The 57,671-nt window shown below is 68.1% G+C and carries 48 protein-coding genes and 2 tRNA genes (2 of these 50 running past the window's edge); 19 read left to right on the forward strand and 31 right to left on the reverse strand.

Features of this window, described 5'->3' with window-relative positions:
* On the forward strand, positions 1 to 1,121 hold the 3' portion of the coding sequence (locus ABZT74_RS01235; RefSeq protein ID WP_355873311.1) for a penicillin-binding transpeptidase domain-containing protein. 355 nt of this gene lie to the left of the window's left edge; the window shows 1,121 of its 1,476 coding nt (coding positions 356-1,476); its start codon lies beyond the left edge, outside the window; its stop codon occupies positions 1,119 to 1,121.
* 170 nt (positions 1,122 to 1,291) lie between these two features.
* Entirely contained in the window at positions 1,292 to 3,289 is a 1,998-nt protein-coding gene (gene pknB, locus ABZT74_RS01240) for a Stk1 family PASTA domain-containing Ser/Thr kinase (protein ID WP_356169115.1), read from the forward strand.
* Between the two features lie 87 nt (positions 3,290 to 3,376).
* Here the strand turns inward: pknB and ABZT74_RS01245 are convergent, their stop codons facing one another.
* The 6 genes from ABZT74_RS01245 to ABZT74_RS01270 all read right to left on the reverse strand — a co-directional run bounded on the left by ABZT74_RS01245 (position 3,377) and on the right by ABZT74_RS01270 (position 7,976).
* Positions 3,377 to 4,042, reverse strand: coding sequence for a class E sortase (locus ABZT74_RS01245; RefSeq protein ID WP_356433029.1), 666 nt, complete (start codon positions 4,040 to 4,042; stop codon positions 3,377 to 3,379).
* Positions 4,043 to 4,267: 225 nt separating this feature from the next.
* The gene (locus ABZT74_RS01250) at positions 4,268 to 5,551 is read right to left on the reverse strand and encodes a class E sortase (RefSeq protein ID WP_356432814.1); all 1,284 of its coding nucleotides are present in this window, start codon (positions 5,549 to 5,551) and stop codon (positions 4,268 to 4,270) included.
* Positions 5,548 to 6,186 (reverse strand): aminodeoxychorismate/anthranilate synthase component II, encoded by a 639-nt coding sequence (locus tag ABZT74_RS01255; RefSeq protein WP_355873320.1) that lies wholly within the window; start codon positions 6,184 to 6,186, stop codon positions 5,548 to 5,550. The genes ABZT74_RS01250 and ABZT74_RS01255 overlap by 4 nt, the downstream gene beginning before the upstream one ends.
* Positions 6,183 to 6,344 (reverse strand): hypothetical protein, encoded by a 162-nt coding sequence (locus tag ABZT74_RS01260; RefSeq protein ID WP_107482591.1) that lies wholly within the window; start codon positions 6,342 to 6,344, stop codon positions 6,183 to 6,185. The genes ABZT74_RS01255 and ABZT74_RS01260 overlap by 4 nt, the downstream gene beginning before the upstream one ends.
* Positions 6,345 to 6,375: 31 nt before the next feature.
* Entirely contained in the window at positions 6,376 to 7,128 is a 753-nt protein-coding gene (locus tag ABZT74_RS01265) for a class E sortase (RefSeq protein ID WP_356432816.1), read from the reverse strand.
* A 68-nt stretch (positions 7,129 to 7,196) separates the two neighbouring features.
* A complete protein-coding gene (locus ABZT74_RS01270; RefSeq protein ID WP_355873327.1) occupies positions 7,197 to 7,976 on the reverse strand; it encodes a DUF881 domain-containing protein in 780 nt (259 codons plus the stop codon).
* A 142-nt stretch (positions 7,977 to 8,118) separates the two neighbouring features.
* Here ABZT74_RS01270 and crgA point away from each other — a divergent pair, with 142 nt between their 5' ends.
* The gene (crgA, locus tag ABZT74_RS01275; RefSeq protein WP_081218355.1) at positions 8,119 to 8,373 is read left to right on the forward strand and encodes a cell division protein CrgA; all 255 of its coding nucleotides are present in this window, start codon (positions 8,119 to 8,121) and stop codon (positions 8,371 to 8,373) included.
* 289 nt (positions 8,374 to 8,662) lie between these two features.
* Here the strand turns inward: crgA and ABZT74_RS01280 are convergent, their stop codons facing one another.
* Both ABZT74_RS01280 and ABZT74_RS01285 read right to left on the reverse strand, forming a co-directional pair.
* Positions 8,663 to 9,568, reverse strand: coding sequence for a rhomboid family intramembrane serine protease (locus ABZT74_RS01280; protein WP_356169121.1), 906 nt, complete (start codon positions 9,566 to 9,568; stop codon positions 8,663 to 8,665).
* A gap of 175 nt (positions 9,569 to 9,743) precedes the next feature.
* Positions 9,744 to 10,277: a peptidylprolyl isomerase gene (locus tag ABZT74_RS01285; protein ID WP_355873333.1), complete on the reverse strand. Its 534-nt coding sequence runs from the start codon at positions 10,275 to 10,277 to the stop codon at positions 9,744 to 9,746.
* A gap of 393 nt (positions 10,278 to 10,670) precedes the next feature.
* Between ABZT74_RS01285 and ABZT74_RS01290 the strand changes: the two genes are divergently transcribed.
* Positions 10,671 to 11,372, forward strand: coding sequence for a DUF5324 family protein (locus tag ABZT74_RS01290; protein WP_355873335.1), 702 nt, complete (start codon positions 10,671 to 10,673; stop codon positions 11,370 to 11,372).
* 485 nt (positions 11,373 to 11,857) lie between these two features.
* Here the strand turns inward: ABZT74_RS01290 and ABZT74_RS01295 are convergent.
* Positions 11,858 to 11,930, reverse strand: a tRNA-Ala gene (locus tag ABZT74_RS01295).
* A gap of 182 nt (positions 11,931 to 12,112) precedes the next feature.
* Between ABZT74_RS01295 and ABZT74_RS01300 the strand changes: the two genes are divergently transcribed.
* Together ABZT74_RS01300 and ABZT74_RS01305 are read left to right on the forward strand one after the other, a co-directional pair.
* Positions 12,113 to 12,661 carry a transcriptional regulator gene (locus ABZT74_RS01300; RefSeq protein ID WP_037689714.1) on the forward strand — a complete coding sequence of 183 codons (549 nt, stop codon included), beginning with the start codon at positions 12,113 to 12,115 and terminating at the stop codon, positions 12,659 to 12,661.
* 130 nt (positions 12,662 to 12,791) lie between these two features.
* The gene (locus ABZT74_RS01305) at positions 12,792 to 14,615 is read left to right on the forward strand and encodes a protein kinase (RefSeq protein ID WP_356432819.1); all 1,824 of its coding nucleotides are present in this window, start codon (positions 12,792 to 12,794) and stop codon (positions 14,613 to 14,615) included.
* Positions 14,616 to 14,676: 61 nt separating this feature from the next.
* On the opposite strand, the gene ABZT74_RS01310 is transcribed toward ABZT74_RS01305, so the two are convergent.
* Complete coding sequence (locus tag ABZT74_RS01310) at positions 14,677 to 16,149, reverse strand: hypothetical protein (RefSeq protein ID WP_356432821.1); 1,473 nt, start codon at positions 16,147 to 16,149, stop codon at positions 14,677 to 14,679.
* 228 nt (positions 16,150 to 16,377) lie between these two features.
* Positions 16,378 to 16,506, reverse strand: a complete 129-nt coding sequence (locus ABZT74_RS01315; protein WP_003999697.1) for a DLW-39 family protein — start codon at positions 16,504 to 16,506, stop codon at positions 16,378 to 16,380.
* A 327-nt stretch (positions 16,507 to 16,833) separates the two neighbouring features.
* Here ABZT74_RS01315 and ABZT74_RS01320 point away from each other — a divergent pair, with 327 nt between their 5' ends.
* Positions 16,834 to 17,262 carry a DUF6344 domain-containing protein gene (locus ABZT74_RS01320; protein WP_356432823.1) on the forward strand — a complete coding sequence of 143 codons (429 nt, stop codon included), beginning with the start codon at positions 16,834 to 16,836 and terminating at the stop codon, positions 17,260 to 17,262.
* Positions 17,263 to 17,993: 731 nt separating this feature from the next.
* Here ABZT74_RS01320 and ABZT74_RS01325 read toward each other — a convergent pair.
* The 9 genes from ABZT74_RS01325 to dnaA form a co-directional block, all read right to left on the reverse strand.
* Positions 17,994 to 18,067: transfer RNA gene (locus tag ABZT74_RS01325), tRNA-Ile, on the reverse strand.
* A gap of 101 nt (positions 18,068 to 18,168) precedes the next feature.
* Positions 18,169 to 18,888: a DUF3566 domain-containing protein gene (locus tag ABZT74_RS01330; RefSeq protein ID WP_355873346.1), complete on the reverse strand. Its 720-nt coding sequence runs from the start codon at positions 18,886 to 18,888 to the stop codon at positions 18,169 to 18,171.
* A gap of 19 nt (positions 18,889 to 18,907) precedes the next feature.
* On the reverse strand, positions 18,908 to 21,499 hold the full coding sequence (gene gyrA, locus ABZT74_RS01335) for a DNA gyrase subunit A (protein WP_355873348.1): 2,592 nt from the start codon (positions 21,497 to 21,499) through the stop codon (positions 18,908 to 18,910).
* A gap of 42 nt (positions 21,500 to 21,541) precedes the next feature.
* The gene (gene gyrB / locus ABZT74_RS01340) at positions 21,542 to 23,605 is read right to left on the reverse strand and encodes a DNA topoisomerase (ATP-hydrolyzing) subunit B (protein ID WP_355873351.1); all 2,064 of its coding nucleotides are present in this window, start codon (positions 23,603 to 23,605) and stop codon (positions 21,542 to 21,544) included.
* Positions 23,606 to 24,190: 585 nt separating this feature from the next.
* Positions 24,191 to 24,766 (reverse strand): DciA family protein, encoded by a 576-nt coding sequence (locus ABZT74_RS01345; RefSeq protein WP_356169139.1) that lies wholly within the window; start codon positions 24,764 to 24,766, stop codon positions 24,191 to 24,193.
* Positions 24,763 to 25,887: a DNA replication/repair protein RecF gene (gene recF, locus ABZT74_RS01350; RefSeq protein ID WP_356169142.1), complete on the reverse strand. Its 1,125-nt coding sequence runs from the start codon at positions 25,885 to 25,887 to the stop codon at positions 24,763 to 24,765. Before recF ends, ABZT74_RS01345 begins: the two co-directional genes overlap by 4 nt.
* Positions 25,888 to 26,018: 131 nt before the next feature.
* Positions 26,019 to 26,894: a phosphogluconate dehydrogenase (NAD(+)-dependent, decarboxylating) gene (gene gnd / locus ABZT74_RS01355; RefSeq protein WP_356432826.1), complete on the reverse strand. Its 876-nt coding sequence runs from the start codon at positions 26,892 to 26,894 to the stop codon at positions 26,019 to 26,021.
* A gap of 191 nt (positions 26,895 to 27,085) precedes the next feature.
* Positions 27,086 to 28,216 (reverse strand): DNA polymerase III subunit beta, encoded by a 1,131-nt coding sequence (gene dnaN, locus ABZT74_RS01360; protein ID WP_149512458.1) that lies wholly within the window; start codon positions 28,214 to 28,216, stop codon positions 27,086 to 27,088.
* Between the two features lie 1,090 nt (positions 28,217 to 29,306).
* A complete protein-coding gene (dnaA, locus tag ABZT74_RS01365) occupies positions 29,307 to 31,394 on the reverse strand; it encodes a chromosomal replication initiator protein DnaA (protein ID WP_356169145.1) in 2,088 nt (695 codons plus the stop codon).
* A 398-nt stretch (positions 31,395 to 31,792) separates the two neighbouring features.
* Between dnaA and rpmH the strand changes: the two genes are divergently transcribed.
* The 9 genes from rpmH to ABZT74_RS01410 all read left to right on the forward strand — a co-directional run bounded on the left by rpmH (position 31,793) and on the right by ABZT74_RS01410 (position 38,866).
* Complete coding sequence (rpmH, locus tag ABZT74_RS01370; RefSeq protein WP_006381191.1) at positions 31,793 to 31,930, forward strand: 50S ribosomal protein L34; 138 nt, start codon at positions 31,793 to 31,795, stop codon at positions 31,928 to 31,930.
* Between the two features lie 21 nt (positions 31,931 to 31,951).
* On the forward strand, positions 31,952 to 32,323 hold the full coding sequence (gene rnpA, locus ABZT74_RS01375) for a ribonuclease P protein component (RefSeq protein WP_355873367.1): 372 nt from the start codon (positions 31,952 to 31,954) through the stop codon (positions 32,321 to 32,323).
* A complete protein-coding gene (gene yidD / locus ABZT74_RS01380) occupies positions 32,320 to 32,673 on the forward strand; it encodes a membrane protein insertion efficiency factor YidD (protein ID WP_355873370.1) in 354 nt (117 codons plus the stop codon). Before rnpA ends, yidD begins: the two co-directional genes overlap by 4 nt.
* A gap of 3 nt (positions 32,674 to 32,676) precedes the next feature.
* Positions 32,677 to 33,951 carry a membrane protein insertase YidC gene (gene yidC / locus ABZT74_RS01385; protein WP_355873373.1) on the forward strand — a complete coding sequence of 425 codons (1,275 nt, stop codon included), beginning with the start codon at positions 32,677 to 32,679 and terminating at the stop codon, positions 33,949 to 33,951.
* A gap of 15 nt (positions 33,952 to 33,966) precedes the next feature.
* Positions 33,967 to 34,476, forward strand: coding sequence for a R3H domain-containing nucleic acid-binding protein (locus ABZT74_RS01390; protein ID WP_355873376.1), 510 nt, complete (start codon positions 33,967 to 33,969; stop codon positions 34,474 to 34,476).
* A 201-nt stretch (positions 34,477 to 34,677) separates the two neighbouring features.
* Positions 34,678 to 35,394 (forward strand): 16S rRNA (guanine(527)-N(7))-methyltransferase RsmG, encoded by a 717-nt coding sequence (rsmG, locus tag ABZT74_RS01395; protein ID WP_355873379.1) that lies wholly within the window; start codon positions 34,678 to 34,680, stop codon positions 35,392 to 35,394.
* 363 nt (positions 35,395 to 35,757) lie between these two features.
* The gene (locus ABZT74_RS01400; RefSeq protein ID WP_355873439.1) at positions 35,758 to 36,831 is read left to right on the forward strand and encodes a ParA family protein; all 1,074 of its coding nucleotides are present in this window, start codon (positions 35,758 to 35,760) and stop codon (positions 36,829 to 36,831) included.
* Positions 36,828 to 37,922 (forward strand): ParB/RepB/Spo0J family partition protein, encoded by a 1,095-nt coding sequence (locus ABZT74_RS01405; RefSeq protein ID WP_356169150.1) that lies wholly within the window; start codon positions 36,828 to 36,830, stop codon positions 37,920 to 37,922. Before ABZT74_RS01400 ends, ABZT74_RS01405 begins: the two co-directional genes overlap by 4 nt.
* Before the next feature lie 326 nt (positions 37,923 to 38,248).
* A complete protein-coding gene (locus tag ABZT74_RS01410) occupies positions 38,249 to 38,866 on the forward strand; it encodes a GNAT family N-acetyltransferase (RefSeq protein WP_356169153.1) in 618 nt (205 codons plus the stop codon).
* Positions 38,867 to 39,020: 154 nt separating this feature from the next.
* Here the strand turns inward: ABZT74_RS01410 and trxA are convergent, their stop codons facing one another.
* The 7 genes from trxA to ABZT74_RS01445 form a co-directional block, all read right to left on the reverse strand.
* The gene (gene trxA / locus ABZT74_RS01415; protein WP_355873387.1) at positions 39,021 to 39,353 is read right to left on the reverse strand and encodes a thioredoxin; all 333 of its coding nucleotides are present in this window, start codon (positions 39,351 to 39,353) and stop codon (positions 39,021 to 39,023) included.
* A gap of 43 nt (positions 39,354 to 39,396) precedes the next feature.
* Positions 39,397 to 40,362 carry a thioredoxin-disulfide reductase gene (gene trxB / locus ABZT74_RS01420; protein WP_355873390.1) on the reverse strand — a complete coding sequence of 322 codons (966 nt, stop codon included), beginning with the start codon at positions 40,360 to 40,362 and terminating at the stop codon, positions 39,397 to 39,399.
* Positions 40,363 to 40,589: 227 nt separating this feature from the next.
* Entirely contained in the window at positions 40,590 to 41,486 is an 897-nt protein-coding gene (locus ABZT74_RS01425) for a hypothetical protein (protein ID WP_356432829.1), read from the reverse strand.
* Positions 41,483 to 42,214 (reverse strand): RNA polymerase sigma factor SigM, encoded by a 732-nt coding sequence (gene sigM, locus ABZT74_RS01430; RefSeq protein WP_356432831.1) that lies wholly within the window; start codon positions 42,212 to 42,214, stop codon positions 41,483 to 41,485. Before sigM ends, ABZT74_RS01425 begins: the two co-directional genes overlap by 4 nt.
* 28 nt (positions 42,215 to 42,242) lie before the next feature.
* Entirely contained in the window at positions 42,243 to 43,958 is a 1,716-nt protein-coding gene (locus ABZT74_RS01435) for a serine/threonine protein kinase (protein WP_356432833.1), read from the reverse strand.
* Between the two features lie 118 nt (positions 43,959 to 44,076).
* On the reverse strand, positions 44,077 to 46,323 hold the full coding sequence (gene murJ / locus ABZT74_RS01440) for a murein biosynthesis integral membrane protein MurJ (protein WP_356432835.1): 2,247 nt from the start codon (positions 46,321 to 46,323) through the stop codon (positions 44,077 to 44,079).
* A gap of 46 nt (positions 46,324 to 46,369) precedes the next feature.
* On the reverse strand, positions 46,370 to 48,790 hold the full coding sequence (locus ABZT74_RS01445) for a DUF6049 family protein (protein ID WP_356432837.1): 2,421 nt from the start codon (positions 48,788 to 48,790) through the stop codon (positions 46,370 to 46,372).
* A gap of 221 nt (positions 48,791 to 49,011) precedes the next feature.
* Here ABZT74_RS01445 and ABZT74_RS01450 point away from each other — a divergent pair, with 221 nt between their 5' ends.
* Entirely contained in the window at positions 49,012 to 50,478 is a 1,467-nt protein-coding gene (locus tag ABZT74_RS01450) for a CCA tRNA nucleotidyltransferase (protein ID WP_356432839.1), read from the forward strand.
* Positions 50,479 to 50,581: 103 nt separating this feature from the next.
* On the opposite strand, the gene ABZT74_RS01455 is transcribed toward ABZT74_RS01450, so the two are convergent.
* From ABZT74_RS01455 to ABZT74_RS01470, 4 genes are all read right to left on the reverse strand, one after another.
* Positions 50,582 to 51,082: a hypothetical protein gene (locus tag ABZT74_RS01455; RefSeq protein WP_356169169.1), complete on the reverse strand. Its 501-nt coding sequence runs from the start codon at positions 51,080 to 51,082 to the stop codon at positions 50,582 to 50,584.
* 114 nt (positions 51,083 to 51,196) lie between these two features.
* Positions 51,197 to 52,459: an MFS transporter gene (locus ABZT74_RS01460; RefSeq protein WP_356432841.1), complete on the reverse strand. Its 1,263-nt coding sequence runs from the start codon at positions 52,457 to 52,459 to the stop codon at positions 51,197 to 51,199.
* Between the two features lie 80 nt (positions 52,460 to 52,539).
* Positions 52,540 to 53,622 (reverse strand): inositol-3-phosphate synthase, encoded by a 1,083-nt coding sequence (locus ABZT74_RS01465; protein WP_351124268.1) that lies wholly within the window; start codon positions 53,620 to 53,622, stop codon positions 52,540 to 52,542.
* Positions 53,623 to 53,665: 43 nt separating this feature from the next.
* Positions 53,666 to 54,349 (reverse strand): PadR family transcriptional regulator, encoded by a 684-nt coding sequence (locus ABZT74_RS01470; RefSeq protein WP_355872091.1) that lies wholly within the window; start codon positions 54,347 to 54,349, stop codon positions 53,666 to 53,668.
* A gap of 374 nt (positions 54,350 to 54,723) precedes the next feature.
* On the opposite strand from ABZT74_RS01470, the gene ABZT74_RS01475 reads away from it, so the two are divergent.
* Both ABZT74_RS01475 and ABZT74_RS01480 read left to right on the forward strand, forming a co-directional pair.
* On the forward strand, positions 54,724 to 57,450 hold the full coding sequence (locus ABZT74_RS01475; RefSeq protein WP_356432844.1) for a transglycosylase domain-containing protein: 2,727 nt from the start codon (positions 54,724 to 54,726) through the stop codon (positions 57,448 to 57,450).
* Between the two features lie 118 nt (positions 57,451 to 57,568).
* Positions 57,569 to 57,671: the 5' end (the start) of a glycosyltransferase 87 family protein gene (locus ABZT74_RS01480; protein WP_356169178.1), read on the forward strand. The gene runs 1,406 nt beyond the window's last position; 103 of the gene's 1,509 nt are visible here — the first part of the coding sequence; its start codon is at positions 57,569 to 57,571; the stop codon falls past the right edge of the window.

The raw sequence follows: 57,671 nt of genomic DNA on the forward strand, positions 1-57,671 counted from the left end.
GGAACACGCTCGACATGATCACGGGCAAGAAGAAGCAGGGCGGCAACGTCGTCACGACGCTGAACGGCGCCGCGCAGAAGGCGGCCTTCCAGGGGCTCGGCGACAAGAAGGGCGCCGTCGCCGCGATCGACCCCAAGACGGGCGCGATCCTGGCGCTGGCCTCGACGCCCTCGTACGACCCGTCGACCTTCGCGGGCAACTCCACGACCACCGACTCCAAGGCGTGGAACGACCTCCAGAAGAAGAACAACCCCGACGACCCGATGCTCAACCGGGCGCTGCGCGAGACCTACCCGCCGGGCTCGACCTTCAAGGTCGTCACCGCCGCGGCCGCGCTGGAGAACGGGCTCGTGCCCGACGCGGACACCAACACGAAGTCCCCGGACCCGTGGACCATGCCGGGCACCACGACCAAGCTGCCCAACGAGGGCAACCTGCCGTGCAAGAACGCCACCCTGCGCACCGCGCTCCGGGTGTCCTGCAACACGGTCTTCGGCAAGGTCGGTTCGGACCTCGGCAACGACAAGATGCTGGAGGAGGCCAAGAAGTTCGGCTTCGGCTCCGAGCAGTTCACGCCGGTCCGCTCCAGCTCCTCGGTCTTCTCCGACGACATGAACCCCTCGCAGACCGCGCTCTCCTCGATCGGCCAGTACAACACCGCCGCCACCCCGCTCCAGATGGCGATGGTGGCCTCCGCGGTGGCCAACGACGGCGCCCTGATGAAGCCGTACATGGTCAGCGAGCTGAGCACCCACAACCTCGACGTCATCGAGCACACGGACCCCGAGAAGCTGAGCCAGCCGCTCAGTGAGAAGAACGCCCAGGTCCTCCAGTCGATGATGGAGACGGTGATCAAGCCCGGCGGTACCGGCACCAAGGCGGCGATCCCCGGCTACACGGTCGGCGGCAAGACGGGTACCGCCCAGCACGGCGTCGACAACAGCGAGAAGCCGTACGCCTGGTTCATCTCCTACGCGAAGCTCGCGGACGGCAGCTCGCCGGTCGCCGTCGCCGTGGTCGTCGAGGACGGCAGCGCCAACCGCGACGACATCTCCGGTGGCGGTCTCGCCGCTCCCATCGCGAGGAACGTGATGAAGGCGGTCATCGACAGCAAGAAGTGACCCCGATCACGTCCCCTTCACATCGGTGCACGTTGCGATACCGGTCCTGTCACGGGTGACGGTCTTGGCCAGGTCACAGAAGGCGATCCGGGTACGGTATGCCCGGACAGCACACCGCCGGACCACACAAAGGTGCGGTCGGGACCGACGGAGAGGGCTGGTAGGTAGCTATGGAAGAGCCGCGTCGCCTCGGCGGCCGGTACGAGCTGAGCCACGTGCTCGGCCGTGGTGGCATGGCGGAGGTCTACCTCGCGCATGACACCCGGCTGGGGCGCACGGTGGCGGTGAAGACGCTGCGAGCTGACCTCGCGCGTGACCCGTCGTTCCAGGCTCGGTTCCGCCGGGAGGCCCAGTCGGCCGCCTCGCTCAACCATCCCGCGATCGTCGCCGTGTACGACACGGGTGAGGACTACATCGACAACACCTCCATCCCGTACATCGTGATGGAGTACGTCGACGGGTCCACGCTGCGCGAGCTGCTGCACTCCGGCCGCAGACTGCTGCCCGAGCGGTCGATGGAGATGACCATCGGGATCCTCCAGGCCCTGGAGTACTCGCACCGCGCGGGCATCGTCCACCGTGACATCAAGCCGGCCAACGTCATGCTGACGCGCAACGGCCAGGTCAAGGTCATGGACTTCGGCATCGCCCGCGCCATGGGCGACTCCGGTATGACGATGACGCAGACGGCCGCGGTGATCGGCACCGCCCAGTACCTCTCCCCGGAGCAAGCGAAGGGCGAGCAGGTCGACGCCCGCTCGGACCTCTACTCCACGGGCTGTCTGCTGTACGAGCTGCTGACCGTGCGTCCGCCCTTCGTGGGCGACTCCCCGGTGGCCGTCGCGTACCAGCACGTCCGGGAGGAGCCGCAGGCCCCGTCGGTCTTCGACCCCGAGATCACGCCCGAGATGGACGCGATCGTGCTGAAGGCCCTCGTCAAGGATCCCGACTACCGCTACCAGTCGGCCGACGAGATGCGCGTCGACATCGAGGCCTGCCTCGACGGCCAGCCCGTCGCGGCCTCCGCGGCCATGGGCTCCGTCGGATACGGCGGGTACGGCGACGACCAGGCGACCACGGCCCTGCGCTCCTCGGACGCGCAGGCCACGTCGATGCTGCCGCCGATGAACCCGGACGACGGCGGTTACGGCTACGACGACCGCCCGGACCGCCGTCGCCAGAAGAGCAACAAGAACAACACCTCGACGATCCTCCTGGTCGTCGCGGGTGTCCTGGTGCTGATCGGCGCGATCCTGATCGGCAAGTACCTGGTCGGCGGCAACGGCGCCGGCAGCGACGAATCGTTCGAGGTGCCCAACTTCGTCAGCCAGAAGTACGCGGACGCCCAGAAGATGGCGGACAACCGCGATCTGACGCTCTCCCCCACACGGAAGCCGTGTGAGAAGGAGCCGAAGGGCAACGTCTGCTCCCAGGACCCGGCCTTGGGCGCGACGGTGAAGAAGGGCGACACGATCGACGTCGTCGTCTCCACCGGAGCACCGAAGGTGGCCGTCCCGAGCGTCACGGGCAAGTTGCTCGATGAAGCGAAGCAGATCCTCACAGGTGACAAGTACGAGTTCACCGTCAAGACGAAGTCCGAGGAGTCCGCGGAGAAGGCCGGCACCGTCCTGGAGCAGAATCCCGACCTCGGCGAAGAGGTGCAGAAGGGGTCGACGATCACTCTCACCATCGCCCGGGAGAAGAAGCAGTCCACCGTCCCCGACGTCTCCGGCAAGAACTGCGACCAGGCCAAGGCCCAGATGACGGCCAGCAACCTCGTGGGTGAGTGCACCGACGTCGAGACCGACGACCAGAACCTGGTCGGCAAGGTCGTCGCCATCACACCCACCGCCGGCAACAAGGCGGACCCCGGCTCCAAGGTGCAGATCCAGATCGGCAAGGCCAAGCAACAGTCGGCCGTGCCGAGCGTCGCCGGCAAGAAGGTGAAAGAGGCGAAGCAGATCCTGCAGCAGGCGGGCTTCAACAACATCCAGTTCGCCCCGGGCAGTGACGGAAGCGACGGCGCCACGGTGATCAGTCAGGACCCGGGCGGCAACAGCCCGGTCGACAGTCCGGACAACACGACGGTCACGCTCACGACCGTCAACATCGGTGGCAACAACGGCGGGAACGACAACGGCGGCGGCGGGTTCATCGGCGGTAACTAGCCGCTGAAACAGGCAAGGCCATCAGACAGGGGCCCGGTACTCCTCGGAGTACCGGGCCCCTTCGTCATGTCCTCCATGCCCGTGGACTCAGCGCATTTCCTTCGGCGGCGTCCGGGCGTTGTCGACCTTGTCGACGCGTTCCAGTTCGCCCCAGACCACGTAGCGGTAGCGGGAGGTGTACACCGGGGTGCACGTGGTCAGGGTGATGTAGTGGCCCGGCTTCGTCTTCCCGGACTGCTGGGGGACCGTCTGAAGGACCTTGACGTTGTACTTCGAGGTCTCGGGGAGGATGCCGAAGACCTTGTAGACGTACCACTTGTCCTTGGTCTCGAAGACGATCGCGTCGCCCTTCTGGACCTTGTCGATGTTGTGGAACTTGGCGCCGTGGCCGTCCCGGTGGGCGGCGAGCGTGAAGTTGCCGTCCTTGCCGGTCGTCGGGAGGGACGACTTGACGGGGTCCGTGTAGTAGCCGGCGACACCGTCGTTGAGGATGTTCGTCGACGTGCCCTTCTCTACGAGGACCTCGCCGTTCTTCATCGACGGGACGTGCAGGAAGCCGATGCCCGCTTTGGTGTCGAGGGCGCCCGGACCGCTGGGGCCCCTGCCCTGTGCCCAGTTGTCGCGCACCTTGTCGCCCTGCTGGTGGGCCGCCCGGTCGGCGACGACGTTCGTCCACCACAGCGAGTAGACGACGAAGAGTCCGAGCACCAGGCCCGTGGTGATCAGCAGTTCGCCGAAGACGCTGACGATCATCGCGAACCATCCGATGCGGCGGCGGTCCGCGGGCGCTTCACCGTCCGGTGCGGAACCGGCTTCCGCCGCGGCGCGCTCGTCGTGGTCGGTGCTCGCTGCCACTGTTCATCCGCCCCGTCTGGTTCTGTCCCGCTGGTTGTCTCGCGTACGTGTGCCGGGCGAACGCGCGTGTGCACGCGTCCCCGCATGGTGCATACGGCCCCGCTCGCTGACCGGCCCGTGCCGTCAGCCGACCAGCGCGTCCGGTTTTCCCTTGCTGCGTGGCCGGTCCTCGACCATCTTGCCCCAGACGATCATCCGGTACTTACTGGTGAACTCCGGTGTGCAGGTGGTCAGTGTGATGTAGCGGCCCGGCGCCGTGAAGCCCGATCCCTTGGGGACCGGGTCGAGCACGCTCGTGTTGCTCGGACTCGTGACCGGAAGGATCGACGACATCTTGTAGACGTAGTAGTCGTCCTGCGTCTCGACCACGATCTCGTCGCCCGGCTGGAGCCGGTTGATGTAGCGGAACGGCTCCCCGTGGGTGTTGCGGTGCCCGGCGAGCGCGAAGTTGCCCGTCTTGGCGTCCGGCATCGCCGTCTTGAGATCACCCTCGCCGTAGTGGCCGACCATGCCGCGGTCGAGCACCTTCGTCTTGCTGATGCCCTCGGCGATCGGCGCGACGACGTCCAGTTTCGGGATGTGCAGGATGGCGAAGCCCTGCCCGGGCGAGAACGTCCCCGGGTTCCGCTTGCCGTCCGCCCAGTCCTGCTGGAGGTGGTGAGCGGCGCTGCCGGCCTGCTGGTGCGCCCGCACGTTCGACCACCACAGCTGGTAGGTCACGAACAGCAGCATGAGGACGCCGGTGGTGATGAACACCTCGCCGATCATCCGGCTCACGAGGACGCCCGCGCTGGGCTTGCGCGCCTGAGCCGCCCGTCGCGCCTCCATCCGGCTCAGAGGGGCCTCAGTGGCCCCCTGAGCGGACTCCTGGGACTCCTGTGGCTCCTGGGTGCTCCCGTGCCGTCCGCGGTGTCTGGCCGCCTTACGACGGGCCGCACGGCCTCCCGGTGCCGCGGCCCCGGCGGACCCGGCCGCGCTTCCACCGCCCGCTCTCGGCAGATCGGCCAGCCGCAGGGCGACGGTCTCGTCGTCCAGGGGCAGCGCCGCGACCGCTTCCTCGTAGGCCGACGGGGAGGGCTGGGGGGACGGGGCGGTCCGCGCGTGCTGCGGTGCCGGTGGCTGCCCGGAGGACCACTGGAGCGCGAATCCGTCCGGGCCGTACCCCTGGGCCGGGGCATGGCCCTGGGCGTGCCCCTGTGGTGGGGCGTGCCCCTGTGGTGGGGTCTGGCTCTGTGCCTGGCCGGGCAAGGGGTCCGTCAGCGGATCGGCGAACCCTCCGACCGCAGCCTGGAAGGCATTCGCGCCGCCGAAGGCCTGGGTGCCCGCACCCTCGAACGCGTCGGCGCCCCCGTACGCGGCCTCGCCGCCGTAGGAGGAGCTGTCGCGCTCGGGGCGCAGCGCGGTCACGCCGTGGCCCTGCCCACCACCGGGGCGAGCCCCGCCGACCTCGCCACGGCGACCTTGTCACCGCACTCGTGCAGCCAGTTGGCGAGCATCCGGTGGCCGTGCTCGGTGAGTACCGACTCGGGGTGGAACTGGACACCCTCGACGGGAAGTTCGCGGTGTCTGAGGCCCATGACGATGCCGTCGTGCGTGCGGGCCGTGACCTCCAGTTCGGCCGGGACCGTCTCCGGCTCGGCCGCCAGCGAGTGGTAGCGGGTCGCGGTGAAGGGCGACGGCAGACCGGCGAAGACGCCCTTGCCGTGGTGCTCCACGAGTGAGGTCTTGCCGTGCAGCAGCTCGGGAGCCCGGTCGACGACACCGCCGTACGCCACCTGCATCGACTGCATCCCGAGGCAGACGCCGAAGACGGGGACCCCGGTGGCGGCGCAGTGCCGGACCATGTCGATGCAGACGCCGGCCTGCTCGGGAGCGCCCGGCCCGGGGGACAGGAGAACGCCGTCGAAGCCGTCCTGTGCGTGCGCGGTCGACACCTCGTCGTTGCGCAGCACCTCGCACTCGGCGCCCAACTGGTAGAGGTACTGGACCAGGTTGAAGACGAAGCTGTCGTAGTTGTCCACGACGAGGATGCGCGTGCTCACTGGTTGTCCACCGTCACATCATTGAAGGGCAGCAGCGGTTCGGCCCAGGGGAAGACGTACTGGAACAGCACGTAGACCACTGCCAGGACGAGCACGAGGGAGACCAGGGCCTTCACCCACACGGTCCCCGGCAGATGCCGCCAGATCCAGCCGTACATGCCGTCCCTTCCGTCGCCGTACGTCAACAGACTAACGGCGCAGAGCCGCCGGTTTCCCTGCCTCCACAGGCTGCGTGGAATCGAGGTGCGCCCAGACGATCAACCGGTGACTGTGACCCCACTCCGGATCGCACGTGGTCAGCGTGAGATAGCGCCCCGGCCGCGTGTAACCGGATTTACGTGGCACAGGGTCGATCACCTCAATGTCCGACGGCACGGTTTTGTAGGGGCCTTTGTCGATCCGATACGTGAACCAGGTCGTCCCGTCGGTGAGCACCACGGCGTCCCCGCGCCGCAGCCGGGGAAAGTCCGTGAAGGGATCGCCGTACGTGCGCCGGTGGCCGGCGACGGAGAAGTTGCCCTCCTGGCCGAGCTGCGCGGTACCCCGGTAGTGGCCGAGGCCCTTCTTCAGGACGTTCGTGGCGGTGCCTTCGAGCACGGGCTTGTTCCACGTGAAACCAAGCCGGGGGATGTACATGACCGCGAAAGGGCCGCCGTACTTGTACGGTCCGGGCTCTTTCGGAGTCGCGGAGGTGGTGCCGGCCTGGGCGCCCGAGGAACCGGCGGAGCCGGACGGCGCCGGGGAGGCGGTGGGATCCCCGGGCCCGGTCGGCTTCCGGGTGACCGCGCCCTTCGACCACTGTTTCTGGAGGACGTCGATCTGGTGGTCCATCGCGCTGTCGGCCTTCACGCCCGTCCAGAAGAGCACGTAGACCACGAAGAGCACGATCAGGCTGCCCACGGTGATGCACAGCTCACTGATGGTCCTGACGACCACTCGCACCGACACAAGGTCCCCCCGGCGGCAGCTCGCTCAACAGGCTTCGCCCACGACTCCGCGTAGGTACGCGGTTACTCCACGGGCTTCGCGTAGTGGAGATCCACTGTGCCCGAGTAGCCGGGAAGAGTCACCGTCCCGTTCTCCGCGACTTTCCAGCCGAGCCCGTAGACGTTGACGTAGACCATGTAGTTCTGGATCGCCGGAGAGGCGGCGAGCGCGTTCTGCAGCTTCTTCGGATCACCGATCGCGGTGATCTTGTACGGGGGCGAGTAGACGCGGCCCTGGAGGATCAGGGTGTTGCCCACACAGCGCACGGCGCTCGTGGAGATCAGCCGCTGGTCCATGACCTTGATGCCCTCGGCGCCGCCCTGCCAGAGGGCGTTCACCACGGCCTGGAGGTCCTGCTGGTGGATGACGAGGTAGTCGGGCTGCGGTTCGGGGTAGCCGGGCAGCTTGGCCGTGGCGTTCGGCGGAGCGTCGTTGAGCGTGACCGTGACGGCCTTGCCCTTGAGCTTCTTGGTGCCCGCGTGCTGCTCCAGGGCGGCGAGCTTGGCGTCCTCGGCCTCGCTGCTGCCGTCCTCGCGGCCGGCGAGGGAGTCCACGTCGTCCCGCAGGGCGCCGTTGGACTCGTCCAGCGTCGCGTTCTTGTGACTGCGCTCCTGGATCAGGTCGGAGAGCTTCAGCAGCGAGGTGTCCGTCCGGATGTTCGTGCCCTTGGCCGTGTCGAAGCTCGTGAAGAAAATGAGCCCGGCCAGGGCGAAGACGGCCGCCGTGAGTACGCGTACGGGCCGGAAACGGCGCTTTCCGGCAGGACTGGGACCCGTCCCGGGGGAGTCGGCAGAATTGCTCAACGTACCCTTATCTCCTTAGGCGCCGCGGAAGCACTACGCTAACGGACGCCCGGGGGAGCACTCAGTGTCCCCTTGTACGCTGCCCCGGAGCCCGCCCCAGTTCCCTGCGCGGCCACGCAGCGCATCGACAGGAGAGACCCTCGTGCCGAAGTCACGTATCCGCAAGAAGGCCGACTACACGCCGCCCCCGGCGAAGCAGGCGTCCACCATCAAGCTGACCAGCAATACCTGGGTCGCCCCGGTCATGCTGGCCATGTTCCTCATCGGCCTCGCCTGGATTGTCGTCTTCTACGTGACAGACGGCTCCCTGCCGATCGACGCGCTCGACAACTGGAACATCGTGGTCGGCTTCGGCTTCATCGCGGCCGGATTCGGTGTCTCCACGCAGTGGAAGTGACTGCTTCCACTCACAGGTGAGCAGTCGGGCACCAGCTCTGCCCACGGCTATCCACTGAGTTATCCACAGCAGTTGTCCACAGGTGGAAAAGAAAGACGATCTGTGGATAACTCATCAGCGGTTGACGCCGGTGTGACTGACCTACCGGGATCCGGAAACCTGTTCGCCCCCTGTCCGACCTGCGGAAACTCAGGTCAGCGACAGGGGGCACAGCTGTTCCCACACAGCGTGCACAAGATCCGCCACGGTCTGTGGACAACATCACCTCTCACCTGAGCCGAAGCCCTCCTCAGGTGAGCTGAGCGGTCCTGAGCAGCGTCGTCCCCACGACGACGACCAGGAAGAGTGCGCACACCCCGTACTGGACGAGGTTCCTCCGCTCTCGCGGTGCGTGCACCATCGCGTACCCGACCACCACACCGGCGACCAGACCACCGATGTGCGCCTGCCACGCGATACCGCTCCAGCCGAAAGTGAAGATCAGGTTGATGACCAGCAGGGCGATGACCGGGCGCATGTCGTAGTTGAGCCGGCGCATCAGGACCGCCGTCGCTCCGAACAGGCCGAAGATCGCGCCCGAGGCGCCGAGCGACGGCTGGTTGGGCGCGGCGAGCAAATAGCAGAGCGCGCTGCCCGCAAGGCCCGAGATGAAGTAGAGAGCGAGATAGCGAGCGCGGCCGAGGGCCGCTTCCAGAGGGCCGCCGAGCCACCACAGGCTGAGCATGTTGAAGATGATGTGGATCGGGCTGGCGTGCAGGAACATCGAGGTCAGCATCCGGTACCACTGGCCTTCGGCCACGCCCTGGATGTCTCCGGCGAGGAAGGCCCGGCCGAAGAGGGTGAAGCGGTCGGTGAAGGTATCGCCCGCCACCTGCTGGACCACGTACAACGCCACGTTGAGCCCGATCAGCACCTTGGTGACGAGCCGTGGATCCCGGGCGATCGTGCCGCCCGCGATGGTCCGGGGCTGGGCGGCCGCCGGGGCGTGACCGGTGCCGGAACCGCCGCGAATGCACTCGGGACACTGGAAGCCGACGGAGGCACTGACCATGCACTCGGGGCAGATCGGACGCTCGCAGCGAGTGCAGCGCACCCCGGTCTCGCGGTCCGGGTGCCGGTAGCAGGTGGGCAGTTCGTGGGCGTCCTGCGATCCCTGGTCCCGCGGCCCCTGCGGGCTGCCGGGCGGCTGGTCCATGGGGTCCCCTCAATCTCCGTACGGCGGCTCGCACGCGCTCACCACGGGTCCGTGCGCACAACGCGCCGCCCCGTCCATCCTTACGGATGAACGGGGCGTTTGGTTCCCCGCCCCCGGCAGTCGAAGCCGGGGCTGTCCTGCCTCGAACCTCGCGCCTCGCGGGGGTCCGGCGGCCTCAGCCCTCGCGGGTCTCGACGACGACCGACTCGATGACGACGTCGTTGACCGGGCGGTCGGTGCGCGGGTTGGTCTGCGTGGCGGCGATGGCGTCCACGACCTTCTGGCTGGCCACGTCCGTGATCTCGCCGAAGATGGTGTGCTTGCGGGTCAGCCAGGCCGTCGGGGAGACGGTGACGAAGAACTGCGAGCCGTTCGTACCCGGGCCGGCGTTGGCCATGGCGAGCAGGTAGGGCTTGTTGAAGGACAGGTCCGGGTGGAACTCGTCCTCGAACTGGTAGCCGGGGCCGCCGGTGCCGTTGCCGAGGGGGTCGCCGCCCTGGATCATGAAGCCGCTGATCACCCGGTGGAAGACCGTGCCGTCGTACAGCTTGTCGGTCGACTTCGCACCCGTCTCCGGGTTGACCCACTCACGCTCACCCGTGGCGAGCTCGACGAAGTTCCGGACCGTCTTGGGCGCGTGGTTCGGCAGGAGCCGGATCTCGATGTCGCCTTGGTTGGTCTTCAGGGTGGCGTAAAGCTGCTCGGCCACGATCTGCCTTCCGTTGCCTTCTTTTGACTGACCGATCCTCGCACGGACAAGCACCCCCGGTGCCCGTCCGCCACCGCCGGGCGGGCATCTGCGCAGCGGGCTTGCAGAAATCAGGCCGAGTACTTCCGGGACGGGGGCGAGGGGCGGCGATCCGTGGCATTGTCGACGACAAGCTCCCGTTACCCGTATTTTTCCGCTATCTCATGTGATCGACACCTGACCGGCTGAGGCGGGCCCACCGTCCCGGGACTCAGCACCCGTGACACGGATGCCCGTCCTCACATGCCCCGGCCCCGTCAGGCGGGCATGATCCCCCTAGGGGTGGAAAGGTGAACTGTGTGTCTTTGGGGGTACCCGAACCCCCGACGTACGCCACCGAGGAGGAGGAAACCCGTGACCCGCATCGACAGCGTGCGCGCCGCGACCGGCTCGGCGAAGGACAGCGTGCTGCACGCCGCGGAAGTGGTGGCGCCTTACGCCGACACCGCCAAGGACAGGGCTGCTTACTACGCGACCGAAGCACGCGTAAGGCTGGCGCCGAAAGTGTCGCAGGCCGCCGAGCAGGCCCGCGTGCAGTACGACGCCCATCTCGCGCCGCGACTCGAGCAAGCCCGCACGCATGTTCCGCCGAAGGTCGAACAGGCCGCTCAAGAGACGGCCGTGCGCACCAAGAAGGCGGCTCGCCAGGCCGCCGTCTATTCCAAGCCGAAGATCGAGCAGGCGGTGGCAGCCGCCCAGCCCGTCGGTGAGGAAGCCGCGTCCCGCGGTGCGGCGGCCATCGCCGCGCTGCGCGGTCAGGTCTCACCGAAGGAGATCCAGAAGCTGGTCCGCAAGCACGAGCGGCGGGCGAGGGCCGGCCGTGTCGTGAAGGGTCTGGCCGTGCTGGGGATCCTGGCGGGCGGTGCTTTCGCCGCCTGGAAGTGGTGGGACAAGCAGGCCAACCCCGACTGGCTGGTCGAACCGCCGGCCGCGACCGAGGTGCCCGAGTCCGGACGCCTGACGTCGGTCGACGGCAGTGGCCAGTCCGACCTTGACCCGGAGGTCCAGGTCAAGGAAGCACAGGAAGAGGCGGCCGAGCGCGACGACCTGCGCTGAGCCCGACCGACTCACAACATCGCCGCGGGGCAGGAGACTTGAGGGTCTCCTGCCCCGCGGCGATGTTTCACGTGGAACGACGGCCGGTTCGCCCCGGAAGCGGCTTCACCCGCCCCGATCACGATGACGTTTGCAACGGTCTTCGTGTGCAGCATCCGTGGAGATGTTGTTGACGGACTGCACCTGGGCGGCTACGCGACCGGCTGCGCGCCAGCTCACACAGGGGCTCGAACACCGAGCGCCCTACCGAGGCGGCACCGCCGGCACCCGCGGGGCCGCCGCGAGCACCTCCACTTCAGCCCATGTTTGCGCAAAGAAATGCAACGACTGCAAAGAGAAGTCGCGTGACGCAGTTCATCGGCTCTCACCCCGGTGCCCTGGATTGCACCCGGAAGGCGCCGCTCGCCAACCCTGTGGTTCGGTGAAAGCGGGATACGCAAAAGACCGGCCAGCCGCCGCTGAGGGCGTCTGGCCGGTCCGGGTTGTGGAGCCTAGGGGAGTCGAACCCCTGACATCTGCCATGCAAAGACAGCGCTCTACCAACTGAGCTAAGGCCCCGTAAGAGGAGCGTCCGGCCACAGGAACCACCTGCCGACGGGCGCCGCAGACCAGAGTACCGGGTCACCCCCGGTATCTCGCAAAAAGATTGGGGCTCCCCGTGGACGACCACTCTCCGTAAGATGCTCGACGTGGTTCGCGACAGCGAACCACGGTACTTGGGGAAGCGATGGGGAGACGCAATGGACGCCGCACAGCAGGAAGCAACCGCGAGAGCCCGGGAGCTGCAGCGGAACTGGTACGGGGAGCCTCTGGGGGCGCTCTTCCGTAGGCTCATAGAGGACCTGGGCCTGAACCAGGCCCGTCTCGCCGGGGTGCTGGGCCTCTCCGCTCCCATGCTGTCGCAGCTGATGAGCGGTCAGCGGGCCAAGATCGGCAATCCCGCGGTGGTCCAGCGCGTGCAGCTCCTGCAGGACCTGGCGGGCCAGGTCGCCGACGGCAGCGTCAGCGCCGCGGAGGCGACCGAGCGGATGGACGAGATCAAGAAGTCCCAGGGGGGATCGGTGCTCAGCAACACCACGCAGTCCACGACCAGTTCGGGCGCACCGACGGTCAAGCGTGTGGTCCGTGAGATCCAGTCCCTGCTGCGGTCGGTCGCCGCCGCCGGAGACATCATCGATGCGGCGGACACCCTCGCCCCGACCCATCCGGAACTGGCAGAGTTCCTCCGGGTCTACGGCGCCGGCCGCACCTCGGACGCGGTCGCGCACTACCAGTCCCACCAGAACTGAGCAGGCCGCCCGGCCGCCGAGCATCCGGCCACTGAAGGCCCGTAGGACCTTCCAGCCGCCGCACGTCAGGCAGCCGGGCACCTCGGAAGAGGTCTTGGGAGCGACCGCCGAAGGGGAGCGACGCACGACCATGGGTGAGGTCTTCGCAGGCCGGTACGAACTGGTCGACCCGATCGGGCGCGGGGGAGTCGGCGCCGTCTGGCGCGCCTGGGACCACCGGCGGCGACGCTATGTCGCCGCCAAGGTGCTCCAACAGAGCGACGCGCACGCCCTGTTGCGCTTCGTGCGGGAGCAGGCAATGCGGATCGATCATCCGCACGTGCTGGCTCCCGCGAGCTGGGCGGCCGACGACGACAAGGTTCTGTTCACCATGGACCTGGTCGCCGGAGGCTCCCTGGTGCACCTGATCAACGACTACGGGCCGCTGCCTCCCGTCTTCGTCCACACACTGGTCGACCAGCTCCTCGCGGGCCTCGCGGCCGTGCACGCGGAAGGGGTCGTGCACCGCGACATCAAGCCCGCCAACGTGCTCCTCGAAGCCACCGGCACCGGCCGGCCGCGACTGCGGCTGTCCGACTTCGGCATCGCGATGCGGCTCGGCGAGCCTCGGCTCACCGAGACCAACTACGTGGTGGGGACGCCCGGTTACTTCGCCCCCGAGCAGATGCTGGGATCCGAGCCCGACTTTCCCGCGGACCTGTTCGCCGTGGGACTGGTCGCCCTCTACCTCTTGGAAGGCGCCAAGCCGGACGCCAAGGCGCTGATCGAGTACTTCGCCGAGCACGGCACACCGCCCGCCCCCCGGGGCATACCCGAGCCTCTGTGGCAGGTGGTGGCGACACTTCTCCAGCCGGATCCACAGGCCCGCTTCCGTACCGCCACCGGGGCCCGCAAGGCGCTCGCCGCAGCCGCCGAGCTGCTGCCGGAGCCCGGACCCGACGACGAGCTCATCGAGGTGTTCGACCAACTCGGTCCGCTGCCAGCGGGCTTCGGACCGGAGGGGCCCCTCGGGAAAGGGTCGGCTTCAGCGCACTCGGGCGGGAATCCGGCGGCTCTGTTCTCCCCCGGGCACCCGGACAGCACAGCGGCACATCTCGGCCCCGGCCCGGACGACAAGCGAGGCGGTACCGCGAGCAGCGCTTCGGGCAGGACTCCTACCTGGCCGGACGCCGGTACGGGCTCACTGCCGGATCCCGGTACGAGTTCACCGCCGGATGCCGGTACGGGCTCACTGCCCGGTACCGGTACGGGCGACAGCAGCAGCACGGGGGCCGGCCCGGTGCCCCCAGACCCGGTCCCCCCGGCCGACGTCGCCGCCGACGGCAGACCCCTCGACGTCTTGGGCGAAGACGCCGTAGGCATTCCAGAATCCGGCGCCGGCACTGCGGCGCGGTCGGATCCCGCTCCCTCCCCCCACTCCTCCATGTCCGACACCGGCAGCTTCCACCTGCCACCGCCGAGGCCCGCCCCCGCGTCCGGCTCCTCACCACAACAACGGGCAACCCCACAGCCCCTGCCGCAGGCTCAGGCCGAACTCCCGTACCCACCACCGCATCAGTCCCCGGCCCCTCAGGCCGGGAGCGAGGCGGAGGTACCCACTCCCCCCACCTCGGTCCCACTCCCCCCTCTTGCGCCGCCTTCTGCGGCCGTTCCGCCCGGGCTCCCGGCCTCGGAGCCCACCCCGACTCCGACGCCGCACGCGCCGTTCCCCCATCGGCACGAGCCGCCGGCCGCCGCGATGCGGCAGCACGCGTACGCCCCTACTGCTTCATACACCGCTCGATCCGCCCAGGTTCCGCCTCCACAGGCAGGACCTCCAGGAGCCGCGGCTCCTGGGCACCGGGGAAAGCGGGCACGACCGCGTCCGGGACCGCCGGCGAAGATCGCGGTCCCGATGCTGTTGCTGGCACTGACCTGCTTCGCGGTGGGGTTCTGGGCACTGACCCAGATCTGAGAACGGGCCGAGATCCGAAAGGCCGTGGCATCAGCCCCGGCAGCGCCCTCTGAGGAGCGTGTCACCAGTTCCGTGGTGTGCCGTGGTCCCAGGGCGCGGGATCCGGCGTGGGCAGCGGAGCCGGAACGGTTTCCGCCTCCGCCGAGGCGGGCCACGGAGCCCGTATCGGCCGCCGCCGCCGTGCGGCCACGGTCCAGGCCCCGAGCGTCAGCACCAGCAGACCTCCCAGGCCGATGCCGCCCACGGCGAGCAGTCTCATGGTGGTGCTTCGGCCGTCGCCGTCCTCTGTACCCGTCGAACCACCCGCTGTGCCGCCGGCGGCCGCAGCGGCGTCGAACACGTCACGTGGCAGCGGCCGCCCCGCGTAGGCAGGCCCCGACCGTGCCGCTCCGGTCACGCGGACCCGCAGGGTCAGCCCGAGCGGGCCCTCACCGAACCGGTCGGCCACCTGCGCGGCGAGATGGACCACGAGGTAGTAGGAGCCGGCGAACCGCATACCGCTCACGCGGTCGCTGAGCGCGTAGCGGTTCTCGTAGGCGACCGGAGGAACGGGAGCGAGCGCGGCGGACCGCTGTCTGCCGTCGTACCCGGAGCCGACATCGTCGACGAAACCGCGGACCGGGTTGTAGAGCGACAGGGCCAGGGCGGTGCCCACATAGCCGTCACCTCCGCTGGAACTGCCCAGGTCGGCGGTGGCGTGGAACTGCTGCCCCCAGTCGACCGGAACCTTGTAGAAGAGGGTCTGTCCCGGGCTGATGCCGTCCCGCCAGACGCCCTGGCCGAGGGTGGTCGCGGTGCTGAACCCGGCTCCGCCGCCGCGGTGCCGTGGAGTGCCCGCGAGGGCTTCAGGAGTCGCTGAGTCCCAGGCTTGCGGCGCGGTCGTCGAACGCGCCTCCTTCAGACCCGGCTCCGACACATAGCCGATCTCCAGGTCCCACATCCCCGACGCCGAGCCCTTCGGATCGGCCGTACCTCCCGACGCAGTCCCCGGGGAGGCCTTAGAAGTGCCCGCGCCACTGCGCTCGACGACCATGTAGTACGTTCCGGCCGCCTGACAGGCGTACTGCTTGCCGCCCGTCTCCCGCGCCGCCCAGGCCGCGATGGGGTGCGGACTCTGGGTGGCGCCGAAGTGGCTGCTGCCAGAGGAGGAGCAGTTGCGGCCGTCGCCGTCCTGCAGGGAGACCTTGAGACCGTCCGCATAGGAGACGCTCGCCCCGGGCCGGGGGACAGCGGTGGCGGAGACGTACGCGGTGGACGCGGCGTCGAGTTCGAGTCGGTAGTAGAGCCTGCCGCCCCGTCCGGAGGGCCCGATGGAGCTCTTGTAGGTGCGGCCGGCCTCGAGCCGTGCCGAGTCGGTGGTGCCCTCGGCGCCCGGGACCGTGGTGGCGTCCTCGGCGAAGTCGTACGGGCCCGGCGTCCCGTCGGCGGCCCACCCGGTGGGAGTGAGCGCCCCGCACAGCGCGACCGCCGCCACGGCGGTGAAGGCCCTGCCGTGCCACGTTCTCGCACGCCGGCTCCCCGTGCGAACCCCCATCACGCGCCACCCCTCGTCGCAGCCCCCTGGCGTGGCCCCATCCTGCCCCCTCGGCCACGGCTGCACCCGGGCTATCCCGGGGAGCGGCCGAAAGGGAACGGCCGTACGACGGTCAGCCGGCGCCCTGACAGCCCGTCCGCCTGCCTCTCCCGGCCGGAGAAGGCCCTGACAACACAAAACCCCGACCGCCAGGGCGGCCGGGGTCTGCTCTGAGACTGTTGTCGGTACTCACGAACCCGTAGGCACGGAGTCGGTCGCCTCCGTCCACAGATCCTGCTCGGCGCGATCCGCCTGGATCTGGCGGTACACGAGGAGCCCGCCGATGGCGGCCAGTGCGACCAGGAGAAGCTTCTTCACCGCGCGACCTCGTCTTTCGTTGACGTAGGGGACTTCTGGCGCCCGACTATACACACCGACCGATACCGATCGGTGACCTGGTTCAGCCCTCAACTCCGGCCCTGAGAACAGCAATAGGACCGGCCATCACCGCCCCGATCTGAGGGTGATCACAATTCACAGAAAGTGACTTTCGGTGGCATCTGTGGACTTTCCCGGTCTCTTGCGGCCATCCGGGTGGTGTTCATCAGAACATCGACGCGCCACAGGCGTCGGTCCACCACTTCGCGGCCCGCATACACATCATGAGGAAAGTACGCAAATCGCCTGACCCGAAAGTGAGGGGCCATGACCCAGAACAAGGTCATGAAGCTGTGGACCGCGATCGTCACCGCGTTCCTGGCTCTGTGCACGACGCTCGGACTCATCACCACCACCGCGGCCGCCGCCGTACCGCAGGCCACCGCGGCCCGCAACATCGAGGCCGCTGTGACGGCCCCGGCGGTCTCCCCCTGGACCCTGTCCTTCAGCCGGGCACTCCCCCCGACGATGAAGCAACGGATCCGCGCCGAGGCCCACGGCTCCTCGCCGAGCTGCCGCCACCGCGCGCCGGCCGAGGAGGACGCGACGGACACCGCCGCCCTCACCGAGGCGGAGAGCCTGACCGGAGCGGAACGCCTGGCCGATCCCACCGCCTGCTCCGACCCCGCGGCCCTCGCGGCGACCGACGCGGCCGCGATCGAGCCCCTCAGGGCTCCGGTGCCCCTCCAGCGCTGACCCAGCGCGCGACGATCAAGGGGAGAACACCGTACGGAGCACGACACCGTACGGGAGCCGGTCCGAGAACGAGTGCGGGAACCAAGGACAGAACCACGTACGGGACACACCGTCCCTGCCTGAGCGTCGTCCCTGGCCTTCCTCGAACCTGGCGCCCCTCCGCATCCCGCCTCACGTACTCCTCCGTACAGCGCAGCTCTTCGGCAGCACCCTTTATCAGCACCCCTTGTAGCCACTCCCTGCTTTCTCGACCCCTCCTACTCCCAGCCTCACCTTGCACAGTCCCGCAAACCCCCTGACGTAGCGGCGAACTTGCGTACAAAGCACCCAGGGCAAAGGCCCGGCGACTCGGACGAGTTGCCGGGCCTTCGACGTCTCACCCACGGCCGGCCGTCGCAGGAGGCCTCCGACGTCCGTCCGTCGGCCCCGCCCGCCTGCCCCCGACACACGACAGCCGCCCTACCGCGCCGCCGGTGCCCCACCACGGCACAGACCGCGCCCCGTCTCCCCAACAGCGCGGCACAGCAGCGCCGGGTCTCCAGTGCGGCCACAGCGGCCACCGCTGAAGCAGCCCTGCCGGAGCGGCTCCGGCTCCCGCGGGGACATCCGTGGCGGCTCCTTGTGAGGCATCCGGGGCCCCCGCTCCCGGGAAGCCCGTCGCAGCCCCGCACAACCCCCGTACGGGCAACGCAAAGACCCCCAACCGTGACCGGTTGGGGGTCTTGATGCTGTGGGGCTAACAGGATTTGAACCTGTGGCCTCATCCTTATCAGGGATGCGCTCTAACCAACTGAGCTATAGCCCCGCCGCGCTTTGCGGTGTGTGTCCCGCGCGCTGACCTCTGAAGATTAGCGCACGACGTGGCCAGTCCCAAAATCGATAGTCAGAGGGCGTTTGAGCGGGCCCTCACTCGTCCTCGGCGAGCGTCAGCTCGACACCGCCGACGAAGCCCGCGGAGAGGTTGTAGATGAACGCGCCGAGGGTCGCGAGAGCCGTCGCGAGGACGACGTCGATGACCGCGATGACCGACGTGAACATCAGGACGTGCGGCAGCGAGAGGAACGACTGCAGGTCGAACCCGTTGGACTCGTTCGAGCCCGTCGCCTCGGAGATGGTGCCGCCGACGGTCGAGAAGACCCCCATGGCGTCCATGACCATCCACAGCACCGCGGCCGCCACGATCGTGCAGATACCGAGCGCGATGGAGAGCAGGAAGCTGACCTTCATCACCGACCACGGGTCGGCCTTGGCCACCCGCAGCCGTGCCTTGCGGGTGCGCGGCGTGGTCCGCGCGCCGGTGCGCGGCCTGCGGACCGCGCTCGAAGGCGCCTGAGCCGGGTAGGCCTGCGGCGGGTGATACGGCTGGGCGGCCTGCTGCCCGTTCCGTTCGCCCGGCAGCGGTGAGCCCGGCACGGCCGGTCCCGCCGCCGGCGCGCTCGGCGACGAGGTCGCCCCGGCCGGGGCCGCCTGCCCGCCCGCGTACTGCTGGGCCTGCTGGCCTCGGGTGTCCGTCACAGTTCCCCCCTGGGATCCATGAGAGTCATGGGAGTCGTCCCCCTCCATGGCGGGGCCACGGCCGCCGTCCGTTTCCGTACCGGTCGATCCGGCGCCCGTGGCTCCGCTCACGATGAACTCACTCCTCGCGCTACTCGGCCGAGGACGGATCGCCCTCTTCCGTACCGACGGCCTCGACGCCTTCGGCGACGTCGTCGACAGCGTCTCCGCCGTCGACCTCCTCCGCCTCACGACCGGCCTCGGCGTTACGAGCGATACCGACCACGGCATCGCGCTTGCCCAGGTTGATCAGTTGGACGCCCATGGTGTCACGGCCCGTCTCCCTGACCTCGTTGACTCGCGTACGAATCACACCGCCGGACAGCGTGATGGCGAGGATCTCGTCGGTCTCCTCGACCACCAGCGCACCGACGAGAGAACCGCGGTCCTCGACGATCTTGGCGGCCTTGATACCCAGGCCACCGCGACCCTGGACGCGGTACTCGTCGACGTTGGTCCGCTTCGCGTACCCACCGTCTGTGGCAGTGAACACGAACGTACCGGGTCGAACAACATTCATCGAGAGAAGCTGGTCGCTCTCGCGGAAACTCATTCCCTTGACGCCCGAGGTCGCACGGCCCATCGGTCGCAGAGCGTCGTCCGTAGCGGTGAACCTGATCGACTGGGCCTTCTTGCTGATCAGCAGCAGATCGTCCTCGGCCGAGACGAGTTCGGCTCCGATCAGTTCGTCGTCGGAACCGTCCTCCGTCTCGCGGAGGTTGATCGCGATGACGCCGCCGGCGCGGGGCGAATCGTAATCCTTGAGAGGCGTCTTCTTGACCAGTCCGCCCTTGGTGGCCAGCACCAGGTAGGGCGCCGCCTCGTAGTCACGGATGGCGAGGATCTCGGCGATCGCCTCGTCCGGCTGGAAGGCCAGCAGGTTGGCGACGTGCTGCCCGCGCGCGTCCCGGCCGGCGTCCGGGAGTTCGTACGCCTTGGCGCGGTAGACGCGGCCCTTGTTGGTGAAGAACAGCAGCCAGTGGTGCGTCGTCGACACGAAGAAGTGGTCGACGATGTCGTCCTGCTTCAGCTTCGCGCCGCGGACGCCCTTGCCGCCGCGCTTCTGCGAGCGGTAGTCCTCGGTCTTCGTCCGCTTGATGTAGCCGCCGCGCGTGATGGTGACGACGATGTCCTCTTCGGCGATCAGGTCCTCGATGGACATGTCGCCGTCGAACGGCACCAGCTTGGAACGACGGTCGTCGCCGAACTTCTCGACGATCGCGGCGAGCTCCTCGCTGATGATGCCGCGCTGGCGCACGGGCGAGGCGAGGATCTCGTTGTACTCGCGGATCTTGGCCTGGAGCTCGTCGTGCTCCGAGACGATCTTCTGACGCTCCAGGGCGGCCAGCCGGCGGAGCTGCATCTCGAGGATCGCGTTCGCCTGGATCTCGTCGATCTCCAGGAGGCCCATCAGGCCCTCTCGCGCGATCTCCACGGTGTCACTGCGCCGAATGAGGGCGATGACCTCGTCGATGGCGTCCAGGGCCTTCAGGAGGCCACGCAGGATGTGCGCGCGCTCCTCGGCCTTGCGCAGCCGGAACTTCGTCCGGCGGACGATGACCTCGATCTGGTGCGTCACCCAGTGGCGGATGAACGCGTCCAGGGAGAGGGTGCGCGGCACACCGTCGACGAGCGCCAGCATGTTCGCGCCGAAGTTCGTCTGCAGGTCGGTGTGCTTGTAGAGGTTGTTCAGGACGACCTTGGCGACCGCGTCGCGCTTGAGCACGATCACGAGGCGCTGGCCGGTACGGGAGCTGGTCTCGTCCCGGACGTCCGCGATGCCGCCGATCTTGCCGTCCTTGACCAGGTCGGCGATCTTCTGGGCGAGGTTGTCGGGGTTGGTCTGGTACGGGAGTTCCGTGACCACCAGGCACTGGCGGTTCTGGATCTCCTCGACGTCGACGACCGCGCGCATCGTGATGGAGCCACGCCCCGTGCGGTACGCCTCCTCGATGCCCTTGCGGCCCACGACCAGGGCGCCGCTCGGGAAGTCGGGACCCTTGATGCGCTCGATCAGGGCGTCCAGGAGCTCCTCGTGAGAGGCCTCGGGGTTCTCCAGGTACCACTGGGCTCCGGCCGCGACCTCGCGCAGGTTGTGCGGCGGGATGTTGGTGGCCATACCGACCGCGATGCCCGCCGAGCCGTTGATCAGCAGGTTCGGGAAGCGGGCCGGCAGGACCGTCGGCTCCTGGTTGCGGCCGTCGTAGTTGTCCGTGAAGTCGACGGTCTCCTCGTCGATGTCGCGGACCATCTCCATGGACAGCGGCTTCAGCTTGCACTCGGTGTACCGCATGGCGGCGGCCGGGTCGTTGCCGGGAGAGCCGAAGTTGCCGTTGGAGTCCACCAGCGGCATCCGCATCGACCACGGCTGCGCGAGGCGGACCAGCGCGTCGTAGATCGAGGAGTCGCCGTGCGGGTGGTAGGTGCCCATCACGTCGCCGACGACGCGGGCGCACTTGTAGAAGCCCTTCTCGGGCCGGTAGCCGCCGTCGTACATGGCGTACAGGACGCGACGGTGGACGGGCTTGAGGCCGTCCCGCACGTCGGGCAGCGCACGCGACACGATGACGGACATCGCGTAGTCGAGGTACGAGCGCTGCATCTCGGTCTCGAGCCCGACGGGCTCGATGCGCAGGGTGATCTCGCCCTCTTCGGGGATGCTCTGAGTGTTCTCGTCGGTCATTGCTGGTGAAGATCCTTTCTGACGCGGTCAGCTGAGACCGACTCAGATGTCGAGGAAGCGGACGTCCTTGGCATTGCGCTGGATGAACGCGCGGCGCGCCTCGACGTCCTCGCCCATGAGGACCGAGAACAGGTCGTCGGCCTGGGCGGCGTCGTCGAGCGTGACCTGACCGAGGACGCGGTGCTCCTGGTCCATGGTCGTGATGCGCAGTTCCTCGGCGTTCATCTCACCGAGACCCTTGAATCGCTGGATCGAGTCCTCACGGACGCGCTTGCCGGCCTGGCGGCCGAGCTCGATCAGCGCGTCGCGCTCGCGGTCGGAGTACGCGTACTCGAAGTCGTCCCGGCCCCACTTGATCTTGTAGAGCGGCGGGCGCGACAGGAACACGTGACCGGCCTCGACCAGCGGCCGCATGAAGCGGAACAGGAAGGTCAGCAGCAGGGTGTTGATGTGCTGGCCGTCGACGTCGGCGTCCGCCATCAGGATGATCTTGTGATAGCGGAGCTTCTCGATGTCGAAGTCCTCGTGGACTCCGGTGCCGAAGGCGGAGATCAGTGCCTGGATCTCCTGGTTCTGCAGGATCTTGTCGATCCGCGCCTTCTCGACGTTGAGGATCTTTCCTCGGATCGGGAGGATCGCCTGGTACTGGGGGTTACGGCCGGACTTGGCCGAGCCGCCGGCGGAGTCACCCTCGACGATGAAGATCTCGCATTTGGTGGGGTCGTTCGACTGGCAGTCGGACAGCTTGCCCGGCAGGGACGCCGACTCCAGCAGGCCCTTGCGGCGCGTGAGGTCGCGCGCCTTGCGGGCCGCCACGCGCGCGGTGGCCGCCTGGATGGACTTGCGGATGATGTCCACGGCTTCGTTCGGGTTGCGGTCCAGCCAGTCGTTGAGGTGCTCGTAGACCGCGCGCTGGACGAAGGTCTTGGCCTCCGTGTTGCCCAGCTTGGTCTTGGTCTGGCCCTCGAACTGCGGCTCGCTCAGCTTGACCGAGATGATCGCCGTCAGACCCTCGCGGATGTCGTCACCCGTGAGGTTGTCGTCCTTCTCGCGAAGCAGCTTCTTGTCGCGCGCGTACTTGTTGATGAGCGAGGTCAGCGCCGCACGGAAGCCCTCCTCGTGCGTACCGCCCTCGTGCGTGTGGATGATGTTGGCGAAGGAGTAGACGCCCTCGCTGTAGCCGCTGTTCCACTGCATCGCGACCTCGAGGGACAGGCTCTTGTCCTTGTCCTCCGCCTCGAGGTCGATGACGGTGGGGTGTACCGCTTCTCCCTTACGGGAGTTGAGGTACTTCACGAAGTCGACGATGCCGCCTTCGTAGTGGTACGTGACGGTCTTGACCTCGTCCTTCTCGTCAGCACCCGCCTCGTCCGCACCGGCTGTGGCCTTCGCCGAATCGCGCTCATCAGTGAGTTTGATCGTCAAACCCTTGTTGAGGAACGCCATCTCCTGGAAGCGCCGCGACAGCGTCTCGAAGGAGTACTCCGTGGTCTCGAAGATGTCCGCGTCGGCCCAGAAGGTGACCGACGTGCCGGTCTCGTCCGTGGCCTCGTGCTTCGAGAGCGGGGCCGTCGGGACGCCCAGCTTGTAGTCCTGCGTGTAGCGGTGACCGTCCGTCTTGACCTCGACGGAGATCTTGCTCGACAGGGCGTTCACGACGGAGACGCCCACGCCGTGCAGACCACCGGAGACCGCGTAGCCGCCGCCGCCGAACTTGCCGCCCGCGTGCAGCACGGTCAGCACGACCTCGAGGGCCGGCTTGCCCTCGGACGCCACGATGCCCACCGGGATACCGCGGCCGTTGTCGACGACGCGCACGCCGCCGTCCGGGAGGATCGTGATGTCGATCGTGTCGGCGTGGCCGGCCAGCGCCTCGTCGACCGAGTTGTCCACGACCTCGTACACGAGGTGGTGGAGCCCACGCTCACCGGTCGAGCCGATGTACATGCCGGGTCGCTTGCGGACCGCGTCCAGACCCTCGAGGACGGTGATGGCGCTGGCGTCGTACGAGGCTGTGACCTCGCCGTTCGCGCCGGCGTCGGTGGACGGGATGTTCTCGTTGGGGTTGCCGGAATCGGCCACGAAGCGCCCTTTCTGGCACAGCACAAGCCGAACTCCCGGCGGGTGGCCGGAGCGGCTGCGGCGTGTTGCGTTGGTAAGCCTTAGTCAGCGTTGCTCGGTGCGTCCCACAAGTGGGGCGGGATTAGCTTCCAGTCTACCGGTAGCGCCGACAGTGATGGGGGTTTGCCGGTACCTGAGTCCGCATGTGCCGCCCTGAACCGGTCTCGCCCGACTCCCCATATGCGGACCCGGGCCCAAAGAGGCTCACAGCGGCACTCAGCGCTTCCAGGTGTCAACCCTTGGCTACTGGCAAGTCAGGTCGGTCTTCGCAACCGCATCCGGTTTCCCTCGTCAGCCCTCCGGAGCACGTCGGGATCGGCCGTGCGAGGTGCGTGGAACAGCTGCCGAAAAGGGCTAGGCACACCCCTGAACAGGGAGAACGCACGGCGCTGAGGATCAAGGGGAGGAGGCGTCGGCAGGTCGGCCGCCTCGGGGTTCGGAGCAGGGCCGGCTCGAAGCGGGCGTGCGATGCCCGTGAAGGGGGGTGACGAGAGAGGCGCGGGGTGAACCGGTGCGGGCCCGACGAAGCCGCGGGTGATCTCCGGAGCCGGGGCGATCACCGCGCGGAGGTCATCCGTAGGTGTCGCCGGGACCCTTGCTGCCTGGAGCCCGCAGGGGCCCGTAGCGGCGGGCGGGCCCGTTGGGGCCCAGGACCTTGATCAGGCGGACGGCGCCGTGGCCGAGGTCCTGGTTGAGCCGTGCGACGAGCTGCGGGGCCAGCAGGCGCAGCTGGGTGGCCCAGGCGGTCGAGTCGCACTGCACGGTCAGGACCCGCTCGGCGGGGTCCTCGTCGTAGCGCAGCGGGACGCAGTGCTTGGCCAGGTCCTCGCCGACGATCTGGGGCCAGCGGCCCATCACACCGCCCACCGCGGCCGGGGTCTCCCAGCCGCGCTCGGTGAGCAGCCGGTTGATGGCGGCGCCCAGCGCCATGGGGTCGCGGCCGTCGGCACCGGAGCCGGAGCGCAGGCCGCCTCCGCGGCGAGCCTGCCTCTTCTGCTGGGCCGCGTCGCCACGCGCGCGGGCCTGCTCCTTGGCGGCGCGCAGCGCCACGCGGGCGAGGTCGACGCCGGACGGTTCGGGGGTCTTCTTGCGGGCGGCTTCGCCGGACGGGCCGTCGGCAGCAGCTCCCGGTGTGTTTTCCGTCATACGCGCTCCACCGTGCCTTCGGACACGACATACCGCGTCCCGCTGAGAACCCCCGGCACGTCGTCGTCCACGGCGGCCGTCACCAGTACCTGCTCGCCCGGGGCGACGAGTTCCGCGAGCCGCTCGCGCCTGCGGCTGTCCAGTTCGGCGAACACGTCGTCGAGGACCAGCACCGGTTCGTTGCCCTCGGCGCGGAGCAGGTCGTATGAGGCAAGGCGCAGCGCCAGCGCGTAGGACCAGGACTCACCGTGGGAGGCGTATCCCTTGGCGGGCAACTGGCCGAGCTTGAGCACGAGGTCGTCGCGGTGGGGGCCCACGAGGGTCACTCCGCGCTCGATCTCGGACTTGCGGGACTCCTCCAGGGCCGCGATCAGCTGCGCGAAGAGCTCCTCGCGCGCGTGGCCCACGATGCCGGGCGAGGAGGCCTTGTACTCCAGGGCGACGGGTCCGCCGCCGGGTGCCAGCTGCTCGTACGCCTTGTCGGCCAGCGGCTGGATCGCCGCGACGAGGTCGAGGCGCTGGGCGAGCAGTTCGGCGCCCACCCGCGCGAGGTGCTGGTCCCACACGTCGAGGGTAGACAGGTCCATGGTGCGGCCGCCGTGCCGACGGGCCAGCGCGGCCGACTTCAGGAGGGTGTTGCGCTGCTTGAGGACGCGGTCGTAGTCGGAGCGGACGCCCGCCATCCGCGGGGAGCGCGCGGTGATCAGCTCGTCGAGGAAACGGCGCCGCTCGCCGGGGTCGCCCTTGACCAGTGCGAGGTCCTCGGGCGCGAACAGCACGGTGCGCACGATGCCGAGCACGTCACGGGGCCTGACCTGCGAGGACCTGTTGATGCGGGCGCGATTGGCCTTGCCCGGGTTCAGTTCCAGCTCGATGAGCTGCTGGCGCTCTCCCTGGCGGACGTTGGCCCGGATGATCGCCCGCTCGGCGCCCATGCGGACCAGTGGCGCGTCGGAGGAGACGCGGTGACTGCCGAGGGTGGCGAGGTAGCCGACGGCCTCGACCAGGTTCGTCTTGCCCTGTCCGTTGGGACCGACGAACGCGGTGACGCCCGGGTCGAGCGGAACCTCGACCCGGGCGTACGAGCGGAAGTCGGCCAGCGACAGATGCGTGACGTGCATGGTCGTTCGCCGACCTCCCCCAGCGTGGTGTTTCCGGTTCTGCCCGGAGTCCGGGTCGCCCCGGTCCCCAGGTTCTTTCCCCGGCTGTGGACAACCGGGTCACCCCGGGTGTGGAGAACCCGGGGTGTCGATCAGGCCTTCTCGACGGCGTGTCCGCCGAACTGGTTACGCAGGGCCGCGATCATCTTCATCTGCGGCGAGTCGTCCTGCCGCGAGGCGAAGCGGGCGAAGAGCGACGCGGTGATCGCGGGAAGCGGCACCGCGTTGTCGATGGCCGCCTCCACCGTCCACCGGCCCTCGCCGGAGTCCTGTGCGAAGCCCCTGAGCTTGTCGAGGTGCTCGTCCTCGTCCAGCGCGTTGACCGCGAGGTCGAGCAGCCAGGAACGGATGACGGTGCCCTCCTGCCAGGACCGGAAGACCTCGCGCACGTCCGTGACGGAGTCGACCTTCTCCAGCAGCTCCCAGCCCTCGGCGTAGGCCTGCATCATGGCGTACTCGATGCCGTTGTGGACCATCTTCGCGAAGTGGCCCGCGCCGACCTTGCCGGCGTGCACCGAACCGAAGTCGCCGTCCGGCTTGAGCGCGTCGAAGATCGGCTGCACCTTCTCGACGTTCTCGGGGGTGCCGCCGTACATCAGCGCGTAGCCGTTCTCCAAGCCCCAGACGCCGCCCGAGACACCGCAGTCGACGAAGCCGATGCCCTTGATGCCGAGCTCGACGGCGTGCTTCTCGTCGTCCGTCCAGCGGGAGTTGCCGCCGTCCACCACGACGTCGCCCGGCTCCAGCACGGCGGCCAGTTCGTCGATGGTGGCCTGGGTCGCGGCACCGGCCGGGACCATGACCCACACCACGCGGGGGCCCTTGAGCCTGCCCACGAGTTCTTCCACGCTGTGGACATCGGCGAGGTCCGGGTTGCGGTCGTATCCGATGACGGTGTGGCCTGCGCGGCGGATCCGCTCGCGCATGTTGCCGCCCATCTTGCCGAGGCCGACGAGACCGAGCTCCATCAGTTGTTCCTTAGGGTTGCGACGTGGCGTGAGGGCACTCTCGTACCTGGGTCCGAGCCTAGACCGGGGGGTACCACCCACGCCTTTCGGGCACCGGGGGAACACCTGCGCATCTGGGGGCATAGCCGCTCAGACGTGTACTCCGTCCGCGGTGCCGCCCGCCGGCCCTCGGGACCGGCGGGCTCCGGGCGTCAGCCGGAGAGGCGGACCGGCATGATCAGGTACTTGTAGGCCTCGTCGGCCTCGGCGTCCAGAGCGGGCCTGCCGCTCAGCAGCGCGGGCTTCGTGGACGTCGTGAAGGACAGCTGGGCCACCGGCGAGTCGATGGCGCTGAGGCCGTCGAGCAGGAACGTCGGGTTGAAGGCGATCGAGACGTCGTCACCCTCCAGCTGCGCGTCGACCCTTTCCACAGCCTGTGCGTCGTCGCTGGAACCGGCCTCGAGGATCAGCACGCCCTGCTCGAAGCTCAGCCGCACCGGGGTGTTCCGCTCAGCAACGAGGGCCACACGCTTGACGGCCTCCACGAAGGGGGCGGTCTCGATGACGGCGATCGAGTTGAACTCGGTCGGGAACAGAGAGCGGTACTTCGGGAGGTCGCCTTCGAGCAGACGGGTGGTCGTACGACGGCCGGCGCCCTCGAAGCCGATGAGGCCCTCGCCCGCACCGGAGCCGGACAGCGCCAGGATGACGCTGTCGCCGCTCGTGAGGGCCTTGGCGGTGTCCAGGAGCGTCTTGGCGGGCACCAGGGCCACCGCGGACGCCTCGGGGTTCTCCGGCTTCCACAGGAACTCGCGGACCGCGAAGCGGTACCGGTCGGTGGAGGCGAGGGTGACGGTGTCGCCCTCGATCTCGATCCGCACGCCGGTGAGGACGGGAAGCGTGTCGTCCCGCCCGGCGGCGATGGCCACCTGGGCGGCGGCGGAGGCGAAGACCTCACCGGGGACGGTGCCGGTGGCCGACGGCATCTGCGGCAGCGCCGGGTACTCCTCCACGGGCAGGGTGTGGAGGGTGAAGCGTGAGGAACCGCAGACCACGGTCGCCCGTACACCGTCTGTGGAAATCTCCACCGGCCGGTTGGGCAGGGCGCGGCAGATGTCGGCGAGGAGACGGCCGGACACGAGGACCGTGCCCTCCTCGTCGATCTCCGCGTCCACGGAGACCCGCGCCGAGACCTCGTAGTCGAAGCTGGAGAGGCTCAGGGCGCCCTCCTCGGCCCGCAGAAGCAGGCCGGCGAGCACAGGAGCCGGCGGACGGGCCGGGAGGCTGCGTGCCGCCCAGGCCACTGCCTCCGCGAGTACGTCGCGTTCCACCCGGATCTTCACCGTTGCCGCCTCCGTCTGTTGCCGGCGCTCTCGCCCTGCTGGCCTTCGTCGTCTGACTCGGTGTCGTTCGGCCCTGTGAGGGGAAGGACACCGGGGAACAGTCTGACGCACCTCGCTGACAGTCGTTGCCCCTCGGGGTCAAGTCGTGCCGAGCGGCAGTCGAGCCGCCGAGAGCGAGTTGTGCACAGCCCCGTCTTCGAAACGTTTCTCAGGCTCTCTCTAGTTGGTCTTAGTAGTAGGGGCTGTGGAAACCGTGGATAACCCCGTTTTCGCAGCTCAGAGGCGGTTTTTTGTCCACCGACCCTGTGGGTGGAGGCGGTGGACAACCAGGCCTCTCTGTGGACGGTGAAAAGTTCTGCACACTCGATGCACAGCCTGAGGCCACTTCTCCCCAGGACCGTCCCCAGCTTTGCCCTCGTTCCCCACAGCCCAATCCGGCACCTTGGTGTGACGCCTTTCACTCGACCCGGTGAGATCGCGCGTCGCGTTGCCGAACAGTGGACAGAGGTGTGGAGAAGCTGGAGATCGCTGGGGACAACGGGCTCCTGCCTGTGGGCCGCCCGTGGACAACTCGGTGCACACCCTGTGGATCTTTTCCTTGTCCACAGCCTGTGGAGAATCTTCGTCCACGAATCCACAGGCGGTTGACCTGGTCTGATGGTCTTTCAACAGACTCTCCTGTGGACACGATCTGGACAACTTCCCGGTCCCCAGGATGTGGACGCCAGAAAGTCACCGAATCTGTGGAGGGTGGCCGTAACCCCGCCCGGATTCGAACAGCAGGTGTCGGGCCGGTAGCGGTGGCAGCGGGCTCCGAGCCCTCGGTGAGGCCGTCGGAAGTCGTCGAAACGCATTTTTTGGGCGCTCTCAGGACGCTTCCAGGGGCACTGGGAGGACGCGCCTGACCGCCGGGGAATGACTCTGCTTCCCTCGGAAGGGAGCTGCGGAACTCCTGGGAGGGGCGCGGTGGGGGATCTTCGACAGGACGACCGAGCCCCGCCGCAGGCGCCTGAGGGCGTCAGGAAATGGCGAAGGGCGCCCCGGGAAGGTGTCCCGGGGCGCCCTTCGCAGGCTGCTGCGGCCGGCTGAGTCAGCCGTTCTTGATGCGGTTCGTGAGCTCCGTGACCTGGTTGTAGATCGAGCGGCGCTCGGCCATCAGCGCGCGGATCTTGCGGTCCGCGTGCATCACGGTCGTGTGGTCACGGCCGCCGAACTGCGCGCCGATCTTCGGCAGCGACAGATCGGTCAGCTCACGGCACAGATACATGGCGATCTGGCGCGCCGTCACCAGGACCCGGCTGCGCGAGGAACCGCACAGGTCGTCCACGGTGAGCCCGAAGTAGTCGGCGGTCGCCGCCATGATCGCGGGCGCGGTGATCTCCGGGGCGGAGTCCTCGCCGCCGGGGATCAGGTCCTTGAGGACGATCTCCGTCAGACCGAGGTCCACCGGCTGCCGGTTGAGCGACGCGAACGCCGTCACCCGGATCAGCGCCCCCTCCAGCTCGCGGATGTTGCGCGAGATCCGGGACGCGATGAACTCGAGAACCTCCGGCGGGGCGTTGAGCTGCTCCTGGACCGCCTTCTTGCGGAGGATGGCGATCCGGGTCTCCAGCTCGGGCGGCTGGACGTCCGTGATCAGACCCCACTCGAAACGGTTGCGCAGCCGGTCCTCCAGGGTGACCAGCTGCTTGGGCGGCCGGTCGCTGGAGAGCACGATCTGCTTGTTCGCGTTGTGGAGCGTGTTGAAGGTGTGGAAGAACTCCTCCTGCGTCGACTCCTTGTCCGCGAGGAACTGGATGTCGTCGACGAGCAGGATGTCCATCTCCCGGTACCGCTTGCGGAAGCTGTCGCCCTTGCCGTCGCGGATGGAGTTGATGAACTCGTTGGTGAACTCCTCCGAGCTCACGTACCGCACCCGCGTGCCCGGGTAGAGGCTGCGGGCGTAGTGCCCGATCGCGTGCAGCAGGTGCGTCTTGCCGAGGCCCGACTCCCCATAGATGAAGAGGGGGTTGTACGCCTTCGCCGGCGCCTCGGCGACAGCCACCGCGGCGGCGTGCGCGAAGCGGTTCGAGGCACCGATGACGAACGTGTCGAACAGGTACTTCGGGTTCAGCCGCGCGGTGGGCTCACCCGGACCCGACGCCGGCGCGGGCTGCGCCGCCTTCGGTCCGGGAGCACCGCTCGAGGGGCCGCCTCTGCGTACCTGGCCGTTGCCGGAGGGGTCCTGGAGGTCGCGGCGGTCGGGGCGCTGGTCGTAGTCCGAGCGCGACTGGTCGTAGTCCTGGCGCTGCTGCTCGTAGGGCGAGCGGTCCATCGGCTGCGGCCGGTAGTCCTGCTGCGGCGAGGCGTACGGGTCGCGGTCGGGGAACCCCAGGCGCTGCTGCTGCCAGCCGTAGTCGTCCTGGGAGTGCCGCGGCCAGGCGCCCGGCTCGGGGCGCTGGTAGTCCGGGTAGGCGGGACGCGCGGTCGGCAGCTGGTCGCCCGGCGCGCCGGGCAGCGGCTCGGAGCGGCCGCCGCGGTGGTCGTCGGCGCGGTGGCGGCCGTACCCCTCGTATGCGTCGCGCCGCTGGGGCTCGTACGGGCTGCGCTCCTCGCGCCCCTGCGGTTCGTAGGGGCTGCGGTCGTCGCGTCCCTGACCACCCTCGTAACCGCCGCGGTCGTCACGGCCGCCTTGGCCGCCCTGGCCGTCGTATGCGGCGCGCTCGTCCCGCTGACCCTCGTAGCCGTTGCGGTCCTCGCGTCCCTGACCGCTCTCGTAGGCGCCCCGGTCGTCGCGTCCCTGACCGTTGTCATAAGGGCTGCGCTCTTCGCGCCCCTGGCTCTCGTACGCGTCGCGGCCCTGCCCGGCGGAGTGCTCCGACTCCTCGTAGCGAGGGGCGGCGGGCGTGGGGGGCGGCTCGCCGGCGGAGTCGTCGACGGTGATCGCGATACGGATCGGGCGGCCGCACTCGCGGCTCAGCGTCTCGCTCACGATCGGCGCGAGACGGCCTTCAAGGACGCCCTTCGCAAACTCGTTCGGGACAGCGAGCAGAGCGGTGTCCGCGACCAGGGCCAGGGGCTGGCAGCGTTTGATCCAGTGCTCGTCCTTGACCTCGACGCCCTGACCGCGGCCCTCACCGAGGAGTTGTTCCAGTACTCGTGGCCACACTGCGGCAAGATCGGCAGGTACGTCAGCCACAGGGCACGCTCTCTCACGGGTCCCACGAACGTGTGGTTCTGGGAACGGGTTGGTAAATCAGGCGGGGCGGGGCGGAGGAAGAAAACCGCTGGGGCGGCGAGAACGGAACGAATCGGAGTTCAGCCACGGTAGTCAGGGCGACGGGTGCGGTTCAAGTTGTTGTCCCCAGCCTGTGGATAGTGTCTCCTGCGAGGGACTGGTTTGACCGGATGGCGTAGCCGCGCGTACCGTAACCAGGTCGAGTTGTCGATGGCTGCTGCCGCCTGCCTCCGATGGGCACAGATCGCGAAGAGTGATCGGGAAGCGGTGCACTCGGGCGTAATACGAGTTTCCTCGTGGGCGCACGGTGACAGCCAGGACGGCACCCCGCCACCACCGATTCTTTCTGGAGCCCCCTAGTGAGCAAGCGCACCTTCCAGCCGAACAACCGTCGTCGCGCCAAGACCCACGGCTTCCGCCTGCGGATGCGCACCCGTGCCGGCCGCGCGATTCTCGCGAACCGCCGTGGCAAGGGTCGCGCCAGCCTGTCCGCCTGATCAGTTACAGGTCATGATCTCGTGCTGCCTACCGAGCATCGGCTGAGGCGGCGCGAGGACTTCGCGACCGCGGTACGTCGAGGACGCCGGGCCGGACGCCCGCTCCTCGTCGTCCACCTTCGTAGCGGTGCAACGGACCCGCACGCGCCTGGGGAGAGCGCTCCCCAGACGCGTGCGGGTTTCGTCGTGAGCAAAGCCGTGGGCGGAGCGGTCGTACGCAACAAGGTGAAGCGCAGGCTTCGCCATCTGATGCGTGACCGAGTCGCCCTGCTGCCCCCCGGTAGCCTGGTAGTCGTACGAGCGCTGCCCGGTGCGGGTGACGCCGACCATGAACAGCTGGCCCGAGACCTGGATGCCGCCATCGAGCGGCTACTGGGAGGGGGCGCGCGATGAAGTACCCACTGCTTGCTCTGATCAAGATCTATCAGTGGACGATCAGCCCGTTGCTCGGGCCGGTCTGCAAGTACTACCCGTCGTGCTCCCACTACGGCTACACAGCCATCGACCGGCACGGTGCGCTCAAGGGAACGGCACTTACCGCCTGGCGCATCCTCCGGTGCAATCCGTGGTCGCTGGGTGGTGTGGACCATGTTCCGCAACGCAAGCGTCCGCGGTGGCACGAATCGCTGCGTAACGCCTGGCGTGCACGCAAGGGCGGGACCTCCGCCGCCGAACCGGCCACCGGGGAGACCACTGCCCCGAGCCCGGCCGCCGAGACCCCGTCCCATGCTCAAGGAGCCTGATTAGTGGACACGATTGCCAGTCTTTTCAGCTTCATCACGACACCCGTTTCCTGGGTCATCGTCCAGTTCCACTCCGTGTACGGGCAGATCTTCGGCCCTGACACGGGCTGGGCCTGGGGCTTGTCCATCGTGTCCCTGGTGATTTTGATCCGTATCTGCCTGATCCCGCTCTTCGTGAAGCAGATCAAGGCCACTCGGGCCATGCAGACGCTGCAGCCCGAGATGAAGAAGATCCAGGAGCGCTACAAGAACGACAAGCAGCGTCAGTCCGAAGAGATGATGAAGCTGTACAAGGAGTCGGGTACCAACCCGCTCTCCTCGTGCCTTCCCATCCTGGCCCAGTCGCCGTTCTTCTTCGCCCTCTATCACGTGCTCAACGGCATCGCGACGGGCAAGACGATCGGCGTCATCGACGATCAGCTGCTCGCCAGCGCCCGTCAGGCCCACATCTTCGGTGCCCCGCTCGCCGCGAAGTTCACGGACAGCGCCGACAAGGTCGCTGCGCTCGGTGCCACGATCACCGACGTCCGGGTCGTCACCGCGATCATGATCGTGCTGATGTCGGGTTCGCAGTTCTACACCCAGCGTCAGCTGATGACGAAGAACGTCGACACCACGGTGAAGACGCCCTTCATGCAGCAGCAGAAGATGCTGATGTACGTCTTCCCGGTCATGTTCGCCGTCTTCGGCATCAACTTCCCGGTCGGTGTCCTCGTCTACTGGTTGACCACCAACGTGTGGACCATGGGCCAGCAGATGTACGTCATCCGCAACAACCCGACCCCGGGTTCGAAGGCTCAGGCCGCCTACCTGGAGCGCCTGCAGAAGCACGTCACCAGCCACGGCAAGACGCGCCGGCGCAGCGAGAAGGCCATCGTCAAGGCCATCGTCTCCAAGGGCCGCGACCGCAACGAGTTCGAGCGCAAGTTCATCAACAGCCTCACCAAGGCGGGTCTCGTGGCCCAGCCCGACGGGGTTGTGACGAAGGGTGACGGCGCGACGGTCGTCGAGACCGAGGACGGCACCACGACGACGGCCCCGGCGGCTCCCAAGCGCCAGCAGCCGAAGCGGCAGTCGAAGTCGCAGCGTCAGTCGGCCGTGACCGCCGCCGGGGGTAAGCCTGCGGACGAGTCCGAGCCGAAGACGTCGCTGAGCAAGTCCGACGAGCCAGAGGATGCCAAGCCCTCCGCGGCGAAGCCCGCCGCCGGTACCCGCAGCAAGGCCCAGTCCGGACAGCGCAAGGGCCCACAGCGGCCCAAGTCCCCGTCCAAGAAGTAAGAAGGAGTCCATCCCGTGACGGAAGGCACCACCTCCGCCGCCGCTGAGGGCGACACCCTGACCCGCCTGGAGCAGGAAGGCGAGATCGCGGCGGACTACCTCGAAGGTCTGCTCGACATCGCCGACCTCGACGGCGACATCGACATGGACGTCGAGGCCGACCGTGCCGCTGTCTCGATCATCAGCGACTCGGCCGGCCGCGACCTGCTGAAGCTGGTCGGCCGCGACGGCGAGGTGCTGGAGGCACTCCAGGAGCTCACGCGTCTGGCCGTGCACCGGGAGACCGGGGACCGCAGCCGGCTGATGCTGGACATCGCGGGCTTCCGCGCTCAGAAGCGTGAGGAGCTCTCCGAGCTGGGGGCCAAGGCCGCCGCCGAGGTCAAGAGCTCCGGCGAGCCGGTCAAGATGGACGCGATGACGCCTTTCGAGCGCAAGGTCGTGCACGACGCGGTCAAGGCCGCGGGCCTGCGCAGCGAGTCCGAGGGCGAGGAGCCGCAGCGCTTCGTCGTCGTGCTCCCCGCCTGATCGGTACGTACGCTCCCTCGGCCCCGTCTGTTGCGCAGACGGGGCCGAACTTTGTCAGCCTGGTAGTCCCCCTGCAGCTGTGTCCCGACATGGAACGCCGGAGGCGGTACGCGCACCCGCGCTCCTCGACAGCTGTTAGTCCCTGGTAGTCCTGGTGATCAGCGCCCAGAGCGCTCAAGCGGTACGGAAGGACGGTCCCCCGTGACGGAGGCAGCGGAGCTTCCCCCCGCGCCGGAGCAGGCGCGCGAGGTATTCGGCGATCGCTTCGAGGACGCGGTCCGGTACGCGGAGCTGCTGGCCGAGGCGGGAGTGCAGCGCGGACTGATCGGCCCCCGCGAGGTGCCCCGGCTGTGGGAGCGGCACCTGCTGAACTGCGCGGTGCTCTCCGAGGTCGTGCCCGAGAACGTGACCGTATGCGACGTCGGCTCCGGTGCGGGACTGCCCGGCATCCCGCTGGCACTCGTCAGGGAAGACCTCAAGATCACGCTGCTTGAGCCGCTTCTGCGGCGGACGACCTTCCTCACCGAGGTCGTGGAACTCCTCGGTCTCGACCATGTGACCGTCGTGCGCGGCCGTGCCGAGGAGGTCATGGGCACGCTCCAGCCGGTGCACGTGGTGACGGCCCGGGCGGTCGCCCCGCTCGACCGGCTCGCCGCCTGGGGCGTCCCGCTGCTCCGCCCGTACGGCGAGATGCTTGCCCTCAAGGGGGACACCGCCGAGGAGGAGCTGAAGGCCGCTTCCACCGCGCTCAGCAAGCTCGGCGCCGTGGAGACCTCCGTTCTGCATGTGGGTGAGGGGATCGTGGACCCGCTGTCCACGGTTGTGCGCGTCGAAGTGGGCGAGAGCCCCGGCGGTGTGCGTTTCGCCGCCAAGCGCGCCAAGGCGGCCAGGACGGGCCGAACGCGACGCCGCCGCTGACGCCCAGCGGTAGTCAACATCGCTGCTCCCGGTTCCCTGGGTAGGGGACCGGGAGTTTTGCTGTCTCGTGGAGGGGAGTTCTTTGTCACTCTCGCTGGTCGACCCTGAGGGCGGGGCGTACTCCACACAAGCAGGCATACCTACCCATCTCGGAGTGTCGCGCCGCGATGACCCCAGCGGCTAGGCATCGTGTTTCACGTGAAACGTCGCTCACTGTTGCACGGCATCATCAGTCGTGGCCGCGCTGCGGCCGAACCTCGCGACCGAAAGCCTCTCGGTTCACTCGGAGAGGGTGCGGAGTTGTCCACAGAGGTGGATTTCTCCACAGAACAACGGGCCTCGCTGGTTCACGACCCCGATCGCATGGGAGGCTCTGTTCATTGCGAGCCTGAAGTCGAGGAGAGTGAATCCTTGCGGTCCGACGCCAACATCGCGGGACCGATGACCGATCCGGTCCCCGGTCCCCGTACCGAGTCGATGGGGGAGGATGTTTCACGTGAAACACCGCCCCCTATGGACGACACTCCCATCGGTCGTGCTGCCCAACTGGCTGTGGAGGCGCTAGGTCGCGCCGGCGAGGGCCTGCCACGGCCCGAGCAGACCCGAGTCATGGTGGTCGCCAACCAGAAGGGTGGGGTGGGTAAGACCACGACCACGGTCAACCTTGCTGCCTCGCTGGCCCTGCACGGCGGCCGCGTCCTGGTGATCGACCTCGACCCTCAGGGCAATGCCTCCACCGCGCTGGGCATCGACCATCACGCCGAGGTCCCGTCGATCTACGACGTGCTGATCGACAGCAGGCCGCTCTCCGAAGTGGTTCAGGCGGTCCCTGATGTCGAGGGTCTCTTCTGCGCTCCCGCGACGATCGATCTCGCCGGTGCGGAGATCGAGCTGGTGTCGTTGGTGGCTCGAGAGAGCCGACTGGAACGCGCGATCCTGGCGTATGAGCAGCCGCTGGACTACATCCTCATCGACTGCCCGCCGTCGCTCGGTCTGCTGACCGTCAACGCGCTTGTCGCCGGCGCGGAGGTCCTCATCCCCATCCAGTGCGAGTACTACGCACTGGAAGGCCTGGGACAGCTTCTGCGCAACGTGGACCTGGTGCGCGGGCACCTCAACCCCAACCTCCACGTCTCGACGATTCTGCTCACCATGTACGACGGCCGGACGCGTCTGGCGTCCCAGGTCGCGGACGAGGTGCGCAGCCACTTCGGCGAAGAGGTACTGCGGACGAGCATTCCGCGCTCGGTCCGCATCTCCGAGGCTCCGAGCTACGGGCAGACGGTCCTGACCTACGATCCGGGTTCGAGCGGTGCTCTCTCGTACCTGGAGGCGGCGCGAGAGATCGCCCTCCGCGGAGCCGGAGTGTCGTACGACGCACAACATGCCCACGCGGGCGCACAGAACGATCGGAACACGGTGGAGGGGATCCAGTGAGCGAGCGACGAAGGGGGTTGGGACGGGGTCTTGGCGCATTGATCCCCGCGGCTCCTACAGGTGAGCGTGTGAGCGGTTCGGGGAACGGGGCGTCCATGACGCCGACTGCCGGCCCTGTCCTGACCGCGGAGCGCGGGGTGGCGGCGGCCAAGGTGACGACGTTGCCGCCTGTTTCACAGGAAACCGAGGAGCCGTCTTCGAGCGGATCCGCGGATGAGCTGCCGGCGCCGGTTGGTGCTCATTTCGCCGAGCTGCCCCTGGACTTCATCACCCCGAACCCGCGCCAGCCGCGTGAGGTGTTCGACGAGGACGCTCTGGCCGAACTCGTCACCTCCATCAAGGAGGTCGGGCTTCTCCAGCCTGTCGTCGTGCGGCAGGTCGGTCCGTCGCGCTTCGAGCTCATCATGGGCGAGCGGCGTTTCCGGGCCTGTCGCGAGGCGGGACTCGAGGCCATCCCCGCGATCGTCCGCGCCACGGACGACGAGAAGCTCCTCCTGGACGCGCTGCTGGAGAACCTGCACCGTGCCCAGCTGAACCCGCTGGAAGAGGCCGCCGCCTACGACCAGTTGCTCAAGGACTTCAACTGCACGCACGACCAGCTGGCCGACCGGATCGGACGTTCGCGTCCGCAGGTCTCCAACACCCTGCGTCTGCTGAAGCTCTCGCCGTCGGTTCAGCGCCGTGTCGCCGCCGGGGTTCTCTCCGCCGGTCACGCGCGTGCGCTCCTCTCCGTCGACGACTCGGAGGAGCAGGACCGCCTGGCCCACCGCATCGTGGCGGAGGGACTCTCGGTGCGAGCCGTGGAGGAGATCGTCACTCTCATGGGGTCGCGTCCTCAGTCGGCTCAGCGCGCCAAGGGTCCGCGGGCCGGCGGTCGTGTCTCTCCCGCGTTGAGTGAGCTGGCGACGCGTCTGTCGGATCGCTTCGAGACGCGGGTGAAGGTCGACCTGGGGCAGAAGAAGGGCAAGATCACTGTCGAGTTCGCTTCGATGGAAGACCTTGAGCGCATCCTCGGTTCCTTCGCTCCCGGCGAGGGACCGGTCCTTCAGAAGAGCCTTCTGGACGACGGCTCCGACGACACGGAGGCCTGAGTCGGCTTCTGGTGGACCGATCTCCGGTCGGTCCACCAGCGCGGGGCGGGCCGTGTCCGGCGTTACCGGACACGGCCCGCTCTTTGCTTTCCGTCGGTATCGATGGAATCGCTTCGTGGATACGATGCGATGGGTATGGCGCATTCACCTGGCAGCACCTTCATCGGGGAGGCGGGGGCCATGCACACCGTGAGCCGTACCGGACTGGTCACCGCAGGGCTGGGCTTGGGGGCCGTCGGAGGGTTCGTCGGCAGCCTGCTCAAGGAGCGGAGCCATCTGACATCCGCCCGTGACGCCGCGGGGGAAGGAAGCGAGGAAGATCCTTCATGGGGCGTCGGCTCGTACCGCTCACGCTGGACAACCTTTCGGACCTTCCCCAGCGTTGTCGGTCGTGTGTCTTCTGGGAGCTGGATCCCGTCAGCGGCGAGGCCGCGGTAAAGGCCGGCACAGCCGCGTCGGAGAAGGAGGCGTGGATCTCCGCGGTCCTGCTGGACTGGGGATCCTGCGGCCGGGTGGTCTACGTGGATGACGTCGCGGTGGGTTTCATTCTCTACGCGCCGCCGGCCTACGTCCCGCGGTCCACGGCGTTCTCCACAAGCCCCGTGTCACCGGACGCGGTTCAGCTCATCACGTCGTTCATCATGCCGGGGTACCAGGGGCAGGGACTGGGCAGAGTGATGGTCCAGACGGTCGCCAAGGATCTGCTCCAGCGAGGCTTCAAAGCGATCGAGGCTTTCGGCGACGCCCGGTGGAAGGAGCCTGCCTGTGTGCTCCCTGCCGACCACCTCCTCGCGGTGGGGTTCAAGACGGTGCGACCCCATCCCACCTTCCCCCGTCTGAGGCTGGAGCTGCGGACGACGCTCTCCTGGAAGGAAGACGTGGAGATGGCGCTGGATCGCCTCCTCGGAGCCGTACAGAAGGAACCAGCGCTCCGTCCCCTGTGACATCCGGGGGCGCTCGGTCCGCTGCCTGTGGCCCCCCCCGGGGGACCACAGACACGGTGAGCGGCGTGTGCCGAGACAAGCGAAAGGGCCGACCTCTTCAGGTCGGCCCTTTCTTGTTTCACGTGAAACATGCGCCGCGTGCGGCCGTCTTCGACTACTCGGAGATGAAGTCCTCGAGGTCCCGCACGATCGCGGCCTTCGGCTTCGCGCCGACGATGGTCTTGGCGACCTCGCCACCCTGGTAGACGTTCAGGGTCGGGATCGACATGACGCCGTACTTGGCGGCCGTACCCGGGTTCTCGTCGATGTTGAGCTTGACGATCTCGATCTTGTCGCCGTACTCGGCGGCGATGGCCTCCAGCGACGGGGCGATCTGACGGCAGGGTCCGCACCAGGCGGCCCAGAAGTCCACCAGAACGGGCTTGTCGTTCTTGAGGACGTCCTGCTCGAAGGAGTCGTCAGTCACGTTCTTCAGGGTGCCGGCCACGGCGGGCTCCTTAATTCGTTGTTGCGGTGGGGCGGACGGGGGATCAGACGGTGGCGGCCGCGGTGGCCGCCTCGCTGTCCGCGAGGGCAGCGAGGTAGCGCTCGGCGTCGAGGGCGGCGGAGCAGCCGGTGCCCGCCGCTGTGATCGCCTGGCGGTACGTGTGGTCGACGACGTCACCGGCGCCGAAGACACCGGTCAGGTTCGTCCGGGTCGACGGTGCGGCGACCTTCAGGTAGCCCTCCCCGTCGAGGTCGAGCTGACCCTTGAAGAGCTCGGTGCGCGGGTCGTGACCGATCGCGATGAACAGACCCGTCACCGGAAGCTCAGAGGTCTCACCGGTCTTGAGGTTGCGCAGCGTCAGGCCGGCGAGCTTCGGGTCGCCCTTGATCTCGGCCACCTCGCTGTCCCACACGAACTTGATCTTCGGGTCGCCGAAGGCGCGCTCCTGCATCGCCTTGGAAGCACGGAGGCTGTCCCGGCGGTGCACGATGGTCACGGACTTCGCGAAGCGCGAGAGGAAGGTGGCCTCCTCCATCGCGGTGTCGCCACCACCGATCACGGCGATGTCCTGGTCCTTGAAGAAGAAGCCGTCACAGGTCGCGCACCAGGAGACGCCGCGCCCGGAGAGCGTGTCCTCGTTGGGGAGGCCGAGCTTGCGGTGCTGCGAGCCGGTGGTGACGATGACGGCCTTGGCGCGGTGCACCGTACCGGCGGTGTCCGTGACGGTCTTGATCTCGCCCGTCAGGTCGACGGCGACCACGTCGTCCGGCACCAGCTCGGCGCCGAAGCGCTCGGCCTGGGCGCGCATGTTGTCCATGAGGTCCGGGCCCATGACGCCGTCCTGGAAACCGGGGAAGTTCTCCACCTCGGTGGTGTTCATGAGCGCACCACCCGCGGTGACGGCGCCCTCGAAGACCAGCGGCTTCAGCGACGCGCGCGCGGTGTAGAGCGCCGCCGTGTAGCCGGCGGGCCCGGACCCGATGATGATCACGTTACGGACGTCGCTCACGGCTTCATTCCTCGTCTCTGGAGACTGCTGCGTTCCGGTGGGAGCCTCACTCAGTACTCTCACCCCACCCAACGGATCCTAAGGGGCTTCAATTCCCACTGTGTCCGGGCACACGGAGATGGGCTTCCGCACAGAGATACCAAGCGCAGTCCAGGCACAAGGCCGCCCGATTCCACGGGTGCCCTGAAGGGGGCTCCGGCATGTCGGCGGCTGCTTGACCAACGCGCTCAGGACCGGGCGTACGACCGCGTCAGCAGGAGCTTGCCGGGCTTCGGGGAGGCCTGCGTCGCGCAGCCGGCGTCGACGATGCGAGCCGTGACCTTCGTGCTGTCGGAGGGGTCGGTCAGCACGAGAAGGAACACGTCCTTCCCCCTGTACGTGCCCGCTTCGGCGCCGAGGAGGGTTCCGCTGTCTCCGGCACCCTGCTCGACGCAGTCCGGAACGGGAAGCGTGGGTGTCATGAAAGTGCCGACGCCGCCGTCCTCCGACTGCGCACCCCAGGGCTTGGCACTGTCCGAGGGCGCAGGTGCCTTCTTGGTCTTCGCGAGAAGGTCCGAGACATCGCTCTTCAGCGAGCCTTCGGAGAAGGTGTCCTGCGCGTTCGACTCCTGCCGACGGGCGCTGGGGTTGCCCTTGTCGGAGTCGTTGCCACCCAGCGACTGCACGAGGATGACGCTCACGCCCAGCGCGGCGGCGGCGAAGGCGGTGCCGAGCAGCGCGACCGTTCCACGTCGCCCGCGGCGCGCCCGATGCGGGCGGCCCGGCCCGGTCCTGGCGCGCGGGTGCCCGGAGGGGCGATCCGTCGTCGATGTTTCACGTGAAACATGGGTGTGCGGAGCGTCGCTGTCAGATGCTTCGTCGGGCAGCGTCGCATTCAGCAGGGCTTCCGCGGCCAGGGCGGCATCGATCCGGCCGGCGACATCGTCCGGCATGCGCTGTGGGCCGGGCAGGGTCCCGAGCAGTCCGCGGATCTCCTCCAGGGAGTCGTACACGTCGGCGCAGAGGGCGCAGTCGTCGAGATGCCGTCGCACGTCATCCGAGCGGGACGGCGGAAGCAGACCTTCGGTGAGGTCGGAGATCTCGGCGACATCCGGGTGCCCGGCCGTATCCGTCGTGGATGTCACGCTCGCCCACCTCCGCCCTTCACAGCAGCTGAATCGCTCGGTCCCGCGTCACGGGGGCCCGCGTCGTGCGGCCCCGCTGCCGGTGGGACGGATGTCCCCTGCGTCCGGTTCCTTCCCTCGCCCGACTTCTTGGCCCCCTCGTCGTCCGGGCTCTCCGTCCGGAGGTGCGTGAGGAGGGGGAGAAGTCTGGCTCTGCCGCGAGCGCAGCGGCTCTTCACGGTGCCGGTCGGCACATCGAGCACGCGAGCCGCCTCCGCCACGGGGTATCCCTGCATGTCCACCAGGACGAGGGCGGCACGCTGGTCGGCGGGGAGCGTGCCCAGCGCGGCTATGAGTTCACGGTGCAGGTCGTTGCGCTCGGCCGGAGCGGAAGCCGACTCGTGCGGCTCCAGGAGCTGCTCCAGGCGCTGGGTGTCGTCCACGGGGGAGGTCCGTCGCGACGCCGCCTTGCGGGCCCGGTCCAGGCATGCGTTCACCGTGATGCGGTGCAGCCAGGTCGTGACGGCCGACTGCCCGCGAAAGGTATGCGCGGCCCGGTAGGCGGAGACGAGGGCGTCCTGGACGGCGTCAGCGGCCTCCTCGCGGTCTCCCAGCGTTCGCAGGGCCACCGCCCAGAGGCGGTCGCGATGACGCCTTACAAGCTCGCCGAAGGCATCAGGATCGCCGTCCACGTGACGGGCGAGGAGATCCTTGTCGCTTGCTTCGCCGAACGCGGCTTCATCGGCCATCGGACCCCCTCCCCCTCGTCGACGAGCGTCAGCCGGTGAACTTCACGTCCGTGACGGCCTGTTTGTAGCCGGCGCTGCTGTAGCCGTCGCTGGGAGCGTTCGGCACGTCGGTGATCCACAGCAGGACGTACTGCGTCTTCACCGACTTGGACGCCTTCACCTTCATGGTGGTGCCGGTCGTGGTGGCCGTGCCGATCTCCTTCATCCCGTCGACGGATGCCGAGGGCGCCAGGGAATCGGCTGCGTAGAGGTGGACGGTCGTGTGGTCGCCCGCGTACCGAAGCCCTATCGAGGCGGCCGACAGCGTCTGGGCCGAACCCAGGTCGTAGACGATGCCCACGCCGGGTTTGTACGGCGCGAGCTTGGGTCCGGCGTTGTACTTCTTGGTGCGCCAGTACGTGTTGCTGTCTCCGTCGAAGGTCTTGGCCACGTCTCCGGCAGCCTGTGCGGAACCCTCGGCGACGTACTCCTGCGCGTTCTGGATCTTGATCGGCCTGACCGGCTTGGTCTGGTCGCCGTTCTTGTCGTTGCCGTCCGTCGTGTGCGTCTGCTTGGTGTCGTCGGACTTGTTGCCCTGCTCCATGAGCGCGTCGGCGAGCTGCCAACTTCCCAGTCCCAACGCGGCGATGAGCAGCGCGGACACGGCCCACTTGAGAGCCTTGCCGGTGCGGCTCTGCAGCGGCGGAGGCGGGGCCGACACGGGCTGTGTGGCGCCGGGAGGACCCTGGCGGCCGTAGGTGCCCTGCTGGTACGAGGTGCGCTGGTACTCGGGCGGGGCCGTGAACGCGGGCTCCGGCGGGCGGATGCGGGGCATCTCGCTGATCGCCTTCACGAGCTCCTCCGGCGTCGTGCACGGGGACTCGTGCCGGGAGGCGGTCGCGCCGTCGTTGGCGAGCGCACGCATGGCGAGCTCCGACAGGCCGCGGTGGACTCCGGCGCGCACCTGGTCGGGTGCGATCAGGCCGACACCCTTGGGCAGCCCCGAGAGGCCGTAGGCGTCGCTCTCGTACGGCCAGCGCTGGGTGAGCGAGGCGTACAGGAGTGCGCCGATCGCCTCGGTGTCGGTGCGCTGGGGGGTGTCGGAACTGATCCCACGCAGCGCGGCGTTCACGGCGAGCCCGCGGATGCGCCACTGCCCGGACGACGTACGCAGCACGGCACCCGGCGTGAGCCGCAGATGCGCGAGGCCCTCGCGGTGTGCCGCGGCCATCGCCTGGGAGACCTGACTGACCATCTGGTAGGCCTCGTGCACCTCGAGGGGGCCCGAGGCGAGGAGGGCGGTCAGCTCCGTGGCGTCCGGCAGCCATTCGTGGACCACATAGACGAGGTCGTTCTCCTCGACGGCGTCCAGGACCTGGACGAAGCGGGGATCCCCCAGCAGGGCCGAGGAACGGGCCGCCGCGAGTACCGAACGGGCCCGCGGATGGTCGGCGGGCAGCAGATGGACACCGACGGCACGGCGGAGCTTCTCGTCCACCGCACGCCAACTGCTGAAACCGTCCAGACGGGTGACACACTCTTCGAGGCGATAGCGCCTCGCGAGTTTGTGACCACTGTGCAGTTCGGGCGGTGAGGCCTTCCCGGGACTCTCGGTCCCGCCGCTCCCCTGTGCCTCTTCGCTGTCCGTTTCCCGCTCCCGGTCCTGGGCCACCCCGTCGGACGTGGACTGGTCCGCCTTCGCGGTCAGCGGCTCGTCACCGCTGTTGTCTGCCACGTCGACGGCAGACGTGCTCCGTTCCGCCACCGTCGTCCCTGCCTCCCCATCCATTGCGCACTGTCCGACGCAGAAACCAATTGTGCCCACAGTCCGGCGCTATGCACGACACGCGACGACGGACGATGGTTGTGCGCGTACCCCCGCCTCAGCGCCCCAGGCGCCCGCGGACCATTCCGACCATTGAATTGAGCTCTTCGATACGCATCTTGCGCGCCGCGACGTAGAACACGCCCAGCAGGGCGATCGATCCGGCGACGAGTGCCGCGATCGAGCCGATCGCTCCATGGCCGAGAACCCTGGTGACCGCGAAGCCGACCGCGCCGCCCACCACGGCGCCCGGGATGGACGCCAGGCACAGACGCGCGTACGTACGCAGTACTCGCGCGCCGTCCAGGTCGCCGCCCAGCCGCCTGCGCAGCCGCTGCCAGGCCACTCCGACACCCACGGCGTACGCCAGACCGTACGCGCCGGCCATGCCGACGACGGCCCACTGGGCGGGCAGCACCACGTAACAGACGGCGGACGCGGCGGCGTTGACGCCGGCCACGATCACCGTGTTGTAGAAGGGGGTGCGGGTGTCCTCGTAGGCGTAGAAGCCGCGCAGGATCACGTACTGCACCGAGAACGGGATGAGACCGAGCGCGAAGGCCATGAGCACGTAGCCCTGGGACTCGGCGGCCTGGAGGCCGCTGGAGCCGAAGAGAAGGGTGCACATGGGGATGCCCAGGGCGATGAACATGAAGGACACGGGGACGATCGCCACCGCGGACGTCCGCAGACCCTGTGAAATGTCGTCGCGTACGGCACCCGGGTCACCGTCGTGGGCCGCTCGCGAGATGCGCGGAAGCATGGCCGCCATCACGGAAACCGTGATGATCGCCTGCGGCATACCCCAGATCAGCTGGGCGTTGGAGTAGGCCAGGATGCCTGTTCCGCCCTTGCCCGAGGCCTTCTGCGCGGCGGTCGCGAGCTGGGTGACGACGATGACGCCCGCCTGGTTGGCGAGGACGAAGAGCACGGTCCACTTGGCCAGATGGATCGCCTTCCCGAGCCCGTGACCGCGCCAGTCGAAGCGCGGACGGAACCGGAAGCCTGCCTCGCGCAGGTAGGGAACCATCGCCCCGGCCTGAACGACGAGGCCGAGCAGGGTGCCGATGCCCAGGAGACGGACGCCGTCCGGCGGGATGTTGGTCACGGTCATGCCGGAGTGCCGCGCGGTCCCGTAGACCCAGAGGAAGGTTCCGAAGGTGAAGATCATGACGATGTTGTTCAGGACCGGGGTCCACATCATCGCGCCGAACTTCCCGCGGGCGTTGAGAATCTGGCCCATGACCACGTGGACGCCCATGAAGAAGATCGTGGGCAGGCAGTACCGGGCGAACGTGACCGCCACGTTGTTCGCCGCTGCGTTGCTCGCGATGGGGTCCGACATCAGTTGGATCAGCAGCGGCGCGATGAAGACCGCGGCGGTGACGATCACACCGAGGGCGACCATGACGAGCGTCAGCAGGCGGTTGGCGTACGCCTCGCCCCCGTCGTCGTCCTCCTTCATGGATCGCACCAGCTGGGGCACGAACACGGAGTTGAGTCCGCCGCCGACTGTCAGGATGTAGATCATCGTCGGCAGCGTGTACGCGACGGTCCAGGCGTCACCGAGGGTCGCCGCGCCGAGAGCGGCCGTGATGATCATGGTGCGGACGAAGCCGGTGAGACGGGACACCAGGGTGCCCGCCGCCATGACCGCGCTGGACTTCAGCAAGCCTGAGGACCGGCCGCCCGACGTGGTGGCCGCAGCGGGCGGCGGAGCCATCGGGGGTTCGGCAACAGGCGGAGCAGGTTCGGGTGCCGGGGCCGGGACGGCGGTCGAGGCATAGGCGTTGCGGACGCCACCCTGCTGCTGGTCGCGGAAGAGGTGCGCGAAGGCGTCGGGCTCATGCTGCTCCTCGCCGGCCTGGGTGACCAGGTCGTCCACGCCCACGTACTGGGTGGTCCGGGCGTCGTCGCCGTACGGCAGGTGCCGGGTCGGTCCCGCCGGCTCGGGAGGGGGCGTCTGGGCCCACACCCTCGGGTCGGGGGCGTACTGCGACGTGGGCGGCTGGGCGTAGAGCGGCTGCTGCGGGTAGTACGAACCGGGGGGCGGCGGAGGGTGCGCGGCGCGGTCGTAGAGCGCCTCCGTCACCGGGTCCTGCGCCGAGAGGTCCTGCCCCCGGTAGGGATCCTGGTCGTAGGCGTCCTGGAGGTACATGTCCGCGGGATGCCCCGGCGGCATCTGGCCGGGCTCCGGCGTGCCCTCGGGGTAGCCGGAGCGGCCCGCGTCCTGGTCCGGGTACTCCTCGGGATAACCCGAGGGCCCCGCGCCCTGACCGCGGTCACCGTCGTACGGCGCGTTCATGGTTACCCCACCTCATCGTCCCCGGGCCCACCGGCCACGACATCGCTCAACGGTCCACTCTCTCACCCGTGCCGGACGGGTCGGCGCTTTCCGCTGCGGTGTCCGGCGTCGGGTCACTCGGGTGCTCCGGGTCGTCAGCCACCGACTTCGGGCCGGATGTGCTCTCAGGACCGGCCTCGGAGTCGTCGGTGTCCTCCGTCTCTACGGTGCCGTCCGTGTCCTTGTTCACGCCCTCGGCCTCCGGCCCGTCCTCGGGCCCCTCCTCGGTCAGCCGGGCCGCCGCGCGCTTGCGCTGCGTGTACATCCGGAAGCCGGCGAGCACGAGGAGCAGGACACCGCCTCCGATGACGAGCATGACCGTGGAGGTGATCTCAGTGACCTTGACCTCGAAAGGCACCGGATCGCCGTAGGGCTGCCCGTCCTCGGTGTAGAGCTGCGCGACGACCTTCACCGGGCCGTTGGCCTTGGTGGAGGTGGGGAACTTCACCGACTGACTGTGCTCACCCGCGACCTTGATCGACTGCTCGTCGTACGGGCCGTTGCCGATCTTGAGGCGGGTCGGCTGCTGCGAGGTGAGGCGCAGCATGAGGTGGTCGACACCCTGGACGAGGTTGTTCTGGACGGTCACGGGGATCGTGGCGCTGCGACCGGAGAGTTTCGCGTCCGACTTCTTGATGAGATGCACCAGCCCGGTGAGCCCGTCCAGGTAGGCCTCCACACCGTCGCGGAAGGTGTCCGCCTCGTCGGGGCGGCCCCGCCAGGACGTCGACATCCCTCGGTCCATGGCCAGGCCGAAGGGCGTGACCACACGCGACCTGTCGGTGAGGATCACCTTGAACTTGTCGAGCTTGGTCTGCGTGGCCTGCATCCAGTCGAAGGCCGAAGCCGGCAGCTGCTGGTGCTTCAGGGCGGTCGGGTACGAAGAGGCGGAGGGCACCCGCGTGGTGGCGCCCGGGTCCGGCTTGGCCTTGGCGGCAGCCGCCAGTCCCTGGAACTCCGACCAGTTCCCCTGCTGGAGCGTCCTCAGAGCCGCGGCCATGGTCTGCGCCTGGCTGGCGGTGGGCATACGTTGCGGCGCGACGACGATGCTGCGCTGGTCCGCGTCCTGGAGGTTGATCATCAAGCTCTGAGCGAGGAACTTCTGGACGGCGAGTGTGGAGCTGCCGGCCTTGAGCATGTCGCCCTGGAACGCGGTCGACAGCCGTTCGTCCGCCACGACCGCCGTCGTACCGCCGCCGATGGGACGGGCGGCACTCGGGGTGTACGCCAGTCCGCCCGTCTCACGCACACTGTCGCTGCGGGCGATCACCTTGTCCGCCCCCGCCGAAGTCGCCACGTTCACGATCGACGGGTCGATCGCCCCCTCCACCGGCCAGGTGAAGTCCGTACTGGGCTTCACATGGACGATCGAGTAGACGGTGTCGGAAGCCACATCGGTGGCGTCCTTCAGGCGGCTCAGGGAGCCCGTGATCTTGCCGCTGTGGGCGATGGACGCGATGTCAGGGTCGGCGAAGGGGAGCGCGACGATCTTCTGCCCCTGGACCGACTTCTCGAGCTTGTCGAGCCATGCCTTGGCCAACGCCCGGTTCTTCTCGCTTCCGGCCACGGTCGTGCCATCCGCCTGCTGGACGCGGTAGCCGCCCCTCATGGCATCGACCGAGGCCAGCACGTCCGGGTCCAGCACCCATGTGACGTCGAGCCCGCTGCCCAGCGACAGGAGCTGGTCCAGCCGGCCGCCGGGGGCGATCTCCTTCGCCAGGTCGTCGTTCTTGAACACACGCGTCTGCTGCTCGTCCGAGCCGGTCTCGGCCGTGAGGTGGACCGAGGAGATCAGCGGCCAGAGATACGTCGTCTTCGTCTTCGTGTCCGCCTCGTCGGGCTGCCACGGAAGGAACGTCCGCTTGATGCCCAGAACCTGGTCCCACTGCTGGGCCGTCGTCCGCCCCGTGAGCGAGACACCGAGCTGGTAGACACCGTCGTCGCCCAGGTCGAGATCCTTGACGGGTACCGAGATGCTGAAGTTCTGCGAGCTGCCCGCGGCGAGCCGGGCGACCTTCTCGACGTACTTGCCGCTGACCTCCGCAGCATCGAGACCCGGCTGGAAGCTGGTGAGCTTCGCGGCGGTGTCGATGGCGGAGCGCGTGGTCAGCGGGGACGAGCCCACACGGATCCCCACGTGGGCGTCGGTGACGGTCTGCTTGCTCCTGTTGGTGACCGAACCGGAGACCGTGACCGTGTCGCCGTCTGTGGGGGCACTGGGGCTGAGCGAGTCGATACTGATGTCCACCCCGCCCGACCCCGCGGCATCGGCCACAGAGGCCTTCTCGGAGGCTTGTGCGGGCACGCCGAGCGGCAGCTGGAGCAGCCCGGCCAGCAACGGCGCCCCGGCCAGCAGTACACCGCTGCGCCGGAGCCACCGACGGGCAGGTGAGGGACTCGTCCCCTGGATGTCTGCCGCCTCGGCCACGCGCTCGCCCGTCCCTCGTCGTCGTCAGTGGTCGTCGGAATGTGCGTCCACGCATGGTAACGATGCGCGCTGAGAGTAAGTGCCGCGGAGTGGTCCACAAGATCGGCGGAGAGCACCGACTGTCCCGTATGTGGGCCTATCTGTGCCTGAGAAAAGGCGGACGCCGGTACAAGTTTTATCGAGGCGCTTCCCGGCGTCCCGGCCACGTACCCTTTTCTGTTGTGCCGAACGCCAATGAAGACAATCCCAGCGCCCTGAGTCAGGTGCAGCGCCGCGCGGTGAGTGAACTGTTGCGGGTGTCCCCTGTCGCCGACGAGCTCGCCCGCCGTTTCCAGGAGGCGGGGTTCTCACTCGCCCTGGTCGGCGGCTCGGTCCGGGACGCGCTCCTCGGCCGGCTCGGCAATGACCTGGACTTCACGACGGACGCCCGGCCCGAGGACGTGCTGAAGATCGTCCGGCCGTGGGCGGACGCCGTGTGGGAGGTCGGGATCGCGTTCGGCACCGTGGGTGCGCAGAAGGATGCCCGCGTGGGTGATGTGGAGCAGGCGTTCCAGATCGAGATCACCACGTATCGCTCCGAGGCGTACGACCGGACCTCACGCAAGCCCGAGGTGTCCTACGGCGACTCCATCGAGGAAGACCTCGTCCGTCGGGACTTCACGGTGAACGCGATGGCTGTCGCACTGCCGGAGAAGGAGTTCATCGACCCCCACGGCGGCCTCGAGGACCTGGACGCGCGCGTCCTGCGCACGCCCGGTACTCCGGAGGCCTCTTTCTCCGACGATCCGCTGCGCATGATGCGGGCCGCGCGGTTCGCGGCGCAGCTCGACTTCGAGGTGGCGCCCGAGGTCATCACGGCCATGACGGACATGGCCGCACGTATCGAGATCGTCTCGGCCGAGCGGGTGCGGGACGAGCTGAACAAGCTCATCCTGTCCGCCCACCCCCGCAAGGGCCTCACGCTGCTCGTCGACACCGGCCTCGCCGAGTACGTGCTGCCCGAGCTTCCCGCGCTGCGGCTGGAGAGTGATGAGCACCACCGGCACAAGGATGTGTACGAGCACACACTGATCGTCCTGGAACAGGCGATGGCGCTGGAGGAGGACGGGCCCGACCTGGTCCTCCGGCTCGCCGCGCTGCTGCACGACATCGGGAAGCCCCGGACCCGTCGCTTCGAGGACGACGGCCGGGTGTCGTTCCACCACCACGAGGTCGTCGGCGCCAAGATGACCAAGAAGCGGATGACGGCGCTCAAGTACTCGAACGACCTGGTGAAGGACGTCTCACATCTGGTCGAGCTGCATCTGCGCTTCCACGGCTACGGCACCGGCGAGTGGACGGACTCGGCCGTGCGGCGCTACGTCCGGGACGCCGGCCCGCTCCTCGGCCGCCTTCACAAGCTGACGCGCTCCGACTGCACCACACGCAACAAGCGCCGCGCTGCCGCCCTCTCCCGCGCGTACGACGGACTGGAGGACCGCATCGGCCAGCTCCAGGAACAAGAGGAACTCGACGCGATCCGTCCGGACCTCGACGGCAACCAGATCATGGAGATCCTGGACATCGGACCAGGCCCCGCGATCGGTCAGGCGTACAAGTTCCTGCTGGAGCTGCGTCTGGAGAACGGCCCGATGGAGCGCGACGCGGCGACGGCGGCGCTCAAGGAGTGGTGGGCCGAGCAGGGCTGAGACCTGATGTCCGGCGTCGATGTTTCACGTGAAACATCGACGCCGGACCACGCGAGGGGGCGGTGTTTCACGTGAAACACCGCCCCCTCGCATCACGGCGGAACTACTTCGCGGAGTACTCCGACAGGCACAGGGTGAAGTCGTCGCTGCCGCCCGTCTCCGTGTACTCGGCGTACTTGGTGCGGTCGCAACCGGAGTTGTCGCTCTTCTTCTGGGCCACCTTGAACTTCGCCTTGGAGTTGCCGCAGTCGACAACCTTCAGGCCCGGGTCGGTCGCGTTGTCCGGGTTGCTGATGCTCATGCAGTCCCCGACCTTGGCCGTGTCCGGGTCGTGCCGGCTCGCCAGGTAGCCCACGCCGGCGGCTATGAGCGCACAGACGACGATGCCGATCCGCAGGTACTGCTTGAAGCTCCGCTTCGGGCGCTGCGGCGGGACCGGGGCGAAGCCGGCGGGCTGCTGCGGGGGGAAGCCGGGCTGGCCGGGCTGCTGCGGGTAGCCCTGGGGCGGCTGCTGGCCGTACGGGTTCTGACCCTGGGGCGGCGGGCCGTATGGCTGCTGGCCCTGAGCGAACGGGTTCTGGCCCTGAGGCGGCGGTGTGGTCACTGGGAGTCCCCCCATTGGAACGCTGGCGCGTGGCGCGTATAAGACGCACGTAAGTTATCCGGCCCCAGCGACAACGCAGTAGCCAGGATTGGCTCTGTGGCACTGATGTGACACTTACTGCAGTTCAAAGCGGGCCAAAGCCGCCGCAATACATGCGTAGATCGCCGCCACCGTCGCAACGAGGGCTGTCGATCGGCCGTCAGAAGGCAGCATCAGCGCGGCCACTCCGGCCGCCCCCACGAACGCGACGTTGAACAGGACGTCGTAGACGGAGAAGATCCGGCCGCGGAAGCCGTCGTCCACCGAGGACTGCACGATCGTGTCCGTCGCGATCTTCGCGCCCTGCGTGGTCACTCCCAGCACGAACGCGGCGACCAGCACCGGTGTGGGCGCGAAGGGAAGGCACAGCGCGGGTTCCAGGACCGCTGCGGCCGCGGCGCAGACGGCGATCCAGCGGCCCGGGCCCAGTCGCCCTGCCGCCCAGGGGGTCACCAAGGCCGCGACGAAGAAGCCTGCCCCCGAGACGCCCACGGCGACTCCCAGGAGGGCGAGCCCGTCGTCCGATCCAGACGCCCACGCGTAGCGGCAGAGCATCAGCAGCATGACGGTCAGGGCGCCGTAGCAGAAACGCATGAGCGTCATCGCCATCAGAGCCCAGGCCGCCTCCCGCCGTGGTGGCTGGGCGAGGTGACGTACACCCGCGGCGAGACCGCGTGCTGTGCCGGCGAGAGCCTTGGCGATACTCAGGTGGACCAACTCACGGTCCGGTCCGAGGAGTTCCGGAGCGATGCGCGCCGCGGCGAGGGCGGCGCAGAGATACAGCGCTGCTCCGACGAGGACCACCGCCGCGTCCGAGTCCGCGACGAGCAGCCGTACGGCGAACGCGATCCCTCCGCCCAGAGTCGCGGCCAGCGTTCCGGCGGTGGGGGAAAGGGAGTTGGCCAGCACCAGGCGATCGGCGTCGACGACACGGGGAAGGGAGGCGGACAGCCCGGCCAGGACGAAGCGGTTGACCGCAGTGACGCAGAGCGCCGAGATGTAGAAGAGCCAGTCGGGGACATGGCTCAGCATCAGAACGGCGGTCACACACGCGAGCGCCGTGCGCAGGAGATTGCCGTACAGAAAAACCTGCCGGCGCCGCCACCGGTCCAGCAGGACACCCGCGAAGGGGCCGATGAGGGAGTACGGGAGCAGCAGGACCGCCATGGCGGACGCGATGGAGGCCGCCGAGGTCTGGTTCTCCGGGGAGAAGACGACGTAGGTGGCGAGGGCGACCTGGAAGACACCGTCGGCGCCCTGGGACAGCAGGCGTACGCCGAGCAGACGTCTGAACCCTTGAAGGCTCAGAAGGGCGCGCAGATCACGCACGACAGCCATGGCGCACAGCCTCACATACGGGGAAGGTCCCCGAGCACAGTGCCCGGGGACCTTCGACAGCAAGCACGAAGAGCTGTGCTTTAGCGCTCGACCTCGCCCTTGATGAACTTCTCGACGTTGGCGAAGGCCTCGTCGTCGAAGTACTGGACCGGCGGGGACTTCATGAAGTAGCTCGACGCGGAGAGGATCGGGCCGCCGATGCCGCGGTCCTTGGCGATCTTCGCGGCGCGCAGGGCGTCGATGATGACACCGGCCGAGTTCGGGGAGTCCCAGACCTCGAGCTTGTACTCCAGGTTCAGCGGGACGTCACCGAAGGCACGGCCCTCGAGGCGGACGTACGCCCACTTGCGGTCGTCGAGCCACGCCACGTAGTCCGAGGGACCGATGTGGACGTTCTTCTCGCCCATGTCGCGGTCGGGGATCTGCGAGGTGACGGCCTGCGTCTTCGAGATCTTCTTGGACTCGAGGCGGTCGCGCTCCAGCATGTTCTTGAAGTCCATGTTGCCGCCGACGTTGAGCTGCATGGTGCGCTCAAGACGGACACCGCGGTCCTCGAACAGCTTCGCCATCACGCGGTGCGTGATGGTGGCGCCGACCTGCGACTTGATGTCGTCGCCGACGATCGGGACGCCGGCCTCGGTGAACTTGTCCGCCCACTCCTTGGTGCCGGCGATGAAGACCGGGAGGGCGTTGACGAAGGCGACCTTGGCGTCGATGGCGCACTGGGCGTAGAACTTCGCCGCGGCCTCGGAACCGACGGGCAGGTAGCAGATCAGGACGTCGACCTGCTTGTCCTTGAGGACCTGGACCACGTCGACCGGGGTCTCGGCGGACTCCTCGATGGTCATGCGGTAGTACTTACCGAGACCGTCCAGGGTGTGACCGCGCTGGACCGTGACGCCCTTGCTCGGGACGTCGCAGATCTTGATGGTGTTGTTCTCGCTGGCACCGATGGCGTCGGAGAGGTCGAGGCCGACCTTCTTCGCGTCGACGTCGAACGCGGCGACGAACTCGACGTCACCGACGTGGTAGTCGCCGAACTGGACGTGCATCAGGCCGGGTACCTTGGCCGCCGGGTCGGCGTCCTTGTAGTACTCGACGCCCTGAACCAGCGAGGCGGCGCAGTTGCCCACGCCGACGATGGCTACGCGAACCGAACCCATTCCGGTTGCTCCCTGTGTGTATCGGTGAAACCCCGAATGGGTCTCACGTGGCGGTGTCGTCGGACGGATCCGGCCGGGTGCTGTCCCGGTGCCGGGGCAGGCCGCCCGTCTCTCCAGATGTGTTGTCCTGCTGAGCGGAGCCTTCGGAGGCGGAAGTCTTGATGTCCCGTCCGGCTCGCTCACTCTCGATGAGCTCGTTCAGCCAGCGCACTTCGCGCTCCACGGACTCCATTCCGTGGCGCTGGAGCTCAAGCGTGTAGTCGTCGAGGCGCTCTCGGGTGCGCGCCAGTGAGGCGCGCATCTTCTCGAGGCGCTCCTCCAGACGGCTGCGGCGGCCTTCCAGTACGCGCATGCGCACATCGCGTGACGTCTGCCCGAAGAAGGCGAAGCGAGCAGCGAAGTGCTCGTCCTCGTAGGCGTCGGGACCCGTCTGCGCGAGAAGTTCCTCGAAGTGATCCTTACCTTCTGCCGTCAATCGATAGACGATCTTGGCGCGACGTCCCGCGAGCGTTGCCGTGAGGGCGTCTTCTGGTGTGGATCCTGATTCCTCGATCAACCAGCCGTTGGCGACCAGCGTCTTGAGGCAGGGGTAGAGCGTTCCGTAGCTGAAGGCACGGAAGACGCCCAGTGATGTGTTGAGTCGTTTGCGCAGCTCATAGCCGTGCATCGGGGACTCGCGGAGCAGGCCGAGTACGGCGAACTCGAGGATCCCGGCACGCCGGCTCATCGTCGCCTCCTCCCTGTCGCTGCCTCGTCAGCACGACGTTTATGCCGTGCTGATGTATCGACTCGATACATCAGCACGATAGAACGCCTCTGCGGATGCGACAAGAGGTGCCATGGTGAACGGCGTCACATCACTGATTCATACGAAGCAAGTTGCCTGATTTGGGGTGAACTTCGGTGCTAGGCAGGTTTTGACGGTGCGTAGTCTGTGCGGCATGCACACCACCGGGAACCGAGTGACGACTGAGGACGTCATCGTCTTTGGTGCAGTACGGGTGAATGCGCGATCGACCGCATCCGTACTTCGGGGGGACCGGAAACCAGCCGCCGTTTCCAGGCGCGCAAAGGTGCGCCTGCCCGAGGAGTAATCGTTCGATGAGCGAGCACCGTCGCAAACCGTCGCAGCCGCAGGGCGGCGGACGTGCCGCGGCCCGACGCGGTCAGCCCGACCCGTCCGCAGGCCGCCGCGCGGCACCGCGAGGCGCCACCGGGTCTCCTTCCGACTCCTATGAGTCGGGGGGTGAAGAGCGCCCGTACGGCAGTCGTGCCGAGGCACGTCGAGCCGCACAGAAGGGCAGCGGCGGCCGTCGCCGGGCCGCCGAGGGCGCCGGACGTGGCGGCCCCGGAGGCCCTGGAGGCGGGGGCGGCCGACGTGGTGGCCCCCCTGGGCCCAGCGGGCCGGGACGCGGTCGTGGCCGCGCCCCCGAGCCCTCCAAGAAGCGCATCGTCGACTACCCACGCGCCGGCAAGTACGGCGCCGCGCGCTGGGTGCCGTCCTGGAAGCTCGTGACGGGTCTCTTCATCGGCTTCTGCGGCAGCCTTGTCGCGGTCGCGGGTGTCGCGTACGCCCTCGTGGGTGTCCCGGACGAAGCCAAGACCGCGACCGCGCAGAACAACGTCTACTACTGGGCGAACGGCGATCAGATGGTCGCGACGGGCGGTGAGACCAACCGCCAGATCATCGGCTACGCGCAGATCCCCAAGGAGATGCGCTACGCGGTGATGTCGGCCGAGAACAAGACGTTCGAGTCCGACAGTGGTGTCGACCCGACAGGTATTGCCCGTGCCTTCGTGAACATGGCCAAGGGCGGTCAGACGCAGGGTGGCTCCACCATCACCCAGCAGTACGTGAAGAACGCCATGCTGGACGATCAGTCGCAGACGATCTCCCGCAAGTTCAAGGAGCTGTTCGTCTCCGTCAAGGTCGGTGCCTCGGTACCGAAGGAAGACATCATGGCCGGCTACCTGAACTCGGCCTACTACGGACGGAACGCCTACGGTATCCAGGCTGCCGCGCGCGCCTACTTCAACGAGGAAGCCACAAAGCTGGACCCGAGCCAGTGTGCCTTCCTGGCGGCCGTGCTGAAGGGTGCCACCTACTACGACCCCGCCGGTTCACCGTCGATCGACCCGGCCGCAACGGCGGCGAACAACCGCAAGCGCGCGGAGTCCCGCTGGAAGTGGATTCTCGACGAAGAGGTGAAGGACAAGCGCCTGACAGCGGCGGAGCGCGGCAAGTACACCAAGTTCCCCGATCCCCAGAGCCCGCGGTCGAACGCCGCGCTGGGCGGGCAGATCGGCTACCTGGTCGACCTGGCCAACTCGTACATCGTCAACAACAGCGACAAGACCGGGATCACCGAGACCAAGCTCCGGCAGGGCGGCTACGAGATCCACACGACCTTCGACAAGAAGAAGGTCGACGCCCTCGAGGCCTCGGTGAAGAAGGTGCAGAAGGCCAACATCAAGGAGAAGCTGCGCCCGAAGACGGACAAATACGTCCAGTTCGGTGGAGCATCCGTCAACCCCGCGAATGGCGCCATCGAGGCCATCTACGGCGGCACGGACGCGACGAAGCACTTCACCAACAACGCCGACCAGACCGGCGCGCAGGTGGGCTCGACGTTCAAGCCCTTCGTTCTGGCGGCGGCCATGACCTGGGGCGCCAGGAATCCTGACGGGCTCAAGGATCAGGCGCAGGACGATCGCACCATCGTGTCCCCGAAGAGTCTCTACAGCGGCAAGAACAAGCTGAAGATCAAGGATTACGACGGGACGGACTGGCAGGACGACAAGGGCAAGGAGTGGCTGCAGCAGAACGACGGCCAGCAGTCGTACAACCCTCCGAGCTACAAGATCGACCTGCGTGAGGCGATGCGTGAGTCCGTCAACTCCGCCTATGTGCAACTGGGCATGGATGTCGGCCTCGACAAGGTGAAGGACTCTGTTCTTCGCGCCGGCATCAAGGAATCCAGCCTCGCCAGCTCCAGGTTCCCGTCCTTCTCCCTGGGCACCTCGTCCCCGAGTGCGATCCGCATGGCCGGGGCGTACGCCACCTTCGCGGCCAGCGGCGAGCAGCGTGACCCGTACTCGGTCGAGAAGATCACGAACAAGGACGGCAACGTCTTCCAGCACGATGACGTCGAGAAGACCGAGGAGGCCTTCACCTCGAAGGTCGCTGACAACGTCACCGACGTACTGAAGACCGTGGTCGAGAAGGGCACCGGCACCAACGCCCAGCTGAAGGGCCGCCAGGTGGCGGGCAAGACCGGTACGACGGACGGCAACAAGTCCGCCTGGTTCGTCGGCTACACCCCGCAGCTGTCCACGGCGATCAGCATGTACCGCCTGGACGACGACGAGACGAAGAAGGACCGCAAGTTCCTCCAGATGTACGGCACGGGTGGCGAGAAGACCATCCACGGCGCCTCGTTCCCGTCACAGATCTGGCGGGACTACATGGAGGTCGCGCTCAAGGGCGAGAAGGTGGAATCCTTCCCCAAGCCCGAAGAGATCGGCACGGTGCTCAACGACACCCCGAGCCCGACGCCGACCCCGACGGTCAGCGAGACCGAGTCCCCGAGCCCGACGCCGACCCCGACGCCGACTCCGACACTCACGTCACCCTCGCCCTCGGCGAGTGAGACCTGCGGCAAGTTCGACTGGTCCTGCAACAACAACGGCGGGACGGACAACGGTGGCACCGACAACGGTGGCACCGACGGAGGCGTGACCTCGACGCCGACGGAGTCCACGACCGACGGCACCAGTAGAGGAAATGCCAACGGCAATGGCGGGAGCCTCTTCGGGGGCACCGGATAGTCGTCACCGTGTGTGTTTCACGTGAAACACACCGTTTCACGTGAAACGAGGGCCGTCGCACCGACCAGGTGCGGCGGCCCTCAGCGCATTCCTGGACACGTACGGCAGGATGTGCGGCATGCCCAGTGCAGAGACGACGCGCGAGAGCGCGCACGAGCCGGAGCTGGTGCGGCCGACCAAGGATGACGAGGTCGCCGCCAGCGGCAGCGAGCTGATCGGCG

The organism is Streptomyces sp. NPDC005302, assembly GCF_040607345.1.
In the GTDB taxonomy this organism is placed as follows: domain Bacteria; phylum Actinomycetota; class Actinomycetes; order Streptomycetales; family Streptomycetaceae; genus Streptomyces.

Excerpts from the sequence above, each read along its gene's own strand:
- yidD (WP_355873370.1), top strand. The coding sequence starts at position 32,320 with ATGAAGTACCCACTGCTTGCTCTGATCAAGATCTATCAGTGGACGATC.
- ABZT74_RS01305 (WP_356432819.1), top strand. The coding sequence starts at position 12,792 with ATGGGTGAGGTCTTCGCAGGCCGGTACGAACTGGTCGACCCGATCGGG.
- ABZT74_RS01300 (WP_037689714.1), top strand. The coding sequence starts at position 12,113 with ATGGACGCCGCACAGCAGGAAGCAACCGCGAGAGCCCGGGAGCTGCAG.
- ABZT74_RS01260 (WP_107482591.1), bottom strand. The coding sequence starts at position 6,344 with ATGTACGGCTGGATCTGGCGGCATCTGCCGGGGACCGTGTGGGTGAAG.
- ABZT74_RS01245 (WP_356433029.1), bottom strand. The coding sequence starts at position 4,042 with ATGATCGTCAGCGTCTTCGGCGAACTGCTGATCACCACGGGCCTGGTG.
- ABZT74_RS01470 (WP_355872091.1), bottom strand. The coding sequence starts at position 54,349 with ATGAGCCGGCGTGCCGGGATCCTCGAGTTCGCCGTACTCGGCCTGCTC.
- sigM (WP_356432831.1), bottom strand. The coding sequence starts at position 42,214 with ATGGCCGATGAAGCCGCGTTCGGCGAAGCAAGCGACAAGGATCTCCTC.
- pknB (WP_356169115.1), top strand. The coding sequence starts at position 1,292 with ATGGAAGAGCCGCGTCGCCTCGGCGGCCGGTACGAGCTGAGCCACGTG.
- ABZT74_RS01320 (WP_356432823.1), top strand. The coding sequence starts at position 16,834 with ATGACCCAGAACAAGGTCATGAAGCTGTGGACCGCGATCGTCACCGCG.
- ABZT74_RS01460 (WP_356432841.1), bottom strand. The coding sequence starts at position 52,459 with ATGGCTGTCGTGCGTGATCTGCGCGCCCTTCTGAGCCTTCAAGGGTTC.
- ABZT74_RS01410 (WP_356169153.1), top strand. The coding sequence starts at position 38,249 with ATGGGGCGTCGGCTCGTACCGCTCACGCTGGACAACCTTTCGGACCTT.
- ABZT74_RS01310 (WP_356432821.1), bottom strand. The coding sequence starts at position 16,149 with ATGGGGGTTCGCACGGGGAGCCGGCGTGCGAGAACGTGGCACGGCAGG.
- ABZT74_RS01475 (WP_356432844.1), top strand. The coding sequence starts at position 54,724 with ATGAGCGAGCACCGTCGCAAACCGTCGCAGCCGCAGGGCGGCGGACGT.
- ABZT74_RS01280 (WP_356169121.1), bottom strand. The coding sequence starts at position 9,568 with ATGGACCAGCCGCCCGGCAGCCCGCAGGGGCCGCGGGACCAGGGATCG.
- gyrA (WP_355873348.1), bottom strand. The coding sequence starts at position 21,499 with ATGACCGACGAGAACACTCAGAGCATCCCCGAAGAGGGCGAGATCACC.
- ABZT74_RS01400 (WP_355873439.1), top strand. The coding sequence starts at position 35,758 with ATGGGAGGCTCTGTTCATTGCGAGCCTGAAGTCGAGGAGAGTGAATCC.
- ABZT74_RS01465 (WP_351124268.1), bottom strand. The coding sequence starts at position 53,622 with ATGGGTTCGGTTCGCGTAGCCATCGTCGGCGTGGGCAACTGCGCCGCC.
- murJ (WP_356432835.1), bottom strand. The coding sequence starts at position 46,323 with ATGAACGCGCCGTACGACGGTGACCGCGGTCAGGGCGCGGGGCCCTCG.
- gnd (WP_356432826.1), bottom strand. The coding sequence starts at position 26,894 with ATGGAGCTCGGTCTCGTCGGCCTCGGCAAGATGGGCGGCAACATGCGC.
- ABZT74_RS01345 (WP_356169139.1), bottom strand. The coding sequence starts at position 24,766 with ATGACGGAAAACACACCGGGAGCTGCTGCCGACGGCCCGTCCGGCGAA.
- recF (WP_356169142.1), bottom strand. The coding sequence starts at position 25,887 with ATGCACGTCACGCATCTGTCGCTGGCCGACTTCCGCTCGTACGCCCGG.